This is a genomic window from Chryseobacterium sp. BGA-UO-ETr-SB22, from assembly GCF_059567885.1.
This window is the reverse complement of sequence record NZ_JCAQOV010000005.1, coordinates 1-57671: the sequence shown is the minus strand read 5'-3', so window position 1 is coordinate 57671 and position 57671 is coordinate 1. Positions and strand designations below refer to the sequence as shown.

Genomic DNA, 57671 nt, shown 5'->3' with positions numbered 1-57671 from the left:
CGGGGCGTAGCGTAGTCCGGTCATCGCGCCTGGTTTGGGACCAGGAGGTCGCAGGTTCGAATCCTGCCGCCCCGACTGTTTTAGTAGTTTTCTCAAAACTACTTAATGGGTGCGTAGCTCAGCTGGATAGAGCATCTGCCTTCTAAGCAGACGGTCAAAGGTTCGAATCCTTTCGCGCTCACAAAAACCTTACAATTTCTATTGTGAGGTTTTTTGCTTTTAGAAGGTTACCCATCTTATTTTACAATCCTACGACATCAATGAATCAGATAATATAAAGCATCCCGATTTCAATCAGGACGGTCAAAGGTTCGAATCCTTTCGCGCTTACTTAAAGAGACAACTATTTGATAGTTGTCTCTTTTTTTATACCAATAAAAATCTGTGACCCAAACTTTACTATTTGGAGATATTTAGACTTCGATTTTTGAACGACTTGTTTGAAATCATCTGGAAGTGCCTCAATATTTATTCCACACGACTTCTTCGAAAATTCGAAATCCTTAAGATTATAATATCTTTTTCTGATAGGTTGTAATTTTTTGAGAAAGATCTTTTTAAACCGTAATTACAGCACGATATATCTTTACAGAGTCGCGCTACATTTAGCCACAAACTGCTCAAACTTCCGATCTGTATTCTGCATGACCGGTCCGTGACCGAAACAGATAATGGCAGGATTCAATTTTGCTAACTTCCGGAGCGATTGGATGTTGCTCTGTTGATCCGAGGTGAATATGTTTGGCGGAAGCCGCAGACCGGTTGCTGTTGTGAGCAGGTTCATATTTGTTGCCACATCTCCAATGATCAGTACACCATCCCGCTCACGGAATAAAGAAATATGACCAGCAGAATGTCCGGGCGTTTCTATTACCCTAAAGTCCCCGATCCTATCGTTTTCAACGATTGTCTGTTCGACTTTATGTCCCTGACCAGCCCAGTACTTCTGCTGAAGCTTTGCTACCCAATGTTGCGGAGTTGGATAATCGTTGGTTACCATACCCGTTTCTGTCCTAAAAACTTCGTCGGGATGACAGAGTAAGGGTATCGCAAACTCATCGCATATCTGATCACTACAGCCCTGATGATCTGCATGCGCATGCGTCAGTACATGTTGATAAACAGGGATTTTCTGGAGAACTTTCTTTACAGTAGTATACGAACTCCGTATTCCGGAGTCTACCAATACACCATCGATAATATAACAGTTGATACTGTTTCTTGGCATCAGTGAAATCTGGAACACTTCGGGAGCAATTTGACGTAGCATTGTTTTTTTATGCAAATCTATATCACTGATCAGTACTGGATAAGGACATTTGTCCTATAATACATTGGGTCTATGTATTTGTCCCTTCGCCCGTGTAAGCGATCGCTGTGTAATGCCCAGGTACGATGCCAAGTCCTGCGTTGCTATGCGCTGAACGAGCATCGGTTCGTTAGACAACACATGACGGTATTTATCCACAGTCGATTTATTGTTGTAGTTCAACAGATAACGTTCCTTTTGGTTATACTCCTGCTCCATCACGGATTTAATGACTCCGTTCCAAGCGGTGACCTGACCAAGCAGTTGCTGATAATCCGGGTAGCTTATTCTATAGATTACGCTATCTTCTACAGTCCTGATACTCCTTCTAGATTTTTCCTGCTTCACAAACTCCGGAAACGAGGTGATAAATTCCTTTTCAAACTTGAAGCAAGTTATATTTTCCTTTCCATCTTTGTCAATAGCGTATGCTTTTACAGCACCACTAGCAATAAATCCAACATGACAGCAGGGTTCATCTTCACGAATAAAAAAATCGCCCTTTTTTAAGCGGATTGTTTCAAAGAATTGCGCAGAAAGGTTGATTTCTTCGGTGGATAATCCTCCTGCTGAGGATAGGTAATTTTCAAATACGTCAACCATTTAGCAATTTTTTTGTCTATTAATTTTCTTCTAACCTTCTATGGTTACATACCAAATTAGGCATCCAAATCTAACAATTATCGTAGATTCAACAAAAGTATTAAAATTCAACAAAAAACCTTTAATACCTAATTAAGATCAATATCCTGATTGACCGCAAAGCTTTACATTCTTTTGCGCTCACTTAAAAATTCACTAGAAGCGGTGAGGTTTTTCGTTATTCCTGGTTTCAGACAATGAAAAAACGTCACAACAAGTTTACTCAACATAAATAACCACGTTCAATAGGAACACGATTTAGCCTAAACTTATAAAAGATAAGACAATTAAAAACACCGAAATTTCCAGATAGCTGTATTCTTAATTCAAAACTAAAAGAACTTCTGTTTAATCCCTGATAAGCTGCTTAATTTCATCCTGATATTTCTTATTCTGTTTTCTGATCTTCATGACAAAATAGGAAAAGATACTTAGTATAAAAAGTCCCAAAAGAATTATCCCTGCAATAAAATAATTATATCTGGCGGCTACTCTTTCGCTTTTCTTTTCGGTTTCTATATTGTGAACATCAATAGCGTGATTGATAGAGCTCAATTCGCTCTGTTCTCTTTTAAATTTTGTTTCAAAGTATTTCCTGCTGTAAACCTGATAAAGATTGGGATTTCCCATCGCCAGATAATTATCTGCCATTTCTTTATAAATACCTTCATTAAGGGACAGATCTCCTGCTTCTTTGCCTAAGTTTTCAGCTTTTATTAACAGTTTCAATGCTTCCTGATTCTGATGTTTTTGCTTGTTCATCTCTGCCAGTCCCTTTAAAGCAAATGCTTCAAGGCTTTTGGCTTTGATTAAACCTGCCAGACTCATAGATTTCATGAAAGCTGCTCCGGCATTATCCGGCTGATTGAGATTGAGATAACAATGACCGATATTGTAGTAAATGATACTCTGGTTAAAGTATGTTTTCTCTTTTTTTTCTTTGATTTTTTCAAAGTTTCTGATGGCAATTAAAAATTCCTGAAGGGCAATTTCGGGATTCGACTGGCTCTTATAGATCATCCCGCGCAGAGCAAAGCTTCTGGCTGTTTCAAAATGTTTCAGATAGGAATCTTCGGGCAATTTTACCAAATATTCATCAGCTTCGTCCAATGTTTCGAGGCTTTTGCTGAAGAGTTCCATCTGCTGGTACTGCATAGCTGCTGCTATCAAAAAGCTGGTCTGAATCTTGGGATCATTTGTTTTCTGCACCAGTTCCCTTGCTTTCAGAATATATTGCAGAGATTCGTCAAAGTTTCTCTTGGCAATTCCTGCAGTAGACAAAATCAGATAGATTTTAATGGACTTATTGAGATCTTTTTCTTTTCGGAGCAGTTTCTTTCCAATGTTTATGGCATTGTCCGGATTGTTATAAATTTCCTGATTAGCAATCTTCATCAGGGAATCATCAGAAATTTTCTGCCCGGCAAGAGGTGCCTGAAAAAGCAAAAGACCCATCAACACGATATGAATAAAGAGTTTCATCAGTTTTTATTTTTTATAATTTCCTGAATATAGGTATTCGGTGACATTCCTGTAATGGATTTGAAAACGTTCGTAAATGCACCATGAGATGAAAATCCAGCATATTCTGCCAGATAACTTACTTTATAATTCAGATAAGCCGGATCTGTTTTCAAAAGGCGCGCGATATGATCAATTCTCAATTCATTAACATAGCCGTTAAAGTTCTTTCCTTTATTATTATTGATGACTTCAGACAGATATTTAGTATTTATTCCTATCTGGGCAGAAAGAATGGCCAGTGACATATTTTTATTCAGATAACTGTCAGATTTTTCCCAGTCTTTGAGTTTCTGTAGAATTTCTTCTTCTTTTTCTTTTGAAATTTTTGATGGATCCTTTTCCTGATTTTTAATCTCTTTTACCGCTTCATCTTTCAGTCTCTCAACCTCAACGATTGAAGATTCTTCTTTTATTTTCAGTTTTTCAAAGAAGTCAAGCTGTTTTTTGAGGTGTCTGCTTCTTGCTGATTCACTCAGGAGATACGCAATGATTCCTGCAATAAGAATTAGAATAATAATACCGACGGTTTTAAGCTGCTTCTCTTTATTCTGTTCCTGGAATTCAAGGTTTTTATGATGATATGTTTCAAGCAGTTTAACGACATACTGTATGCCTTCTTTTTTATTGGAATCCAGTTTTGCTTTTAAATCTGTGTATAAATTATTGTAATAATAGTATTTTTCATCATTATTGAGTGCCAGATAGCTCCGGGCAAACAATTCATAAAATATGATTTTCAGATCATTGTAAGGAAGGTTTTCGATTTCCGAAAATCCTTTTTCCAGTTGTTTTACAGCTCCATTATAATCACCTTTCAGAAAGTAATAACGGGACATGCTTTCATAGGCAAACGCAGAGATAAAAGCATTATTATCATGTTTTTCAATGTCCTGAATAACATCATCAAGTAATTTTTTTGATTCTCCCAGTTTATTCTGCCTCATCAGGAAAGTAGACCGGAAAATAATATTTTCCCATTTGATAATCCTGTTCTCTTCATTGTTATTATTAAGGTAGGAATCACTTTTATCAACATTCAGTAAAGCGGAATTATAATTCCTATCAATTCCGGCATTGATCGCCTGAAGCTGGAAAAGTTTGGCGAGTACCATCCGCTCTTTGGGGTTGCTGCTTTTTAAAAGTTCCGGATCTTTTAAAATACCTGCAATGATTTTTTTCGACTGTCCGTACAGTCCTAAGTTCTGATACTGATCTGCAAGGTTATAATCATCAAACAACTGGATAAAATGGGAAAGATTCCCTTTTTTGTCATCTTCTTCTTTCTGATTGGAAATACTTACAGACTGTACATAGTTTCCCTGCAAGGCATAAGCCTGGGAAATAATATTCCGGAGAATCACTTTATGCTCAATATTTTTGTCACTGATCAAAAGGCTCTGTGAATAGCTGATACATTCTTCGGGATTCTGATATAATTTCTGAAAAGCTTTATCGGTTAAAATACTAAAATCCGGAGCAGCCTGCCCATGTATAAAAACCGGGCACCACAGAATCAAAAACAATATTGATATATTATTTTTAAGTATTTTTTTGAACATAAGGATCATTTCCCCATTGTTTTTATCTGATATTTCTATCATTACTCCTTTTAAACCACACAAACACAAACTATTGATTTACAATATTTTATTTTTTTAATTCTTGTAAATTCAACGAATTATGCAAGCTTATTTCTTGACGAAGGGCAAATATAACGCTAATATTGTTCAAACCTTTAAGTCGATTCAAAATATTAGACTTATTCTCAAATTTCAATGAACCCATCACACTTATTAAGCATTATCATTATAAAAAATTAAAGATAATCTTATAATCATCTAAGATATGATTTTTAAGATATAATTCAATGGATCATTACCCATTGATATAGAAAAAGAAATTAAAAAAGTATTACAACAATTAATTCTACCGCTCAAAATCTGACAATAAAGCCGGTATATGTAACCCTAAAAAAATAGAAATAAAATGAGAAAACACTACTTATTATGGATGATTTTCCTCTTTTCGGCCCATCAACTGAAGGCACAGACTTACTGTGTTCCTACAGCCGGAACTTCCAGCCAGGCTAATTATTTAAAAAATGCCATATTTTCAGATCAGGGAGCTTTATATTATACGGCTGCAACCTATCAGGCATACGTTGACAATTCTTCAAGCCAGACAGTAACTTCATATCCGGGAGGAACAGTGAATGTTCATCTGGATTTCGCGGGGTCTGCAACAAAATCTTATGTCTGGATCGACTGGAACAATGATGGCGATTTTGATGATTTTTATGAGAATCCATTAGGGCCTTCAAGCTATTCGGTTATTGATGACCAGTTTTTTGTTCCACCTACTCAGGCAGCAGGAATATATAGGATCAGGGTACAGAGCGGAACTTCATTTCCGAATCCTGTAAACCCATGCGGTCCTAACAATTATGGTAATTTTGTAGATTTCAGCTTGAAGATAGATCCTTCTCCAACCTGTTTTGTTCCTGTAACACTTACTTCCTCCAATATTACCAACAATTCTGCAATGATTTCCTGGAGTGCTCCTGCAACAGCACCGGGAAGCTATGAATATTATTATACTTCTTCCACCACTATTCCGGATGCCTCTACTCCAATATCGGGAACCAGTAATACAATCTCAGCACCTGTCAGCGGACTTTCGTCTTTTACTACATACTATTATTATGTAAGATCAGTTTGCGGTACATCTAACAAAAGTGCATGGTCTTTGAGGGGGATATTTAAAACCAAGTGCGATGCTAAAACTTCAATGTTTGAAGATTTTGAAAGTACAGCAACCGGACCAAATAATGCTGACTGCTGGGATAGAATTATTTTGGGATCAGGGTATCAGAATATTTCGTCCGGTAGTGGTGTGAACAGTAGTAAAGCGATGTATCAGAGTGCCAATGGAGCAGCTAATACAGCAATTGCAGTTCTTCCGATGTTCAGTAATGTAAATGCGGGAACTCACTGGCTGAGATTTAAAGCTAGAGTAAGCAGTACTGCAGGCGTATTAGATATAGGCTATGTTACCAATGATACGAATGCTTCTTCTTTTGTGAATATCCAGTCTGTGAATATCAGCAATACTGTTTTCGATGGATTTGAATACAGTGTCGTGATTCCCAATACTGTTCCTGCCAACGCAAGACTGGCCGTAAGACATGGAGGTGTTCCTTCAGTGAATATCTACTGGGATAATGTATACTGGGAACCTAAACCAACCTGCCTTACTCCAACAAATATCGTTTTATCCAATGCAACCAGCGCAACAGCGAATATAGCATGGATAGCTCCTGCAGCTGCACCAGCAATGGGATATGACATCTATTACAGTACAAGCAACACTCCCCCAACCTCATCTGCTGTACCTAATATAACAGGTGTAACCGCAAATCCTTATACCATTCAGGGATTAAACTCTGCAACAACCTATTATATATGGGTAAGATCAAGATGCAGCGCTTCTGATCAGAGTCTATGGAGCAATATTGCAGCGGTACTGACTCTTTGTGCACCTGTACCAACACTTTCAGAAAATTTTGATTCTTATACTACGGGATCATTAACCAATGCTCCATGCTGGGGAAGACTTGTCACAGGGATAGCGAGTGTAAACCTTAATGGAAACGGAGCTCTTTCCGGAACGAGACATATTTTACAACGCAGTCTTTCTGCAGGAGATATATCAATTGCTGTATTACCTGAATTTACCAATATCAATGCTGGCACTCATTCTTTGAAACTTAATGCTTACTGCAGCGTGAACACAGGGAAATTAGAGGTTGGATATATGACCAACCCTACTGATCTTTCTACTTTTACCCTGATCCAGCAATTGGATATTACCAATACCTCCTATACTCCAGCTACGGGAACAAGTGAATACACTGTTGTCATTCCGAATACTGTTCCTGCAGGCGTAAGACTGGCTATCCGCAATACGTATGCTACTTCAGGAAATGCACTCTACTATTGGGATAATATTTCATGGGCTCCTACGCAAACAATGAACGTAAAGGACAATTCAGTGAGATCAAAATCAAGCATTTACCCTAATCCTTTCACGGATATAATTACGATCACAGACCGTGAAAATCTACAATCAGTAACGGTTTATGATGCTTCGGGTAAACTCATCACTGAGATCAGAAATCCTGACCATACAATTTCATTAAAAGATTTGGCATCAGGAGTCTATTTAGTAAAAATGATCATGAAAGACGGTAGTTCTCATACCGTAAAAGCCATAAAGAAATAAATGTTGTCTCTGTCATCAAAAGCGGTGGGAACTTGTCCATCGCTTTTATGACAGTTTTATCCTCCTTAAACTTATTCAATGAAAGACTTTTACTTCGTTTATAAGCCTGCTTCCGAAACCGGAAAGCACTGGCTTCTATTGGTCAGAAAGCTTCTTTTTGCAGTGCTTATTTTATTTTTTGCAAGCAATATGCTTTTTTCCCAGAGAGATACGGAACATTGGTTTGCTCCTATAAAACAAGGCTTTACAGCTGACACCAACAAACAGGCATTGTTTCTATCTACAGATTCTACTACTCCCTTTCCTGTTACGATTTATAACAATAATACCGTCATTGGGACTGTTACCATCAGTAAGGGAAACCCTCAGTCTTTTGATATTCTTAAAGATTATATGATTACAGAATCCCAGTCGCAGGTATTTACAACCACAACCCGTGGGCTTTATGTAAAAGGGGAGAAACCTTTTTTCTGTACTTTCAGATTTTCGATAGACAAACATGGAGAAATACTTACTTCTAAAGGAAAAGCAGGCATCGGAACAAAATTCTATGTTGCCCATGTCAACTTGCCACAGCCTGATTCTACTTTTAATTTCACCTGTGGTATTTTAGCCACGGAAGATAATACCACGGTTACCGTATCAGGATATAATCCGGCTGTACAGTTCTCTAACGGAAACACGGGAACAATCACTCCTTCCATGACTATTACTTTAAATAAAGGACAATCTTATACCATTGACGGCAAAGGTTCTGCAGCAGGAAATCTTACAGGTTTCATCGGGGCTAAAATTGAGTCGAACAAACCGATCACAGTTACTAATGGTAATTTTAACGGACAGCAGACTCTTATTGGTAATGGCGCAGGGGGAAGCGATATATTTATGGATCAATCTGTTCCTGTGGAACGTCTGGGAGATGAGTTTGTATTAATGAAAGGAACAGCTCCTCTCTCTTATGAACTTGAAGGAGCTATTGTAGTAGCTACAGAAAACAACACCCAGGTTTACTTAAACGATGAAACAATTCCAAAAGCGACATTGAATGAGGGGCAGTTCTACAGAATAAGCTCAACGGGGTATATCAGTCAGAATTTCAGCGGGCATTACAATATGCGTATCCGTTCTACTAAAAAAATATATGTTTATCAGCTAATGTCTGGCGGTACTTCCGGAACATATTACAATACAGGGGGTGCTAATTACATTCCACCGCTCAACTGTTTTTTACCCAAGAAAATTGATGAAATCGGGATGATTAATGTTCTTCCCTATTTCACACCCATGACTCCCGCCGTAAGATTACAGATCATTACTGAATCCGGAGCAACCGTATCTGTAAATGGAAATAATTTATCCGGTGTCCAGGGGCCTTATCCCGTTACAGGAAATGCAAACTGGCAAACCTATTCTGTAGAAAACGTTACAGGCAATATCACCGTTCAATCTACCAAAGCTGTTACAGCCGGAATTGTAGCTGGATATGATGCTGTTGGTTACGGTGGTTATTTTGCCGGATTTTCTTCTGTCCCTGTTATTTCTAAGAAAAACGGAACCTGCATTCCGGGGATGACTCTGGAAGCAGATGACAGCTATGCAACTTATCAATGGAATTTTAACGGAAGTGCTATTCCGGGAGCAAATGCTAATACATATACGCCTACCCAACCGGGAAATTATACCGTTACCGTATCTGTGGGAGGAAGCTGCCCTCCTGTCACAACACCGGTTTACAAAGCATTTTCCTGTTTAGCTCATACCACAAAAACATTAACATTATGTTCAACAGGAACTCCTGTAAACATAACCCCTTCTTTTACCAATTCATCCCAAACTCCGGTTCCGGGAACGGTACAAATCATCAGTCCGCCTGCCAACGGTACACTCACTGTAAACCCAACAACAGGAATACTTACTTATACAGCCAATACCGGAACTGCGGACACTTTCACCTATAAATTCTGCGGCAACGTTCCTGAGTTTACAGATTGTGAAGAAGTAAAAGTAAATATTACGGTACAAACTGTCACCGTAACAAATACCTCCATTAAAGCCTGCAGCAATAATGGAAGCGGACTTTTCGATCTTACTTCTGCCAATGTGGGAGGACCATCAGGAAGTATTAAAAAATATTATCCTACTTCTGCAGATCTGGCTGCGGGAACCAATGAAATTATTCCGGCCAATGCTTATGTATCCTCTGTTCCTAAAGATATTTATGTAAAAGTATCAACCCTTGAAGGGTGTTTTGCTCAGGCAAAGATCAGTCTCCTGTTCAGTTCTTCCCCACAGGTTCGGAATACATCATTAACGTCTTGTTATATTGATTCGGCTCCAGATAAAGGAAGCTTTAACCTTACCCAGGCATCTGTTACCAGTGAAACCGGTATTACAAAAGAATATTATAAAACCCTACAGGATGCAGTATCCGGGATCAATGCTATTCTGAATCCTAATGTCTATCTTTCCTCCAGCGGAACAGTATATATTAAAGTAATCAATGCGACAGGATGTTATACTATTGCGACAGTAACTCTTATTGTCACGCTACCTCATCCTTCCCCATTGCTTAAAGATCAATTCATATGTTTTAATTCTACGACAACATTAGATGCCGGACCTGGCTATGAGTCTTATGAATGGAGTACAGGAGCTACAACATCCTCTATTTCCAATGTAGGAGTGGGAAATTACTGGGTTATTTTAGGACATGATCATTGCTTTACCAAACAGAATATTACGGTAAAGGCAGCACCTAAACCTGTTATCAACAATATTGATATTGAAAACAACAAAGCAACTCTTACTGTAACCGGAGGGCAGCCACCCTATCTGTATTCTCTTGATGGGATCAACTGGCAGAGTTCTAATATATTCACAGGTCTTCCTAATGGGCAGAATAAGTTTTATGTAAAAGATGCTTACAACTGTGAACCGATAAAAGTAGAATTAACGGTCATCAATCTTATCAGCGCTATTACTCCCAACGGAGATAATATTAATGACACTATTTCCTACGCAGATTTTGCTTATAAAAAAGACTTGTCCTTTATGGTTTATGACCGATATGGGAACAATGTCTTTACAGGTACACGCTTTAATAATTATACCTGGGATGGGCTATTCAGCAATAAAAAACTGTTTACCGGAACCTATTGGTATGTAATTACCTGGAAAGAGTCTGCTCTGCAAGATGCCATTATTAAATACACCGGATGGATCTTATTGAAAAATAAAGAATAGTCCAAAGTTTACACAACAGCTGTTATACTCAAATTAATTTAATCTTCCCTAAAATCTATGAAAAGGATCTTATTCATTTTTATACTGTTAGTTCTTTCCTCTTCTGCATATGCACAACGGGATACGGATCACTGGTTTGCTCCTATGGTTGTGAGTTCTTCTAACGGTTCTCCCAAACAGGCTTTGTATCTTTCCACGGATAGTACTACTCCTTTCCCGGTTACGATTTACAATAATAACACGGTAATAGGAACAGTCACCATCAGCAAAGGAAGTCCACAGACATTTGATGTACCATGGAATCTGATGACCGGGCAAAACACTACTGATGCCATGAGCGTAAAAACCAGAGGGCTCTATCTTCACGGTGATTTGCCTTTCTTTGCGACTTACAGATTTTCGGAAATCAACCATGGTGAAATTTTAACATCAAAGGGAAAAGCAGGAATTGGCACCAAATTTTATGCGGTGTATGCTCCATTGATGAACAATCAGATAAGCCAAAACTTCACTTGCGGTATTCTGGCTACGGAGGACAATACGCAGATTAAGGTTTCCGGATATGCAATGACAACCTGGTTTTATAATAATTTCAACGGGCTTACTCATCCAAGTATTACCATTACTCTGAACAAAGGACAGTCTTATATATTTGCAGGATTTGCCAACAAACCGGGAAACAAAGATGGTTTCATAGGTGCTAAAATAGAAGCAACGAAACCTGTATCTGTAACCAACGGAAATTATCATGGTCAGTTCGGGCTCGCTCCTCCTTACAACGGCGAGGATATTATTATGGATCAGTCTGTTCCGGTTGAACGTCTGGGACAGGAGTTTGTTCTTATCAAAGGAAAAGGCAACCTTCTTCCTGAAATTGAAGGAGCGATTATTGTTGCGACTGAAAACAATACGGAGATCAGACTTAACAATAACCCTACTCCTGTTGCAACCCTGAACGAAGGACAATACTATCGTGTAAGTGCCATGAACTATATAGTCAATGGTCCTGCTCATCTCAATATGTATGTGAAGACCTCAAAAAATGTATATGTTTACCAGCTTCTTTCCGGCATTGAAGATAATGATGCTACAGAAGGATTCAATTATATTCCGCCTTTAAACTGTTTTCTTCCCACTGTTATTGATGAAATAGGGAAAATAGGAGAAATGCCTTATTACACAACATTCAACCCACCGCTTTTTGTAAAGCTTAATATTCTAACTCAGACAGGAGCCGGAGTAACAGTAAACGGAGTAGCTCCTACTGCAGCACAGGGACCTTTTCCTGTAACCGGAACTCCAAACTGGGTTTCTTACTCTATTCCTGATATTTCCGGAAATGTTACGGTAACTTCTACCAAAGCGGTCACCGCCGGTATTATTGGAGGTAGTGGAAATCTGGGCTATGGAGGATATTTTGCAGGCTTCAATTCTATTCCGGTGATCAGCAAATCTTCCGGAGAATGTATTCCGGGAATTGTTCTGCAGGTGGAAAGCGGTTTTGACCACTATCAATGGAATCTTAATGGGAATCCTATTCCTGGGGCTAACAACAATACCTACACTCCTACTCAGGCAGGAAATTATACGGTATCTATCACTAAAAGTACCTGTACTCCTCTTACAACTTATCCTTACAAAGTCTATACTTGTCTGGCGAATTCTGTAAAACCCATGAATGTCTGCAGTGCGGGTACTCCTACCGCTATCACTCCTGCCTTTACCAATTCTACACAGACTCCGGTACCGGGTACTGTACAGATTATTAGTCCTCCGGCCGGCGGAACATTAACGGTCAATCCTACAACAGGAATCCTTACTTATACGGCCAATACGGGAACAACCACTGATACTTTCACTTATAAATTCTGTGGAAATGATCCTGATTTTACAGATTGTGAGCAGGTAAAAGTAAATATCACCGTACAGCCTCTGATTTTAACAGATACTACTGTAAAAAGCTGTGAAACTAATGGTACTGGTATTTTTGATCTTACTACAGCTGCTGTGGGAGGGCCACCTACTGCCATCAGAAAATATTATCCTACTTTGGTAGATTTAAATGCAGGAACCAACGAAATTATTCCCGCCAATGCTTATCCGTCTGCAGCCAATGCTACGGTGTATGTAAAGGTAACAACAGTAGAAGGCTGTACTGCTAATGCAAAAATAACACTCCAGTTTTATCCAAAACCCAATGTACAGGATACTACACTTACAGGGTGTTTTATCCCAACCAATCCCAATACCGCAACCTTTAATCTAACGACAGCACTTGTCACAACTACCAATCCTGTAACCAAAAAATACTATCCGACTCTGACTGATGCGACGAACGGAACAAATGAAATAATAACTCCAACTGCTTATACTTCTTCCAATACTACAGTATTCGTGAAAGTAATCACCACTAACGGATGTTTTGATTTTGCTAAAATTACTTTAACCGTGATTCCTCCTAAACCCTCTCCTCTTTTGGTGGATCAGTATATTTGCCCTGATGCACGTATTACCCTGAATGCCGGACCTGGTTACACATCTTATCTATGGAGCACAGGAGCTACCACTCCTTCTATTACTGCCTCTATAGGTAGTTATTGGGTCATCCTGACTTCTAATGGCTGTGAAACAAAACAATTTGTAAAAGTAATGTCCGTCCCCGTTCCGAAAGTCAAGAAGATAGAAACTACAGGCAATACGGTAACCCTTACGGTAGAAGGCGGTACACCTCCCTATCAGTATTCAAGAGATGGAATGATCTGGCAGGATTCTAATATCTTCACAGGTCTTCCACGAGGTAAAAATATTTTCTATGTGAAAGATTCTAACAACTGCCGCCCTGTAGAGGTACAGATTCTGGTTCCGAATCTTATCAACGCCATCACGCCCAACAGTGACGGTATCAATGACACTCTGGATTATTCTGAACTGGCATTTCTAAAGGATCTGAAGTTTGGGATCTTCAACCGATATGGGCAGCTCATTCATTCTTCTGAAAAAAACAATAATTTCAGATGGGATGGAACTATCGGAGGTACTCCCGTGAATAGCGGTACTTACTGGTATGAAATAAAGTGGATGGATCCTGATACCCAGAAACTGGTTTCCTACACTGGATGGATTCTGGTAAAAAACAGAAATTAAATATAATATAACTTCCTCATCCGGATTTTAATACTTTTTGTTTAATGAAACTGTCTCATTTTTTGAGACAGTTTTTATTTTTTTATATCCATCCGAGCTATATATTTCCCGACATAAGGAAAAACAAGCCGAATTGACATTATTCTTCTCCTGGCACTATTTTCGACTGAATGATAAATATTTTACACAAAAGGCTTTTATTTTTTATTACATTTAAAACCAAATAAGAAAGTGAACAGGCATTTAGCAACTGTATAATTTTGAATGAATGAAAAAAATACTTTACACTTTTATAGTTTCTGTAATAGCAGTTTTAATCCTGAATACAATTGTTTTTAAAAATATCCCTGAAAAAGAAACAGAGGAACTCCTGAACGATATCCAACGGTATAAACACCCTATAAAAAGTATTTCTATGGAATACCCGGATAACAGCGACCTGAAGGTTCTGGACTCTGTGCTTAAAGACAACAGGATCGTAATGCTAGGAGAAAACATCCATTACGATGGAGCTACAATGCAGGCCAAAAGCAGACTCATCAAATATCTCCACGAGAATCTGGGGTATAATGTTGTTTTATATGAGGCCGGGCAATATGATACCTGGATAATGAATGAAGAAATGAAAAACCACAGCCTTAAAGTTCCTTCTTCTATAGGAGGATTGGGACTTTTCGATTTCTGGTGGGATAACAGGGAAACACAGCCTCTCGTAAGCTATTATCAGAAAACAAAAACTTCGGCTCATCCGATAGAACTGGGAGGATTTGACATTCAATTTTCCGGAATAGAGCTATATGACAGACGCGGTAAGCTTTTGAAGGATTTTTTAAGCAAAAATTCGATTGACCTTAAACCATTTCCTCTTTTAAACAAAAACCTTAATCAGATTTCTAACTTTATGTACAAAGGGTTTGCCAGCAAAATTTTACCCGGAAATCAGAAAAAAGACTTTCTCAATGAGATCACCCGATTGGAGCAGGTGGTTTCAAAACTGGAAAAAACGTCTGAAAACATAATATACGGACGATATTTACATGATATGAGAAACAATTTCGATAAAACATGGAAATATGATGCCGGATCTATGCAGAGTATGCAGTTCAGGGACTCTCTGATGGCTAAAAACCTTATTCATCAGATTGATTCTGTTTACCAGGGGCAAAAGATTATTGTCTGGTGTTCGAACCTTCATACTTTTGCGAGCCGGTACAACAAAGATTATCTGCCTCTGGGGACTTATATCAAAAGTAAATACGGAAAGGCTTCTTATATGGTTGATTTTTCATCCTATGCCAAATACAATAAAACTGGAAAACTTATGGATAAGCCCGGAAAACTTGCCATCGAAAATATATTTCATGCAACGAAAACACCTTACTTTTTTATCAATCTGAGAAGTATCCCGGAGAATTCTGTGTTGAAGAAAGAGTTTGTATCCACTATCAATCAGGGAACAGATCAGAAAAAGGTCTGGAGCCAGTTTTTTGATGGAATATTTTATATAGACACCAATACTTTTTTAACCTCTCACGAATAATGGAAAGCATTACTACTAAGAACCTCAATTATAGCATAGGTTCTAAAACCATCCTGAATAACATCAACCTTAATATTCCTGAGGGCAGCATCTATGGCTATCTGGGAAGAAACGGCGCGGGAAAATCAACTACGATCAAACTTCTTCTGGGACTTTTGGAATCATCGGCTGACAATATTTTCATTCAAAATAAAAGCTTACAGCATAACCGGACAGAGATTCTTGCCAGCACAGGAAATCTGATAGAATCGCCTTGCTTTTATACCAAACTCACTGTTTTTGAAAACCTTAAATACCTTGATATCATCTATGGCAAAGGGAACAAAAGGATTGATGAGGTGCTGGAACTGGTAGATCTGCATAACGAGAAGAAAAAAAAGGCAACAGCTCTATCAATGGGAATGAAGCAGCGTCTGGGAATTGCGATGGCTATTTTTCATGATCCGAAACTTTTGATTCTGGATGAACCTCTCAACGGGCTTGATCCTCAGGGAATTTTTGAAATGAGAAAACTCTTCCAGCATTTGAATGAACAGGGTAAAACCATTTTCCTTTCGAGCCATATTTTGAGCGAGCTTGAGAAAACGGCGACCCACATCGGTATTATAGAAGGCGGACAGATGATTTTTCAAGGAACAAAGAATGAACTTTTAAGCAAAGTAGAAAAAGAAATCGTTTTAAAAGTTAATCCTGTTGAAAAAGCATTATCTCTATTGCAAGACACTTTTTCCGCAACACTGAACAATACGAACAAAATTTCAGTAAAAATCAATGATGACAATGAATTCAACGGACTTCTCACCACACTGATCCAAAACGGAATTGAGATCTATGACATAGAGTCTCAAAGTACCAATCTTGAGCAGATCTTCATTAATTTAATTTCTAAAAGCCATGACTAATACCAATACTTTTTTAAAAGCTTTTTCATCCGAGCAATATAAACTATCGAAAAACAAAGAGATTTTCGGAATTCTGCTGGTTCCTGTTTTGATTATTTTCGCGGTTGATCTGTATATGGTTTATGATGTGCTCCGTTCCGGAATGGAAGCATCAGAAGGGACCGTAAATCCGTGGAAAGCTTCATTAGGGAGAACTGTATTTATGTTTTTCTATCTGTTGTTTCCTATACTTGTTTCTCTTTTTGTACATGCATGCTGTGATGTGGAATACCGGAATAATAATTATAAAATTCTGTTCACCCTTCCCGTTTCCAAGACCAAGATCTTTTTCTCGAAAGCTCTGTTTATCCAGATCACTGTTTTTTTCTCTGTGCTTTTCTCTTACCTGACCTTATTGTTAAGCGGATATTTGCTAAGTATTGCTTTTCCACAATTGGGTTTCCAGAATTATGATTTCAGGGAAGTGATATTTTATGTCTTTCTAAAATTTTTCATTACTCTTTCTGCTATTGCCATGGTACAACTGACATTGAGCCTTCTTTTTAAAAACTTCATTTATCCTATCGGTTTTGGGGTATTCATGCTGCTTTTCACAACGATTATCCATCAGAAAACATTTTCTGATTTTTTGATTTATACCGGAGGCTACAGATCAATGGAAAACTTCATGAACGAAAACATTGCATTTGAAAGAATGGATTACTGTAATATCGCCGCCCTATTTATCTTCATGGTTACGAGTTTTTATCTTTTTGTAAGGAAGAAAGGGGGATAGAAAAAATTGCTGGAAGCATGGAGGTTGAGGATGGAAGCTATTATTAGGCATCTCAGTGAATACATATTAACTAACTTCATGCTTCATGCTTTCCACCAGAACAGAAGTTTATGCTACACTTTTTGTTTTTGGCTCATTTTTAGCGGCCTCAATTTTCTTATTATTTCTAAGCTCACGCTTCATTTTACGGTAATCCCAGGGAGCAACCGCATTCACATCCTGCCATAAACCTACTTTTCTATATTGTGCATTTTCCTGAATCTTCCCTAAAGAAGCATCTTTGGAATAAGAAAAATACCACCATCCCATTCCTGCTTTGATAAGCTCTTTGGAAAGGTATTTACCATCATCATAATAAACTCTTGCAATAGATCTCCCATAGCGGTCGGTCTTAGTTTCTACGAAGCTTACTGTTTTCCCAAATACCTGGGCAGAAGTGAACTGTTTAGCATTTTTCCCAAACGCTTGTCCACTTTCCGGACAATCAACTTCAGCCAGCCTGATTTTTTTCTGCTGATTGCCTTTTAACAGTAAAGTAATGGTATCTCCATCTGAAATTTTGATCACTTTTCCGGTAGTCTGTGAGAATAGAAATACAGGGAAAAGTACGTACAGCAGCATTAATCGTTTCATGGAGCAAATATAGGGATTAGTGGTTATTACAGATGAAAAAACCTCGCAAAATACGAGGTTTTTTTAATATTGAATTGAGTTATTTGATTTTTTTTCCCACCTCAAAGTCGGGAGACTTTGCGGAGCAGGGGGGAAAAAGAAAAGAGCCGGAAATTAGGAAGTTGACACTAACATAAAATCTTCTATTTCCCAATAATTATCATGCAATCTTAGTTCAAATACAGCATTTCTATGGAAATAATTTTTTATACGATGGTCAACAAAAACTAATGCTCTTCTTTTAGAAGGATCAAATACAATCTCTGAAAAATATACTACTCCTATCTCACATTCATTTGTATGTTTATCATACTCTGCCAGATCCAGGACTTTTGCGGTACACAAATTAAATTGATTTGCTTTTATAGAACTTCGTGTACTTAATTTTTTAATATCTGGACTATTAGAAAAGTCTTTAAAAGAATCCTTCGTTCTTTTTATGCGTCTTAAATAAACTTCGGTATTATCTGTCCCGAAATATGTATTTTTATTTTTAGTAGAATCTATATATAAATTGCAAAATTTTTCAGGATTATTAAAAATTTCGTTGTGCGCTTTTGTCTTCTCTTCGATATATAAATCATCATCATGAACTCTTAAACTATCAAAATATCTTTTTTCACCTAAATAATCTTCTCCAAAAAAAATAGGTATCAACTGATCTGTTAAGTCATTATATAGTTTTACATTAGTATCGGTAGATTGGCTTACACAACTTTTCATTTCCTCCTTACAATTCGTAATTAATAAAGAGGATAATAAAATCATAAATATTATAGTTTTAAAATTCATATTATTTAGGGATTTTGGGTTAATAACATCCTTTTGTTCGCAAATTATCTTTTGGTTTTTTATAAATATCTAAAATAGATGGCTTTTTTTCTGATTTTAAGTCCCTGATTTCACGTTGTTGCCTAAAATCTTTTGCAGCATTATTTTATTGATAAGTCTAACTGAAGTTTTTGCGGAGCGGGAAGATTTATTATTTTAACATATATTCATAGTATGTAGATCTAATAATATTTTCAGAATTATTAGGACCTATGATATTATAGTCTTTAGATATATATAGCTTACCTTCATAAACTACATATGGATGAGGTAAACCACTTGAAATTCTGTATTCTTTTTTTGTAAACAAATCAATCAATAAAGAATAATCTATCCAAGGACCAGTCTGTGCTACTTCCAACCTATATTTATCTTCCCCTTCTGAAACGATTAAGCTTCCATCATTCATACTTCTTTTACCATCTGAAATATCTTTCAAAACTTGTTGGAATCCTTTAGGAAGATCATTAAATAGTAATTCTCTATGATCCAATGCTTCTATACTCACTCCTCTTTTATAAAAAACAGAAAAACCAACGAATTTATAAAATAAAAAACCTACTATTCCCGTAAAAAAAATCAATAATATATAAATTATATTCTTTTTCATAATTATTTCTTTTTATTAGACTTTTTTATTTGATATACTCTTTTTTTTTACACCTTTTGATAATTAATAATCATTTCTAACAGGTGTATTAATTGTGATTAAATTAATATCACCATTTTTAAATTCAGGCATCCCAATCATAATATTAATTGCCTCAATTGCAACATTTCCTCCATGGCTATGACCAACTAACGTCAGAGGCTCATCTGAACTCATACCCTTTCTTACGTTTAATACTTTAGCAATTAATTGATGTGCTGCTACTGTACAAGCAGATGAGAGATTATCTCCCGACCATTCAAAATTAAAGTCATATTCTCTATTATTAAATGCTACGGTTGCAACACTTCTAATACTATTCTGATTTTTCCAGGTACCTTTATCAGACCATGTCCCATGTATAGCAAGAGTTTGCTTTCCATTTGGATCAACAAACTTAATTGGGTTTTCATATGTATAAATGTAAGGATTTAAATTTCCCCAATAAAAACTCCTTCATTATGCTGCCCATCACCATAAAACTGAGTCTCCATCACAGGATTATAGACTGCCAACGGATCCACTCCATACCAGATACTCGCTCTTGGGTTATAATATCTCTCCCCATAATAATACAGCCCTGTTTCTCTATCCAGTTCTTTTGCATTGAACTTATATGGATTATCATATACTCCTGTTCTCTGCTCCAGCATCGTCTCTCCGAATGGTAAATTTAAGGAAAACTGAGTACTCTGAGCACTGGAATAGGCAACATTGTAATCTTCCCCAAATGGCTATCTTTTGTCGGGCAATCTACTCCTGCAAGTCTGAGTTTTTTTGTTGATTGTTTTTTTTAGTAAATGGTATCTCTGTCTGAAATTTTGATCACTTTTCCGGTAGTCTGTGAGAATAGGAATACAGGGAAAAGTAAGTACGCCAACATTAATCGTTTCATGCGGCAAATATAGGGATTCGTGGTGCTTGTTAATGAAAAAACCTCGCGTTTTGAGAGGTTTTTATAATATTGAATTGAGTTATTTTGATTTTTTTTACCTCAAAGTCGGGAGACTTTGCAGAGCGGGAGCGATGCTAGCGTCATCATTAATCATTGTTAATTTAGAAATATCTCTAAATCAGCCTCAACTTCATTAATAACATATCTTAGTTTTTCATTTTTAATTTTATTAAATTCTTCTTTTATTAGCTTTTCATTTAACAGTTGTCCATAGATCCTAGCAATATCGCCTATACCATATATCGCTGTCCGGGCTATTCCAAAATCCTCACTAAGAATATATTTGATACAAATCTCTTCCAGTCATTCCTGATCATCTATTCCATTTATGGCTCCGATAATAATCTCTATAATATCTTTGTTATTATTCAACATTTTCACAGCCTCTGATTTATCTGCAAAATAATGATTTTTATATTCCATAATCAAATTCTTAAATTTTATCAGAATTTTTAACAACTATCTCTAAAGAACCTTTTGGTTTTAGTATTGAATCTCCAACAGAAACCTTCTCTATAAACCATTATACTATCTTTATTGCCATACACCAAGAATGATATATTGTGATTATCATAATTAATATACTTTTTGCTAATTATTGATTTTGTATCTCTATCTCTAATTTCATCTAAAAAACTGCCTTTGTCTTTTGACGAAAACATAAATTTATATAAAAAGACTAATGCAGTAACGATTAAAATCATTAATAAATCTTATTTCTAATCTAAAAAACTTCTTGCCTTCTCTTTTTTTGCCGATTGCTTTTTAACAGTAAAGTAATGGTATCTCTGTCTGAAATTTAGTAAAGACCTCTAAAATCATTCGAAAGACCTATTTCTTAACTTATCTAAATATAGATATAACTTATTATCTCTTCTAATAAAATCATAATAATAGTATCTTTTATTTATTATAAAACAATAATTCTCAGTTCCTATTGATAACCTAACTATAGAATCTTTTTCCCCTTTAATAGAAAAAAAATTAAAATTATGTTCATAATTTTCTTCTGTATCTATATATTTTTTTATTATTTCATTATTAAACTCTACCTTAACAGTATCTTTAATACCTGATCTAAATAAAAATTTATATTCATTATGGTCATATTTTTCTTTACTATTATAATTTAAAATGATCTCATTTGATCCGCATTCATTTTTTGTTATCATGGGAACTTTAGCAGATCTGCATGAAAAAAATAATAGAAAGAACATCAAAGAAAATATGATCTCTTTTTTCATTTTATTTATCTCCAAAATTAAATTTTTCAATTTTATCAGAATTTTTAATAACTATCTCTAAAGAACCTTTTGGTTTTAGTATTGAATCTCCAACAGAAATCTTATCCCACCAATCTCTATAAACCACTATACTATCTTTATTGCCATACACCAAGAATGATATATTGTGATTATCAGGATTAATATACTTTTTGCTAACTATTGATTTTATATTCTTATCTCTAATTTCATCTAAAAAACTGCCTTTGCTTTTTGACGAAAATGTAAATTTATATAAAAAGACTAATACAGCAACGATTAAAATTATTAATAAATTTTTATTTCTACTCATTTAAAAAACCAATTTTACATCCTTACAGAAACAATTTCTAACAGATTATATTTCAATACCATCACCAGTTAAATGGCATCGCAACGTATGTATTTTCAAAAATATTTAAGGGCAAAACTTCGGTTATTTTTAAGCAGGCTTCTCCACTCTTCACAATACAGACTTTCAGTAATTCTCCACGATGATGATAGCCATTTAAGATCAATGTCCGAATACCATCAGTATCTAAAATCCTGACAAATGCTTTATATTGATCTACTTTATCTGATAATTCCAGAAAGCTTAAATCAATATCCGCAAAAGATATATGTTCTTCTGTCACAATCTGAACAAATCGCTGACCAATATCATATGCTGTAAAGTTTTCAAACTTTTTATCAACAGTTATAAAATCTGATTCCAGGCAATCCAGATATACTTTTCGCTCTCCTGACAGGTAATTTCGGATATACAGCTTAGCTTCTGGTAAGATCTCAATATCATTTCTCCTGAACGCTCTTTTCCACTCATCAATTTTCACTAAAATATCTTCATCTGCATACTCCCACAAAAACGAATAAACTTTTTGATCAGGAAAAAAATTCCCCATTTGAATTTCATCTTCGCGATTATAAAACAACCAGAAACTTTCGTACTTCAATTCACTATGTTCAAAAAAACTTGACAGGTAATAAGCAGTGGTATCTCTATATTTCTTCATAAAAATTTAATGGAATTTTTTGGCAAACCCTTTTGACAGCAATAATTATACTTCCCAATAACCAATATGTATAGACATTGATGAATGGGTCTTCATAAAATCATCATATTCAAAAGAGTGAAAGTAAAAATCTTCAATATTGATCTCAATTTTATCAATCTTAATTTCCTGATGTAAAAAAAATGTGAGAAATTATTTTATAAAATCATTGATATTAATGTCAACACTCTCATCAGCATATAACCCACCATTTATCTGATTTTCAGAACAACCGCCTCCCCAAAACACTGATTTTTTTTCTATAAAATCAATAAAACTGTCTGTGATACGCTCTGACAGATTTTGAACTACAATTGTAAACTCAAATACATCCTTCATTATTATTTTGATTAGTATATAAAGTTGAAATATCAAAAGGAAACTTAATAGATCTGAGGTCCGAATTTCTTGTTTTCCTAAAAATAATATCTGAGCCAACGAATAATGATTCTGTATCTAATAAAAAAACATGATCATTTTTATTATTCTTTTCAAAGATCAGATTAATAATGTTCCAATCACTTTTAATCAATTTCTTTTTCGCTATTATATCTTGAATCTGTTGAGATGATATTTCATCTATTTTTACACAGTAATATATTTTTTCTCCATTATTAACATCTTTTTGAATACAATTAAAAATATACACATCATTTTCAAATAAAGTAACTGATGTTATAATATCATCATACCAGTCAAGTATATGTAGTTGAGTAATGATCACTTCGTATTTTATTTTTATCAATATTAGTGTTGCACAAAATTGATTTTAATGGTTTTAAAGACTTTTAAGAACAACTCTTTATTCTCTTCACTCAGATCAGTAACAATAATTGCCATTTTATTTTTGTGGATATCTACATTGTCGAAATGAATACCGATAGATCCTTTATTCGCTTTTTTCGGCAGCATAATCTGTGCTCTGTGTTTATTGATTGTATCATAGTAATAATAATTATCATTAAAAATACCATTTTTACTATCTGTTTCAGGATTTTTTGAGAAATAAGCTTTTAATTCTCTGCTTTTATATTTTTCATATAATTCTTTATCATCAGTAATGAAAAAAGAATTCTCTTCAAAAGCTTTATAATCACCATAACAAATATAACCTAGACACTTATCTCCGACATTTATACTAAACACTTGTGAATCTTCGACCGGTTCTTTCTTAATAACAAATGATTCAGGCAAACTAATTGACACATTATCAATTTCATGCTTAATAAATTTCTGATTTTTACAGCAGGAAGATAATATGATCAAAAGACAAACTAACAGCAAAAAATTATATTCAACTTTCACCTGTATATTTTTATATTTCATGATAATAAGATTCTGTTTCAATGAATTAAAAACTCTTTTTAATCTTTACCATTTCATCTATCAGTCCAGCTTTATATAAATCAATTTTAATTCCTTGAACAGAAGAAAAGTTATGAGATTTTGCATCAAAATAATAAGCGGCTTTTTCAAAAAATATATCTTTATTTTCTTCCAGATATTGATCAATTTGACATAATACTTCATCATCAATATAATCCTCTGGAGATTTAACGTAAAACCCCAAGTTAATGGAATCATTCTGAAATGCTTTTTCCAGTGCGGGAATGTAAATTTTATAAAATTCTTCTTTTTTCATTTTCTATTATTTTAAAAACACAGTATGATGAACATAAAGTTTCAAATTTCAAAATGAAAAACACAAGTAAAAAATGGTAAAAAAAATCAGCATTTTGGAAATAAGTTAAGTCTATGGTTATTAGTTCTGTAAAGGTAACAAAAAGTATTGATGAAAAATTAATCAAAAATTACCTTATAATTTATTTTTTTATTTAAAAAAGTATTGTACCTTTGCAACCGCAAAAACGAAGAAAAATCGTTTATAGGTGACCATCAATCGGGGCGTAGCGTAGTCCGGTCATCGCGCCTGGTTTGGGACCAGGAGGTCGCAGGTTCGAATCCTGCCGCCCCGACTGTTTTAGTAGTTTTATCAAAACTACTTAATGGGTGCGTAGCTCAGCTGGATAGAGCATCTGCCTTCTAAGCAGACGGTCAAAGGTTCGAATCCTTTCGCGCTCACAAAAAATGGCTCACAATACCCTGTGGGTCTTTTTATTTCAAATCAAAAGTATGATGCTTTTGAAATCGCAAAAACGAAGCAATTCGTTATAGATGATCATTAATCGGGGCGTAGCGTAGTCCGGTCATCGCGCCTGGTTTGGGACCAGGAGGTCGCAGGTTCGAATCCTGCCGCCCCGACTGTTTTAGTAGTTTTATCAAAACTACTTAATGGGTGCGTAGCTCAGCTGGATAGAGCATCTGCCTTCTAAGCAGACGGTCAAAGGTTCGAATCCTTTCGCGCTCACTTAAAGACTTACTAGAAATAGTAAGTCTTATTTGTTTTTTATTTTACTTTCAAAATCATTCCTACTGAAAATATTTGTCATAAAAATCAAATTGTCATAATTTTGCTTGACTCTATTCTAAATTCAATGAAAAAATTTACCTTCATTATCGCAAGCTGTCTTTTTGTTCTGACTACATCATGTCAGACAGCAACACCTGTGTCAAAAACTGTTATTCAGGATACTCCTTATCAAAATCTTGGACTTCATGGAAAGATATACGGTGCATTTTATCAGCAGCGAGCAGCAGAATATGAGGCATTATGTCTTCAGGCATATAATATTGCAAAACTTCGTTTAGATGAAGCCCTCGCAAAGAAATCAGATAAACCATTGGCGATTGTTTCAGATATTGATGAGACTTTTTTAGACAACTCCTATTATGCCGTTGAGCGTTCAAAAATGGGAAAAGGCTATGATCAGGCAACCTGGGAAGAATGGACAGCAAAAGGAGCAGCAACACCCCTTACCGGTTCTCAGCAGTTCTATCAGTATGCAGCAAGCAAAGGCATTCAAGTCTTTTATGTAACCAACCGAAAGGAACAAGAACGTGCAGGAACACTTAACAATTTGAAAAAATATAATTTTCCTCTTCAAAGTGAATCCAATCTTATCCTGCGATCCAAGGAAAGCAGTAAGGAAAATCGAAGAAAAGATATTGCAAAAAATTATAATATTGTTTTATTATTAGGTGACAACCTTGCTGATTTTTCCAGCCTGTTTGATAGCAAATCAGAAAACGAACGATCTGCAGCAGTAAAAAACACAGCAGATGAATTTGGTAAAAAATTCATCATTATTCCAAACGTTGGATACGGAGATTGGGAGTCCTCATTTTATCATTATAAATATGATTACACAGAACAGCAGAAAGATTCAATGATGTATGATGCTGTAAAAACCAATCCTTAAAAGTTTTTTTTCTCCAAAACTCATCTATCGGGATTGCTTTTTAAACAATTTGACAAAATTTGCTTTTTTGTCGAAAATGTTATATTTTTGCATTCATATTTCAGACAATGTCATCTCACACAGAACAAGATCAGCTTTCACAACAAATCCTGGAAACCGCTTCAGGGTTGTATCTGAAGTATGGTTTAAAGAAAGTGACAATGGATGATATTTCAAAAGCAGTTGGTAAAAGCAGAACTTCCATCTATTACTATTATAAAAACCGGGAGGAGGTTTTCCAGGCGGTTTTAGACAACCTGATCAAAGAAGTTATTTCTGAGATTGATTCCAAGATGAGGAAGAAACGTACTTTCGAAGGAAAGATCCACGAATTTTGTCTTTCCAAAGTAAAGACATCGGAAGAAAGATCTTCATTTTTCAGAGCGATAGAATCCGGAATGGATAATGAAGAAAAATCTAAACATATTACTGATGCCCATAACCGAATGATGGAAGCAGAAAGAAATCTTTTGCTTAATTTATTTTCGGCGAATATTAATAATGGTTCAATTTCTAAAGTTGCCATTGAAGAGCAGGAAACCATCATCTTTATTCTACAGAGTAGTATCAGGGGAATAAGGCGTGAGATGGGTCTAAAAAATAATTTCGAAAATTTAAACAGTACAGCAAAGACACTGACCTCTATGGTTATTAAGCATATCGGTTAAAAATTTTTTATTCAAATTTTGACAATTTTACATTATTTGTCAAAAAGTCTATTTAAAACAAATGAACAAATTAAGTAATATCAGTACATTCCGGGCTTTCAGAAGCACCAATTATACATTGTATTTTTTTGGGCGCTCTGTCTCTCAATTCGGGACATGGATGCAGCGTACCGCAGTGGTATGGGTGGTATACAGTATGACCCAGTCTGCATTTATGCTGGGGCTAACTATTTTTGCCGAGCAGTTCCCTTCGTTTTTATTTTCAGCATTCGGCGGGGTTGCTGCAGACCGGTATAACAGGTATAAAATTATACAGATCACTCAGATTTTATCTTTAATACAGGCATCTTTACTGGCTTTCCTTGTAATGACAGGGCATCAAAACATCTGGAGTTTCATTATACTCAGTATTTTTCTTGGTATTATCAATGCTTATGATATTCCGGCAAGGCAGGCCATGATTAATGAAGTGGTAACAGATGACGAAGATCTTCCAAGCGCTCTTTCACTGAGTGCAGCCATGGCAAGCATCGCCAAATTAGCAGGTCCTGCCCTTTCAGGAATCATTCTGCAAAAATTCGGAGCGGGAACCTGTTTTCTGATTAATGCAGCAAGCTTTGCAGCAGTAATGGGCTCAATTTCCATGATGAAAATAAAAATTATTCCTAAAAAATTAACGAAAAAGGGAACTTTTACAGAATTAGCTGAAGGTTTCAGGTATCTGAGAAAAGAACCTTCCATCAGTCTGGTCATTATTATGCTGAGTATTACAGGTTTATTGATCTTGCCCTATGATACTTTAATTCCTGTATATGCAAAAGAAATTTTTAAAGGTGATGCTAAAACATTCGGTTATATATCTAGTTTCATTGGGATTGGAGCTGTTCTTGGAACTGTATTTCTGGCTTCAATGAAGAAAGGAGCCTCCATGAGGAACATTCTTATCCTGAGTACAGCTATCCTGAGTATTGGATTAATCTGTTTTTCGTACGCCACCAATTTCTACTGGTCTATGTTTTTTGCGGCGCTAACCGGATTGGGAGGTGTTGCACAGTTTACCACCTGTAACATTATTGTGCAGTCTGAAGTGATTCCCGAAATGCGGTCAAGAGCAATCAGTATTTTGTTGACTGCCATATTCGGGATGCTGCCTGTGGGAAGTGTACTTATCGGATTTGTTTCAGAGAAAATAGGAGCTCCAAAAACTTTATTGATAGAAGGAATTGCAGGTGTTTTAATTGCCGTTGTCTTCAGACATTTATTGTTCAAAAAGAATAAGACCAAAGCTGTCAACAGCCAACTTTTAGAAGAATCAGAAGAACAATTTATAAATAAAGTATAACTAAAAATGGAAAACAAAAAAACAGCATTACTGGTGATGGATATGCAATCATCAATACTAAGCAATTTATCGGACACACAAGAATTGGTATCTAATGTCAAAGAGACTATCAAAAATGCAAGAAAGCATCAAATTCCGGTTATCTATATTACAGTAGGGTTCAGACAGGGAATGCCGGAAATAAGCGCCAGCAATAAAATATTTTCAGGATTAAAGCAACATATGGGAGATGTCAATATGAAAGAATGGGCAACTATTCATCCTGACCTTAGTCCCGATGAAAAAGATATCATAATTACAAAAAAAAGGATCAGCGCTTTTACTGGAAGTGATCTTGAGGTTGTCTTACGAGGACTGGATATTCAGCATCTGGTACTGACCGGAGTATCTACCAGCGGAGTTGTTTTATCGACTTTAAGGGAAGCTTCGGATAAAGATTACAGACTCACTGTGATTGAAGACTGCTGTAAAGACGGGGATGAAGAGGTACATAACCTCCTCATGAATAAAGTTTTCCCAAGACAGGCTGATGTTATTATGGCCAATGATTGGCTGCCATCAACAGAGAAAATATAAAACAGATTTTCTTGCATTCGTTTCATAACATTAAAATACCGTTTCACTTACTTATTTTGCAGCATCAGTTTAAATTTTGCTCAGAGAGGAACAATTACATCCTAATTTTACACCCTAAACTTAGCGAGAGGTCACTTAGTTAGCTTAATTAGCATTAAGGAAACATTGATTAACGATCAATAAAAATCTTTTTGTGCACTTTAATTCCCTGTAGCCTTTATGGCTCAATTATATACTTAATCATGTTTGGTAGGATTGGTTTGTTCCAATCCTATTTTTTGGCATTTATACAATAAAAAAACCGCTGTGGTTACAACGGTTTAATTTATTTTAAGAATATTATTTTAACTTATAAGAACTTCCGTTCCAAAGATAGGTCTTAGAAGAATGCTTTTTCTTCTCTCTGTCTTTTTCATCCACTTCCATATCTTCCACTTTAAAGATAAATGCATTGGAAATGCCTCCTTTATCATTGGGAAAAACAAATGATTCACTGTGATAAAAAGCTCCTGCGTCACCTACGTTCATCAACTGCGGAAGGACAATCAATTTTTTATCCTTAAAAAGAACGTATTGATCATAGCTTGCTATTCCACAGGCATCACCGGAAACCATTGCTTTCAGGGTTAACTCAACATTCTGCAGTTTGTGGCTGCTTTCTATATTGAAGGAAGCAGAATTTAGCTCTTCCCCTTTTCCTGTATCAAAATATACCTCATCAATGAGGATAGCTCCTTCCATTACTTTTATTCCGGCAATGTTCTTCTTTTCAATCTCATTGTATTCTTTATTCTTCCTGTCAATTGTTTTGGAAAGCCCAAAAAGGAAATCATACCCGTTTTTGTTACGGTATCCTACACTAAGATTACCACCCCAGACATATCCTTCCAGTGTATTTTCTCCTTTCTGATAAGAGATTTTGTACCAATTGGCAGCTCTTTCGCCCAACTTCAGGACAGTTTCTTCTTTTTTAAGAATTATCACCTGCTGATTGGTCTGCAATGAGTCTACAACCTGAGTATTCACTCCGGGATCCAGTCTTACACGAGTCCAATCTGTAAAAATCTTCTGTGTTTTATTTTCTTCAAAACCAAAGATACCATCTGCATATACTTCATTTTCCTGTGCTGAAAAAAATTGCAGCATCAGTATTAATAAAGCCGTCCATAAAGTTTTCATATTCGTATTTTGTTTTTGGTGTGTTATTTTTCAAGCAGAAGACTTACCCATTCTTCGCGCTGTAACTGCTTTTTCAGTTCAAGACCGCTTTCTTTACATACTTCAAGAATATCATCTACGTCAAAGAAACACAGTCCTGAAAGCAATAGTTTACCACCGTCATTCAATACCGAAACATAAGTCGGAATATCTGAAATCAGGATATTTCTGTTGATATTGGCTAAAATAACATCAAAATTCTCTTTTCCTAAGTTTTCAGCAGTTCCCTGTTCAATATCCAGTTCTACACTGTTTCTTACTGCATTTTCTTTTGAGTTTTCTACTGACCATTCGTCAATATCGATGGCTTTTGTATCTCCCGCTCCCTGCTGTTTTGCATAGATTGCCAATACAGAAGTTCCGCATCCCATATCCAACACCTTTTTACCATTGAAGTCGATGTCCATCATTTGCTGGATCATCAGGTGTGTGGTAGGGTGATGTCCTGTTCCGAAAGACATTTTAGGCTGAATAATAATTTCATGCATTCCAGGTACGGATTCATGGAACTCAGCTCGGATCAATACTTTATCATCAATATTGATTGGAGAGAAATTCTTTTCCCATTCTTCATTCCAGTTGATATTCGGCATTTCTTCGAAAGTGTATTCGATTTTTACATTTTCGTTTTCAAAAAGCGGAAGTGCTTTTAACTGCTCTTCATGAAACAATTCAGTCTGGATATATCCTAAAATTCCGTCAATTTCTTCTGTAAAGCTGTCAAAACCTATTTCTATAAGCTCTGCCATTAAAATCTCATTCCAAGGCTGCAATGGAGAAATTTTGAAATTGAATTCTAAATAATTTTGCATGTGATTAATTTGCTGCAAAAATACTAATGTTATTATTGTTAAAAAAATGATGGAGCAAGTTTTGGCTGAAACCAGGGATTTTTATGTTTTTTTTGAATGAATGTGGCAGGAAAGTTTATTTGTAACATTTTTTATCCCACGGATTTCACAGATGACACAGATTTTTTAGTGCGGAAGATTTTAAGTTTCGGCTAGAGCCATACAGAAAGTGTAAAAAGATAAAGCGGGCTCAAGCCCGCTCCTATTGAATCTTATTGTTCAGGACAGATTAACAGTTCTTTGCTGACAACCTTAAACCCTGAACGTTAAATTTTAAAATTCTTATGGATTTGTAGAGAAAATAGAACCGTTTGCGATCAACGCTCTTCTGTTCATTTTCAGAATATCTCTTACCCATTCTGCAAAGTCTTCCGGCTGTAATACTTTATCAGGATTTCCGTCTGTAAGTCCGCCCTGGATGCTCATATCTGAAGCAATGGTACTTGGAGTCAAAGTGATTACACGGATATTTTGTTTTCTCCACTCTGCCATCATCGATTGTGATAGAGATACAACCGCTGCTTTTGAAGCGGCGTATGCAGACATATTTGGTCCTCCTTTCAAACCAGCTGTAGATGCTACGTTGACGATATCCCCTTCTCCTTTAGCTTTCATAAATGGATGTGCAGCTTTAGAAGCATAGTACACTCCGAAAAGATTGGTTTTAATGACCTGTTCCCAAGTTTCAGAAGGCATTTCTTCAATTGTTCCGAAGTCTCCGATCCCAGCATTGTTGATCAGAATATCGATACCTCCCAATTGTTCTGCCAAAGATTCTATTCCAGCTTTTACCTGAATTTCATTGTCTACAGAAAAAACTGCGTATGCGGAATTTACTCCCAGTTTTTTGATTTCTTCAACCGTCATTTTCAGGTTTTCCTCGTTTCTTCCTGTAATGGCAACGTTTACTCCTTCATTGGCTAAAGCTAATGCTACAGCTTTCCCTAATCCTCTTCCACCACCTGTTACGATGGCATTTTTTCCGTTTATATTCATAGTAATGATACTTTTCTTACTACAAAGTTACAAAAGAACATTTTTACGAAGCGGTGAAATCGTGGATTTAATAGTTTTTTAATGGTTTGGGTGAGCAATTGAAACTTATAGTTTCTTAAACCACAAAAGTCACAAAAGTTTTTAAACACTTAAATCTTTTAAGCTATAAGCTTTAAGCATGAGAAGTACGTTTAAGTTTTAAAAATCTACGATTTTAATTTTATATAAACTTGTATGCAAAATCATTACACCTTAAAATATTCTAACCATTAATAATCTTTGTGACTTCCAAGAACCTCAACAAAAATAGAAGCCAGTCTTTTGGACCAGCTTCAAAATCTAAAAAAGGTATAGTAAAAAAAAATAAAATCTTAAGGAATCTGAATTGAATTCTGTACTTCAAACTCTTCTGAAGCCAAAAATTCATTTCCATACATGTCAACAGCTTTCACCTCAACTTTATGCTTTCCTAATGCTAATTTTTTAGGAAAATCGGCTTCCCAGATGTGCTTTGACATTTCAGGATTGGAAGGTCTTCTTCCCGGGAAAATTTTCTCTGTAGCATCCCATTTGAAAACTGAAAGGGCAAAATTCGGGTCTATGGTTTCATCGTATTCCATTTCTTCCCATTTTCCGCCATCTATTCTGTATTCTACCTTGTCTTTTTTGCTTCCCATGAAGAAATTAGCCAATACTTTTGCAGAGGTTCTTGATGAAGGAATCACTTTTGGAATATATAATTTGATCTGATAATCGTCTGGTTTTCCAGCTGTTTTGTATTTCACTTTATACTGATTGTCTGTAAAGCTGATGAATGAGTATCCTTTTGCTGTTCCATCTCTCATGGTAGAAGTAGGAAGTCCGGCATCATCCGGCGTTCCTGAGTACCAGTCGCCACAAGTCGTTCCAACGTTATATTCGTGGAGTTCTTTGATACCGTTCCAGCCTGCTTTTTTTCCATAGAAAATCTGCTGTTGAATATGGGTGTGCGCTGATAGAAGCAATACATTCTGGAAAGGATTTAAGAAATCAAATAATTTCTGACGGTCCGCATTTCTGAAGCTATCTTCATTGTTATGCTCTAACGGAATATGGAAAGATATCACAATCAGTTTATTCTTATCAACCAATTTCAGATCGTTTTCGATAAACTGAAGCTGATCTTCACGGAATCCACCCCAATATCCTTTGCCATCTCTCGGATCCGGATAAAGAATATCATCCAGAATAATGAAATGTACGTTACCATAGTTGAAAGAGTAATTGGCAGGACCAAAATTTGATTCAAATGTTTCATCGGAAAGATGATCTTCTTTAGCATCATAGTTCATGTCATGATTTCCCATCACATTATACCAAGGCAGCCCCACTTCTTTCATTACGTCTGCATAAGGTTTCTGAAGACTTAGATTATCGCCTACCAGATCCCCCAGACTGATTCCCAACACTGCATTTTTCTTCGTGTTTTTCACTTCATTTACGATTCCTCTTTTGAAGTAATCCAGTTCTTTTTCTGTGTAAGGCTGTGGATCACCGAAAACAAGGATGTCAAAGTTTTTATTTTCGTTTTGCTTATAAAGCGGGAAGTTCAGCTCTTTTGGAAGATCTCCTGTAGCAGCAACTCCTTTGTATTTGAAATCTGCCGGAGATCCTTTTGGTTTATGATGGTAATAGAACTGTGGAAGGTTGTTTGCGTTTAAAGCAGTTTGATATCCTGAAGGTTTGATGACAAAAATAGTCTGATCTTCCTGAACCGGAAGACTATATCGTCCGTTTTTATCGGTAAGAACTACCTGAACGCCATTAGAAACGGCTACACCTTCAATTCCTTTTTCGCGGTTTTCTTTCTTTTGATTTTTGCTGCTGTCTTCGTATACATATCCTGAAACAGAAGTTTGCGAGAATGCCATTGTTGAAACCAACAGGCATGGCACTAAAAATTTTATATTGATACTCATCATGTTTTACTCTTTAAATTATATTCAATTTTTAAATTCAGTTTATTATTTATTCCACCACATTTTCACATTGATATTGTCTCCTCCCATTGATTGTACGGCTGCATTATAATTATCGGTATTCATCACTTTTGTGGCTGTAGGATACATGAACCTTACAGGCATCTGCCCTCCGTTCTGAAGTCCTCCGTTATTGGGTAATACTGGCAGTTTTGTACGTCTGTACTCATACCATTGCTGATGGTCTACAAAAAACAGGGAGATGTATTTCTGAAGCATCAGTTTTTGCAAAGAACCGTCATAGGCTACATTGTTATTACTGAAATAATTGGCAGGAACTGTTGCTCCCCATTGTTCAATAATAGATTTCACTCCGGTTTCGTAGTAGGTTTGCTGATTTCCTGCGATAATTCCTTTGTTGACCAATTCTGCCAGGATAAACTGAACTTCAGAATAGGTCATGATGAGAATCTTTAATGGTGCTTTCGCCAGATTTTGGTTAAGATTAGAAGGTTGATAGTTGAAAGATGTTCCCAAAGCATATCCGGAAGGAGCTCCTTTATACCCAAGATCTTCTCCTGAACCTGCTTTAGCTTTCGTAAAAAACAGACTCATCCTTGGATCATTATTATCTTTCATAGCATTTACAAAAAACTCACCTGCTGATCTGTATGCCGTAAAATCCTGAGGACGGGCAATCGGCGGTAAGTATGGAGACACTCCTGAAAGCGGAAGTACTGCACTGTCTGTATTATTTTGAAAAACAGGATATTGTGAAGGATTGTTGATGATTTCCTGAATTCTTTCATGGACGTTTACTTCACCATTCCTGCTTAAAATTCTCGTTAATAATCTTAATGAAAGAGAGTTACAGAATTTCTTCCATCCTAAAATACCGGTCTGGCTGTTGTTATTGGCATTATAAAACAAATCTGTTTCTGCTAATGTCTGGTTTGCATTGAATAGTGAATTGGCCGTCTTCAGATCATTTAACAGCTGTATGTAGATATCTTTCTGCTTGTCATATTTTGGCTTTAAAATATTTTCTTCAATCTTCACTGCTTCAGATAAAGGCACATCACCGAAAGCATCGGTAAGATTGGAGGCAATCCAGGCATTCAGAACCATTGATATCGCCAGATAATTATTATTCTGTTCTTTGGCTGCGTATTTTCTAAGATCACTTACCTGCTTAAGCCATCGGTAGGAAGTATTCCAGTAACCGTTGCCACTTTTTTCGTCCATATAATATCTGCTGTAGGAGTTTCCTTCATTCGGAAAGTCTAAAGCAATTTGCATGATATCAAAAGTGAAATCATCAGCTCTGTTATAGCCATAACTTCCCATTTCATATTGAATAGGAGCAAGAAGACTTCCCACAGAAGGATCTTTTATTTTGCTTGTATCCGTATTGATTTCTTCAAATGTTCTGTCACAGGACTGAAGCATAAAAACAGAAGCAGCCAATGTCAGATTTATGATTATTTTTTTCATTTTTAAAAGATTTAGAATTTAAGATTTAACTGAAAACCAACTGTTCTCGCTGTTGGAAGCTGTCCCATCTCCACTCCCGGAGTAATGGTTGCATTGTCCAGCGTAGCGACTTCAGGATCAAACAATGGGAACTTCGTCCACATCCACAGGTTCTTTCCGAAAATGGCAATGGTAAGATCATCCAGACCGATAGATTTTATGGTTTCCTTCGGGAAAGAATACGCAATTCTGGCATCTCTCAGCTTAATAAAATCTGTACTGAAGCTGTTGGTTTCCACATTGGCTCTTCTATAATAATCTCCGTAATAGGAAGATACCAGTACGCCTTTTGTATTCGGGGTGAAAGATCCGTCAGGATTCTGAACAACACCGTCTCCTACAATCATTCCGCCAGGATTATCTCTTCCGGGAAGAGTGGATTTCAGTTTTCCCTGTTCAGACATTTTATGATGTGACTGTGAATAAGCAATACCACCGTACTGACCATCAAATGAGAAGCTTATTGTAAAGTTTTTGATCTTGAAATCATTCTGAAGACCTGCTCTCCATTTCGGAAATGCATTGCCTACTTTTTCAATATCGGCCGGTCTTCCCGGAAGTCCGTTATCTCCGTAAATTACTTTTCCGTCCGGGGTTCTTAATAATTTAAATCCATACATATCTCCCAGAGAACCTCCCACTTCCATTTTATAGAATACCACATCTCCTACATTGGAAACGATTCCGTCAAATCCTTCGGGCAAAGTCATCACCCTGTTTTCGTTGGTAGACCAGTTCCCTCCTACTTTCCATGAGAAGTCTTTTCCTTTTACAGCTAAAATATCGGCTGAAAGTTCAAGCCCTCTGTTTCTGATTTTCCCGGCATTGATTATCCTTTTGGAATATCCACTTTCGGGAGGCAGTGAAACAGGAATAATCTGGTTTTCACTGACGTTCTGATAAGCGGTAAGATTTAGATTCAACCTATTTTTGAAAAAACTGAAATCCATACCGGCTTCAATATTGGTATTTTTTTCAGGTTTAAGAGAAGGGTTATTAAAAGTAGTAGGGGCTATTACACTTCCTGTAATATTACTTCCTGTATAATAGTTATCCAAAAGATAAGGATCACTGTCTATCCCTACTTTCGCCCATGAAGCTCTCAGTTTCCATAAGTTCAGATTATTGCTTTTCAGGTTAAAAATATCTGATAGAATGAAGCTGGTACTTACTGAAGGATAGAAGAAAGATCTGTTTTGCTTCGGAAGTGTAGAACTCCAATCATTTCTTCCGGTAACATCTACAAATATTTTATTGTCATATCCCAGCGTTAATAATCCATAAACACTGTCTACATGCTTGTCTCTTGGTGCAGGATATTTAACAGGAATATTGAGAGCGTTGGTAAGGCTGTATTCCCCTGCTGTTTTCAATCCGATGGCCTGATAATCAGTCATCAGGTATTCATTATAACGGATACTTCCCCCTGCAGAGGCGGAAATACTGAATTTATTCCAATCTGCTTTGTAAGAGAATAAAAGGTCATTATTATATTCCTGATTTTTGATAAACTGTTCTCTGTAGAAACCTTTCAGGTAATTTGCAGAGCTCCATGGTCTTTTGGTGGTTCTTTTTTCATTCAGAATTTCAATACCCGACCTCAGCATCAGACTGAAATTTTTATTAAACTGATAATCTGCCGTAATGTTTCCTGTAATAGTCTTTTTTCTGACCCCATTCACCATTTCGTAAGCGATCATATAAGGATTGTCAATAAAGGAGCTGAAAGGATGGATTTGGTCAACCTGTTCCTGACCCGGCTTCCAGATCGGCTTATACCATTCAAGATCCACATTGGGATTTTGAAAGATCATGAAATAAGAGATCGACTGGTTGTTGTATCCTGTCGCAGGAAGGTTGTCACTGGTAGTAGTGTTATAAGCAAATTTTGTTGAGATTTTTAATTTTTGGGTAAGCTGATGGGCAAAAGATAAGGCAAAATTGAATCTGTCAAAGCCAGTATTCGGCATCATCCACTCGTTATTAAGATAGGTAAGTGAAGATCTGAAACTTGTTTTTTCGTTGGAACTTTCTACGGAAATACTGTTGGAGTAGGTAGAACCTGTCTGCCAGAAACTTTTGATGTTATTTTCATAAGGTCTCCAAAGTTGTCTTTCCTTGCTCTGTCCCATTACATTGGGATCATATTGGAAGTAATACTGTCCGGCGAATTTAGGACCGAAAGCACTACTTGTACCTCCTGTACTTGGCCCATCTGCAGAAAGGCCATACGAGTAGTAGAAGTTTCCAGCATTTGTTGCGAGTGTTCCCTGTCCGTATTCATATTGCCAGTCCGGCCATTTCAATACAGAATCAAAGCTTGAAGAAGAATTAAAGGCTACTCTCAGTTTTCCGTTTTTCGTTTTTCCGGATTTTGTAGTGATCATTAGAGCTCCGTTAGCAGCACGCGATCCGTATAATGCGGCTGCAGAAGCTCCTTTCAATACGGTTACAGATTCAATATCGTCCGGATTGATGCTGTTTAATCCGTTTCCAAGGTCGATCGGAACATCACCTCCAGAACCTGCTCCATAGGCTGCTGTACCGGAACCTGTAGTAGAATTTCCCAATGGAACACCATCCACTACAATAAGAGCATAGTTATGATCCATCATAATGGATTTTTCTCCTCTCAAAGTAATTCTGGAAGTTCCAAGCGGTCCCGCTCCAGCCGTCTGAACTTTAAGACCTGCCACTTTCCCCTCCATTGATTGTGCCCAGTTATTATTCTGAGTTTCTTCAAATGTTTTGGCTTCTACTTTTTCTGCAACATATCCTAAGCCCCTGTCATGTCTCTTGATCCCCAAAGCAGTTACTACTACTTCGTCAAGTCCTTTAACCGTGTCTTTTTTAGCTTTCTGCTGAGCCGCCAGATTAACGCTGACGAATCCTAACAGTGACAAAACCAACAGTTTTTGTGTCTCTTTACGCATTTACTTTTTGTTTGCGCAAAATTAGAACGACATTACAAGGATGATCTTAACACAGTTTTAACGTTTCTTAAAAATTTATTAAACCATATATTAATCCAGCCTTAATAACATTACATAAATACTTAAACAACAAACAATTAAGCAATTAAGTATTTTTAATACCAGTCTACAGCTGTATTTATGTATCTTTATTGTCTTTACTTGAGATAATACCACACGAAACACACAAATCATTGATTTACACTACTATAAACAAATTCTAATTATACTATTTTCTTGTGATCACTTAAAATAAGGGCTTAGCCCCTTACAAAGAAACAGTCTGCCCCTTTATAAAAGGCAGACTGTGTAAATTGTTGGCTTGGTTGAGAAGTGTTATAAACCACCCCGTCAAAAATTCTTTGAATTTTCGCCATTCCTCCGGAATAGGGGGAATATTTTGTTCTTCAGTTGTACTCTTTGTGAAAAGTTTAAACTGTTATTTATTCTTTAACTGGTCAGGAATATTGGTTGTTACAAACCCGATTCCTTGCTTTTTCAATTCATCGTATACAGCAACGTCATTTACGGTCCATGAGTTGGTAATTAAACCTAATGTTTTAGCTTCAGCAATCCAGGTAGGGTTTTTCTGGAAAACGCTGTAATGGTAATCCATACCGTCCAATCCTTCTTTTTTGATCTGCTCAGGGGAAAGCTCTCCATTCAGATACTGTACTTTAAAGGAAGGAGCCTGTTTTTTGATCTCTTTACAGATATTAAGGCTGAAAGAAATAAATTCGCTCTGAGATTCCAGCTTCATATCCTTGATCATTTTGATCGTTTTCTCAGTAATTTCATTTTCAATTTCCGGAGTCTTGGCAGGCTTGATCTCAACGATCAGTTTTAAAGATTTATCTTTTTTTCCCTGTTTTAAATAATCTTTTAAGGTCGGGAATTTTTCTCCATTGGATAATTTCAATGCTTCCAATTCTTTGAATGTAGCTTCAGAAATTTCCATTTTACCATGATGTTCATCGTGATTGATCACCAATACACCATCTTTTGTCATTCTTACATCAAATTCGGACCCATATATTTTTAATTTCTGGGCATTTTCCAATGATTGAATCGAGTTCTCCGTGGTAGGAGGCTGAGCCTGGAAATATCCTCTATGGGCAATGATCTGGGTTTGTGCTTTCATCATAACTGTACTTAAAACTGCTAACCCTAAGATAAAATTTTTCATAATATAATTTAGATAATTAAAAAAAGTCCTGAAACTTTCTGATAAAGGTAGTTATTAAAACATGGAAACCACAAAGACATAAAAGATTTTAAACTGATATTAATCGTAGTTCTTTACATTTCTTTTATGTCTTCAGTGATTAAAAAAGATAATTATTAGAAGGAATACTTTGCACCAATCTGGATCTGGTATGGATTTCCTGTCATTGGAACCAGACCTCCTCCACTTACGTTTTTGGTATACTCGTACTGCATGGTATCCTTATTAAATCTGGTTACTTTATACAGAGAGGTATTTCCATATGAGTTGTTTACCCCCCATTCTTTGTTAAGCAAATTCGCCACATTGAAAATATCTACAGAAAGTTCGAAAGCACCTACTTTATCGAATTTAATTTTTTTGGCAACACGAACATCCCAAACTCCATAGAAACCGTTTTTACCTCCGTTACGTTCTGCGATTTTTCCGTTGTATTCGTTGATATAATCTTTCAGAGCCTGTCCTACCTGTGGATCATCCAAAACGGATTTAGTAAGATTCGGGAAGATAAAAGCAAGGTCATTGGAATCTACGAAATCACCATTGATATTTCCTCCTGTTGTTGCTGAGAAACGGGTTCCTCCGATTCCTGAATATCTGATTCCTAATGTAAATCCGGCAATGGTAGGAGAGTTTCCATAGATCACGACTTTATTTCTGAATTGGTTATCAGAATAGGTCATTCTTAAATCTCTCGGATCGCTCTGAATCATGGTGGATAATGTTGCAGAGTTGGCTACGTTTCCGTTGTAAGAAGTATTGTCTTTGATGTCAGACCATGTATAACTTGCGGTGATTTCTCCATCTTTCCAGTAACGGTAACTTGTATCTATTACGAATGAGAACTGGTTTACTTTACCATCGCTCACCAACTCCAGTACTCTTCCAAAGTTTTTGTTGATTCTTCCCTGTTTCCAGTCAAAGCTTACACTGTTATTGGCATTATTGGTAATAGCACCTGTAGGGATAAATACTCCTCTTCCATCTTCATTAGCTAATGTAAAGAACGGATTGGCTACCATGTTTCTGTCGTAGTAATAATAATTATTTCTACCTAAAGCCATGTATCCTGCGATTCCCGCTCTGAATCTTTCATTGAAGAAATGGGTATAAGAGATATTCGCTTTATAAACGATTGGAATTTTTGCATCTTTACCCGTATAGTTAATGGTTGGAATCTGATACTGGGAAAGAGACGGAGCAGAGTTATAATCATTTCGGTAACTGTTGAAGTCCGGGAACGGAACATCTTTACCCGTTACATCCACTGTAGCCAGATGCTTTCCATCGAATACAAGGTTGTTAATGATCATATAGTTGTTGATATCTGAAGAGAAAATTCCGGCTCCGAATTTCAGGAAGTCTTTATTTCCTTCATTGATATTCCAATCAAACTGGAATCTTGGCTGAATCACAAATGATTTGATCTGATTATCAGTTCTGATACCCATTTCATCAAACAATTTCTGATTGAATTCTGCTTTTGGATAACCTCCGTAGTCTAATCTTAAACCAGCCATTAAATCAAGACCTTTAGCTACTTTTGTCTGGAATTGCCCATAGATACCAATGTTCCATATATTTGATCTTACAGACGGATCTTCCATCAAAGGAACTTCTCTATAGAATCGGTAAGGAGTCATTGCATCAAAATTACTCATTCCCTGGAAATGGAATCTTCCGTTCACCTCACTTCCGTACACAGATTTTGCTGATGTATACATAAGGTCAGCTCCAAATGTATATTTTACTTTATCTGTGTTATAATATAGGTTATCTACAATTTGAAACACATTATTTGTAAAACCTTCCTGAGCAAAACGGTGCCCTCCGAACTGAATATTCGTAGATCCTGCACTGGAAGCGACTCCTTCAACAATAGCTCTCGGAACAGGTTTTCCTAATTGATTATTTTGATAACTGTCCTGGAAAGTATAAAGATATTGTGCCTTTAATTCGTTGGTTAAATTAGGCTGCAGATTTGATCTTAGAGTTAATAACAAACTGTTGTCAAGGTTTTTATCATTTCCGTAAGATTCAAAGAAATTGATATTGGTATTATCCCCAAGACCGTTTTTATTAAGGTCGTAAGTAAAGTTATTTCTAAGCGTTAATAAGTTCTTTTCGTTGATCTGCCAGTCAAGACGTAAGAATGCAGCATCAGAATTTCTTACTTTATCAAACGTTCCGAACTGCGGAGTGTTTCCTACCCCATATTTTGCTCTTGCGATATCCAGAAACTGATTAAGAGTCTGTGTAGTAGTATTGAATCTCTTTTCGTCATCCGGAGATTTGATATCTGCAATCACCAAAGGTCTTGAATCCAGCTGGTGATCCCATGCTACGAAGAAATGTAATTTGTTTTTAATAATGGGTCCTCCCAATGAAAAACCGAACTGAGAAGTAGAGAAATCATTATCTCTTTTGTTTCCTCTGATGTCATAGGGGCTAGAAAGCCAGTTTGTTCTTAAATACTCCCAGGCACTTCCCGAAAATTTATTGGTTCCTGATTTAGTAACAGCACTTACAGTTCCTCCTCCACTTCTTCCCAATGTCACATCGTATTGGTTGGTTGTGATTTTGAATTCACGTACTGCTTCAATAGAGATTGAGAAAGGGGCACCGCTTCGGCTGGTAGTAGATCCTGCAGAAGTTGGATTTTTTGCAGTCATCCCGTCAATCGTAAAGTTGGTGGAAGATCCAAGCTGTCCGGAAAGGTTTCCTCCTTTTCCACTTAATGGTGAAAGTTCAGCGAGGTTGGTAAAGTTTCGGCCGTTCACAGGCAGCATACTGATGTTTTTAGCAGAAATTGCTGTAGCTGCTCCAAGGTTTCCGATCTTATTTTTAAGGTTTCCGGTAATTTTTACTTCCTCAATAGTCTTTTCATTCCCCAGATCCATATTTACAGTAACCTGATCTCCGAAGTTCACATTGTAACCTTCTTTTTTATCCTCGTTTACAATCACTGTATAAGGTCCTCCAAGAGGTATTTCCTTAAAAATATACTCCCCTTTTGAGTTTGTTTCCGTTTCCGTTTTGAATCCTGTAGACTCGTTCACGATCGTTACTTTCACTTTTTCCTGAGCCGCATTTCCCGGTCCGATAACTTTCCCTACAATAGAAGCCTGCGTGGTTTGTGCATACGCCATTGTCCCAAGCCCTAAAAACAATAATCCCAATACAATCTTTACTTTTTTCATTTCTTCCGAAGATCTTTATGATTAATTTTTTGATGTTCGCCAGGAAACCTCTTTGATTTTCATGTTAATAGATCATGTTGAGGTTTCTTTCAATCAGATGTGCAAAGGTATTTTGACTTTAAGAGCGGGGTGTTTAAGAAAGTTTTAACATTTTTTTAATTAAATCAGAACGTTATGTTAAATTACTTTAAACAAATACTTTATTCCATACAAAACCAAGTTGTTAAGACATATTACGTATTTTTAATTTTCCTGTACTATTTAATTCTGTTATTTTTTAAATGCAATTACTTTAGTTATTTTTGCTCAAAAGATAGAAACCCAATGTCTGAAAACATTCAACAAAAGATAGAACAGCTCCGCAAAGAGCTTCACCAGCATAACGACAACTATTATCAACTGGATACTCCTACCATTACGGATTTTGAATTCGATATGCTTCTGCAGGAACTTCAGGATCTGGAGGCAAAGTACCCGGAATTTTATGATGAGAACTCGCCTACGGTACGTGTAGGTGGTGGTGTTACTAAGGTTTTTCCTACCATTCAGCATAAATTCAGAATGTACTCACTGGATAATTCCTATGATTTTGACGACCTGGAAGACTGGGAAAAGAGAATCATCAAAACCATTGAAGATCCGGTAGAATTTGTTGCTGAACTGAAATATGATGGTGCTTCCATTTCTATTCTTTATGAAAATGGAAAGCTGTCACAGGCTGTTACCCGTGGTGACGGTTTTCAGGGGGATGAAATCACTCCGAATGTGCGAACCATTTCAGATATTCCTCTGACGTTAAAAGGTGACTTTCCAACGCCGTTTTTTATGCGTGGAGAAATTTATCTGACCAGAAAAAACTTTGATAAGCTCAATGTACTGCGTGAGGAAGAGGGGCTGGATCCCTTCATGAATCCAAGAAATACAGCCAGCGGAAGTTTGAAAATGCAGGACAGTGCTGAGGTAAGAAAACGCGGACTTTCTTCTGTATTATACCAGTTTATTTCTGAAGATATTCCTGCAGAAACCCATTGGGAGCTGCTTCAGAAAGCGCAGAGCTGGGGCTTCAAAACTTCTCAGCAGGCAAAATTATGTAAAACTATGGCTGAGGTACAGGAATTTATTACTTTCTGGGATACGGAGCGTCATAATCTTCCTTTTGAAATTGATGGTATCGTTTTAAAAGTGAATTCATTACAGCAGCAGAGACAGCTTGGTTATACAGCCAAATCCCCACGTTGGGCAATGGCTTATAAATTTAAAGCAGAAAAGGTAGAAACAGAACTTCAAAGTGTGTCTTATCAGGTGGGAAGAACGGGTGCCATTACTCCGGTTGCTAATCTTAAACCTGTTTTACTGGCCGGAACTATCGTTAAAAGAGCATCTCTCCATAATGAAGATATCATTAAGAAACTGGATCTTCATGAGCATGATTTCGTGTATGTAGAAAAAGGAGGTGAAATTATTCCAAAAATTGTAGGCGTAAACACAGATAAAAGATCGGAAGAGAGCAAAGAAATTGAATATATCAAACACTGTCCAGAATGTGGCACCGAGCTTGTAAAAGTTGAAGATCAGGCCATTCATTTCTGTCCGAACGAACTTCACTGCCCACCACAGGTAGTAGGAAGAATGATTCATTATGTTTCCAGAAAAGCGTTGAATATTGACAATCTGGGAAGTGAAACGATTGAACAGCTGTACAGAGAAAAACTGGTTGAAAATCCTGCTGATTTTTATGTTTTGACAAAAGAACAGCTTCTTCCGCTGGAAAGAATGGCTGAGAAATCTGCTCAGAATATCATTTCGGGAATTGAAAAATCCAAAGAAATTGCTTTTGAAAAAGTATTATACGGAATCGGGATAAAACATGTGGGGGAAACAGTTGCCAAGAAACTGGTCAAAAATTTTCCAACCATTGAAGAATTAAAGAATGCTACTGTTGAGGAGCTTTGTCAGGTAGAAGATATTGGGACTAAGATTGCAATAAGCATCGTTGATTTTTTCCAGAATTCTGAAAACGTATTGATGATCGAGCGTTTAAAATCTTACGGAGTACAGCTTGTAAAAGGAGAAAGTACCAATGAAGTTTTATCCAACGTTCTGGAAGGGAAAACTTTCCTTTTCACCGGAAAATTGTCATTATTCACCAGAGAATCTGCTGAGGAAATGGTAGAAAAGCATGGCGGAAAAAATATTTCTGCGGTTTCAAAAAACCTCAACTATCTTGTAGTTGGTGAAAAAGCCGGAAGCAAACTGAAAAAAGCTCAGGATATTGGAACAATTACGATTCTGGATGAGCAGCAGTTTCTGGATTTGATTGAGAAGCAATAAAGAATAATTATTTGATTATTAAATAAAAAAGGCTGTGATCAATTTCACAGCCTTTTTTGTTATCAATTTCTTAGCTCTTACAAATAATATCTCTTCTACAATTCAATTCTTCCAACAAAGCATTTGTTTTCACATTCAACAGGTCTGTATTTATAATATTTCCTTTTCTGCCAAAAGGATCACCTTTTATGGTAATACAAATAGACTCACTTGTTTTTATTCCCCGAAATGTTGTATTTGAAATATAGAATGACGAAATATCCTCAAAATTGATAGTTATAGGTTTTCTCAATAAGTTATAAATGATAATCTGCTTATCAGTAATTGTTAATAACGGTTTTGTCCGAAATAATAGCAGTATTGAATAAACAAATCCAAACGAGAAAAGTAAAAGCCCTAGGTAATAAATGATTATTATACCTAATCCTTCATTTTCCAAATCTTTATTAATAAAAATGAAAATGAAAAGAGATGAAATAATAAACATTATAAGACTTTTTATCTTATTGGAATAAAAATGAACCTCTGCCATACTTATTAAATTTACTTAAAAACAATAATAGTATATGGAGAACTTTCTCCGGTCTTTGGCAAAATCAGTCTGATATGTTCTTTATTCCTGTAGTAATCCACGTATGGTTCTTTGGTAATAATCTTTCCTTTTTCTGTTTCTTTATATTGATCTGCCAATATCAGTTTCAGATACTGATTATATTCTTTTTTATCTTTAAATTCAAATTCAATCCTGTCTTCTGATTTTTCTTCAGTATACTCAAACTTCCCTATTTTTGAGGTGTAGTCTGGGGAATCATATTCAATGACAACGAAGCTTAAGCCTTCAGTTCTATCATAAAATTTGAACTTCAGCTGTTTCATTTCCTTTTTAAACTCATCCATAGTAAGCTTGTTGAAACCTTTAAGCTGTTCTAATGGGAATGTCTGAGCAGAGATCTGGATACTGAATAGCATTGAAAATAATAACAATCCTAATGTTTTTATCATTTCTATTTTAGCGTAAATATAAGAATATCTGTTTATGCTTCTTTCAGCAAAGCTTTCCTGAACAGTAAAATTTCTTCCTTGTTTAAACCTTCCAAAGAAATTGTCCGTTTTGTATTGGGCATCCAGTCAGGATAAAGAATCAGTTCCACATAATTGTCATATATATGAAACTCTCGCAAGACTTCTGGTTTTCTTGTATTTCTGCGATCTGATCCAAATCTGAGATTAACACAATTTCTGGGAATGATATAAAAATCTTTTGGAAACAAAAACATAGAATTCTGATTCATAAAAATTTCAAAACTACACCATTGAAATCTTTTACTGTAGCTAAGACCTCCTTTACTTACTGAAACAATGGTACCATTGATATTTTTAAAAACTACCGCATCCGGCTGTTTATACTTTTCGATAATTTTTTTGTTCCGTATAAAAAAGAAAACACTTGAAATGATAAAAAATGTTATACCTGCCAATGGCAAATAGAAAAAAGTATCCATGAATTTAAAAGAATAGAATTACAAGTTTTAATTAAGAAAATCAGTTATTTTTCTTATTCAAAGATATAACAATAATCCTCACGAAACCGGCAGTCTGAAATAAAACGTACTTCCATTATTCAGTGAACTTTTCACTCCTATTTCTCCGTGTTGCTTTTCAATAAAATTCTTTGAAATTGCTAATCCAAGGCCTGTTCCATTCTGATGTTCTCCGGGAACCTGGAAATAACGGTCAAAGATCTGACGGTGGTATTTTTCGTCAATTCCGCTTCCGGTATCAATAATACTGAACTGAATAAACGAGTTCTGTTTTTCTACTATAATCTGAATATTTTCATCCTGAAAAGAATGCTTCACAGCATTGGTAAGGAAGTTATTCATCACCCAAACTGTTTTATCAAAATCTGCAGTTACAGCGTCGCTTTCTTCCAAATGATATTCTGTACTGATCGAGATATTTTTCTGCTCGGCAAGCTTTTCAACATTTTTCACAGCAGTCTGTACAATTTCTTTAGGAGAGCATTTCTCTACGGTCAGTCTGATATTTCCGGATTCTACCTGAGAAAGGTTAAGCAATTCACCCGTGATATCCAATAAACGCTGTCCATCTTCATTAATGCTTTTCAACAATTCCTGCTGCTGTTCGTTCAGTTCTCCGAATTTCTGATTTCCAAGAAGCTGTACCCCCATTTTGATTGCTGAAATAGGTGTTTTCAGTTCATGGGAAATTGTTGCAATGAAGTTAGTTTTGGCAAAATCAAGTTCTTTAAAAGGCGTAATATTTCTTAATAAAATTACCTTTCCGATATATTTCTTCTCTTTTTCTCCTGTTTTTACAATATTGATGGGAATAATATCCTGCTCGAAATAATTTTCCTTGTTATCCCGAACGATTTTAATAGGATCTTTTACCGGATGATCTATATTTTTCAGCAGTTCACGCATCAAATCATTGTTGATTGCTACTTCATGAGCCGTTTTTCCAATAATTTCTTCTTTATGGAGGTTGGTGATCTTCAGAGCTTCATCATTGATCATGTAGATAAAATGGTTTTCATCCAGACCAATCACCGCATCATGCATATTATTGACCAATGTTTCGATCCGTTTTTTATCCATCAATTGCTTAGAGAGTGTGCTGCTTTCGTACTCCTGAAGTTTCTCTGCCATGCTGTTGAAGGAATCTGCCAGACTGCTAAACTCTTCACTTCCTTTAAAATGAACCCTCTCATTATAATTTTTATCAGCAATCTGTTTGATACTGAATGTCAATTGATTGATAGGCTCGGCAATCGTTTGTGGTAAATTAAAAAGCAATATAAAAGCTATCAGAAAACATACGGTTCCTAAACTTACGATCCAGAAAGTGGCATTTTCTGCTGTAATGATGGCGATATCACTCTTCCGTTCTATACCTTTCATATTCAGAGACATGATTTTCGCAAGATCCTCACGGATCAATTTTTCTTTATTGATATCCGGAGCTTTCAGATAACTATTGAAATGAAGATTCAGGTTCTGGGTGGCTTCTTTTTCACCAAATTCCGTAAGGTTTTTTTCCTGCAGCTTGTTATTTTTCTGGAAATCTGCTACTGCAACGGTACTGTCTGTACTGATATGATCCAGAGCCAGAAGCATATTTTTAGAAAACTCAAGACTGTTGTAATTGGCAGTAAGAATTTTTTCAGTATCAGATTTTAATTTATTGATGTATACAGAACCTATCACTGAAAGCAGAACAATCAGCAGAAATAAAAGGCCAACGCCTAAGGTAAGTTTCGTTTTAAGTTTCATTACTTTTTAAGATAAAATAATAATATCTATCTGTCTTTCATTCAGCCTGTTCATAAGGGTATAGATCCAGCTGTATCCCAGCATTCGCTGCCAGAAACTGGCATGAGGCTTTCCAATGCAGACCGTTGTGATATTATGGGCTATCACATATTCCAGAATTCCGTTGTGAACACTATTTTCTTTGACCCGGACTACTTTGGCGCCTAATTCCTGTGCTAAATTAAAATTATTAATCAAATACCGCTGTTTATCCAGCGCTATTTTTTCAGGATTTTCGGATGGCTTCTGAATGTATATAACAGTCCATGGACTGTTATAATAGCTGGCTAATCTTGCCGTTTTCCGGATAATTGTTTTGGCAATTTTCTCATTACTGCTGATACAGGCTAAGAATTTTATCGGTTTAAAGTTTTCTGTTTTAATCTCTGTTTCTACCTTTCTTTCTACGTGGGTGGCTACTTCTTTTAAAGCCAGCTCACGAAGCTGCAGAATATGTCCGCTTTGGAAAAAATTGCTCAGCGCTGTCTGAATTTTTTCTTTTTTATAGATCTTTCCTTCTTTCAAGCGAGTCAGCAGTTCATCTGCGGTAAGGTCTATATTCACCACTTCATCTGCGAGTGCCAGTATCTTATCCGGAACCCGCTCTGTCACTTCCACTCCGGTGATTTTCTTTACTTCTTCATTTAAACTTTCAATGTGCTGAATGTTCATGGCACTGATGACGTTGATTCCGTTATCAAGGATTTCCAGTACATCCTGCCATCTTTTTTTATTTTTGGAGCCTTCTACATTGGTATGAGCCAGCTCATCTACTAAAACTACTTCAGGATGTTCATTAATAATGGCCTGAAGATCCATTTCTTCAAGGTTCTTTCCTTTATAAAAAACCGATTTCCTTTCAATTTCAGGGAGACCTTCTGCAAGAGCTACCGTTTCTTCTCTGCCATGAGTTTCAATATAGCCAATCTTTACATCAATGCCATTTCGCAAAAGAGAATGCGCTTCCTGAAGCATACGAAAGCTCTTCCCTACACCTGCACTCATCCCGATATAAATTTTGAATTTTCCTTTACGGGACTTTTGAATCAGTTCTAAAAAATCTTTTGCTGATGACATTGATTTTATTCTTTTTAATTTTACTTTAAACACGTTCAACTGTGGTTAAGCTGATTCCTAAAACCATGCTGCGAGACTTGTTGTAATGAAGAAATTACCTTTTTTAAATTCATCATTTTTCGCAAAAATGGCATCTTTAGCAGTAAAACCTCTTGCCTCCGTACGGAAAACAACATTTTTAAAGATAGCATAATCTACATTGAGAGAATATCCAAAGGTCTGAAATCCATTTGGAGTTTCGGTATTGATAATTACTCCGTTTTTATCATTGTAATATTCTAATCTTCCTGCCAGCGCCCATTTGTTATCCAATTGATATTTCATCTGAACATTCGGGCTGTACCACATATTATACTGCTCACTTCCTTTTGATTTCTGCTCTGCACCGATATCAAATCCCAATACCGCAGAAAACTGATCTGTCAGCTGAAAGTTTCCATACAAATCATGAAAATAGCGCATCCTTTTTTCTTCTTTTGCTTTATCATTTCCTATGAATGAACTGCTGTTCAGGGTAATTTTATCATTAGGTTTATAAGTCACCTGATGTCCGAAAGAAATACTCTGGTTTCCTTCCGGCTTGGCAATACGCTGCCATCCGTTCAAGACCAATCCGCTTACAAACCATTTTCCGTTATCTGAGGTGTAGGAAATTTTGGCTCCGGTTTCAAAATAGGGAGAGTTTTCAGCGGCTATGCTTCTTGTCAGATTGACATTATCCTTTCCTATAGCGCTTTCCCAACCGATATGAGATGGCATGATCCCTGCGTCAATCCACAAATTCTTGTTTTTGGAAATTTTGATTCCTATATTGGCTTCGTTTACATAGCGCAGTGCATTTTGTTCAGCAGCCATATTATCCTGGGCATACGTTCCCGCCATTAAAGCAACATTGGCACGTAGATTTTCACTTTGATAGTTGGCTTTAACCAATCCCAGATTAAGATTCATTTCATTATGTCTGTTATATGAGTATAAAAAGTTTTGACGCATATGATTGCCCGGCTCATTAAAATCATAGGTATAAAAAAGTTCTGCATAAGCGGAAAACGTAACTTTATTACCTGTTTTCAATGAGTCTGATGATTGTGCTTTGGCTAAAAACAGCCCTGATAGTGCACATATAGCTAGATATTTTTTCACTTTTATTTGGGGAATGTTAACCATGTCAAGATTTAGAACCTTGACATGGCTTGTTAGATTATTAGATAATTATTTTAATTGGTCCAAAGCAATATTAAGCTTCAGTACATTTACTTTTGATGGTCCGAAAAGTCCTAAAAACGGTTTTTCAGTTTGATGATTAATTAAGCTTTTGATCTGCTCTTCTGAAAGATTTCTTGCCTGTGCAATTCTCTTTGCCTGATACAAAGCTCCTTCCTGAGAGATATCGGGATCCAGCCCGCTTCCACTTGCCGTAACCAATTCTACAGGAACTTTCGAATTTCCCATTTCAGGGTTTTTCATTTTTAAAGTATCTATTCTTTTCTGAACTGTTTCCAGATATTCTTCATTACTTGGACCTTTGTTGCTCCCACCACTTCCCGCTGCATTATAATTGACTGAAGAAGGACGGCCGTGGAAGTATTTTTCAGATTTGAATTCCTGTCCGATATTGGCATAGAACTTCTGTCCTTTATTGTACACAATTTCTCCGTTTCCTTTGTTGGGAAGTATTTTAGAACCTCCATATACAACGCCCAGATAAATTCCCGTAACCACCAGCATTACAAGAGTTAATCTGAATGCTGAAACAATATGATTTTTCATTTTTAAAATTTTAATAGAATAAACTGATTACCAGATCAATGATTTTGATTCCAATGAAAGGAACGATTACTCCGCCCAGACCGTAGATCAAAAGGTTTCTTCTCAATAAGGCACTTGCACCGATCGGCTTATAAGCCACTCCTTTCAACGCCAGCGGAATCAGAAACGGAATAATAATCGCATTGAATATAACCGCTGATAATATGGCTGTTTCAGGACTGTGAAGATTCATAATATTCAGCTTCTGAAGGGAAGGAATAAAAGTGATAAAGAGTGCAGGAATAATGGCAAAATACTTCGCCACGTCATTCGCAATACTGAAAGTTGTCAAAGTTCCTCTTGTCATCAGCAGCTGTTTTCCAATTTCCACAATTTCGATCAGCTTTGTTGGATCGTTATCAAGATCTACCATGTTTCCGGCTTCTTTCGCTGCCTGTGTTCCGCTGTTCATTGCTACACCTACATCTGCCTGAGCCAGCGCCGGAGCATCGTTTGTACCATCTCCCATCATGGCTACGAGCTTACCTTCCTGTTGTTCCTTTTTGATGTAATTCATCTTATCTTCAGGCTTAGCTTCGGCAATAAAGTCATCTACTCCTGCCTTTTCAGCAATAAATTTGGCGGTTAAAGGGTTATCTCCGGTTACCATTACCGTTTTCACTCCCATTTTTCTCAGTCTCTGGAAACGTTCCTGAATTCCGGTTTTGATGATATCCTGAAGCTCAATAACACCCCACACCTTTTCATTCACAGAAACGACCAGAGGAGTTCCTCCATTTTCAGAAATTTTGGTCACCGCTTCCTGGGTTTCCTGTGGGAAGATATTCCCGGCTTTTTCAGTCAGTTTTTTTATCGTATCATAAGCTCCTTTACGGATTCTTGTTTCATCAAAATCAATCCCCGAAGTTCTGGTTTCAGCTGTAAAATCAATATAGGTAGGATTTGCAACCAATAAATCTTCGGATTTCAAAGCACTTAATTCAATGATTGATTTCCCTTCCGGTGTTTCATCGGCTACAGAACTTAGTGCGGAAGCTTTAATAAATTCGTCAAGCTGAATTCCATTGGAAGGATGGAAATGGGTTGCTTTACGGTTTCCGATTGTGATTGTTCCCGTTTTATCAAGCAGTAGAACATCAATATCTCCTGCCGTTTCTACAGCTTTTCCACTTTTGGTAATAACATTCGCTCTCAATGCCCTGTCCATCCCCGCTATTCCAATTGCAGAAAGCAGACCACCAATTGTTGTCGGAATAAGACAAACGAAAAGAGATATAAATGCCGCAATAGTAATTGGAGTCTGCGCATAGTCTGCAAATGGCTTTAAAGTGAGGGTAACAATGATAAATGTAAGGGTAAATCCTGCCAGAAGTATAGTTAATGCGATTTCGTTAGGTGTTTTCTGTCTTGATGCTCCTTCTACAAGGGCAATCATTTTATCAAGGAAGGATTCTCCCGGTTTTGTTGTTACTTTTACTTTAATTCTGTCTGAAAGAACTTTTGTACCTCCTGTTACAGAACTTTTGTCTCCTCCGGATTCACGAATTACAGGTGCACTTTCTCCGGTAATTGCTGATTCATCAATGGTTGCAAGACCTTCAATAATCTCACCATCCATCGGAATCTGATCTCCCGCTTCACACAGGAAGATATCGCCTAACGTCATTTCAGCGGACATTTTCAGTACTGTTTCTACCTGAAATCCGGGTTTGTTATCAATCACCAATTTAGCTGGTGTTTCTTCCCTTGTTTTTCTGAGGGTATCAGCCTGTGCTTTTCCTCTTGCTTCTGCAATAGCTTCTGCAAAATTGGCAAAAAGTACCGTGAAAAATAAGATAATAAATACTAAAAAGTTATAGGAAAAGCTTCCCTGGGTTTTATCACCAGTCAGGCTGAACATGCTTACGATAAACATGACAACGGTTCCGATCTCCACCAGGAACATGACTGGATTTTTAAACATAATTTTCGGATTCAGCTTTACGAAGGACTCTTTTATAGCTTCGTTTACCAAATCTCTTTGAAACAATGTTTGTGACTGATTTTTCATTTTTTTGAAAGAGTTTATATCATTGTAAATCAATAGTAACCATCAAGGTATGCCAAATGCTGAGAATAGATATGGATAATATTAAGTGAACGTTTCAGTAAGTGTCAGACTAGCTGTCTCTAACTTTTCGGATTCCTTAATGGTTGAATATTGATTTTAATTTTTAATGTTCACATTTTTATTTTGAGAAATACTGAATCTGCTCTGCAATAGGACCTAATGTCAATGCAGGGAAGAAAGACAGCGCTGCAATCAGTAAAATCACCGCCAGGGTCATAAAACCGAAAGTTGCTGTATCTGTTTTCAGTGTTCCTGAACTTTCCGGGATATATTTTTTCTGTGCTAATAGTCCTGCAATAGCGATAGGGCCTATAATCGGGATGAATCTTGATAGCAGCAGTACAATTCCCGTTGAAATATTCCACCATGGTGTATTATCTCCCAGTCCCTCAAATCCGGATCCGTTATTCGCTGCAGAAGAAGTAAATTCGTACAGCATTTCACTGAAACCATGGAAGCCGGGATTATTCAATGTTTTTGTTCCAAACTCCGGTAAATAAGCCGTTAAAGCTGTTCCCGCAAGAATTAAGAAAGGATGGAATAAAGCCACAATCATAGCAATCTTCATCTCTTTGGCCTCAATCTTTTTCCCCATAAATTCTGGGGTTCGTCCTACCATCAGACCACTGATAAACACAGCCAGAATGATAAAGATGAAATAGTTCAGAATTCCGACCCCGCAGCCTCCGTAGAAACAGTTGATCATCATAGCAAGCAGTTCATTCATCCCCGAAAGAGGCATTGTACTGTCATGCATAGAATTCACAGATCCTGTGGAAATAACTGTAGTTGCGATACTCCAGTAGCCGGATGAAGCACTTCCAAAACGTATTTCTTTACCTTCCATTGCTCCCAGACTGTTGTCTGTTCCCATTTGTGTAATCAGAGGGTTTCCGCCTGTTTCATTCACAACATTCGGAATGGTAAGCGCTAGAAAACCGACTGTCATTACGGTAAAGATCACCCATGAAAGTTTTCTTTTTTTCAGATAAAAGCCCAGGGCAAATACCAATGCAAACGGAATGATCATCTGAGTAACCATCTCAGTTATATTGGTAATATAATTAGGATTTTCAAGGGGATGAGCCGAATTCGCTCCAAAAAATCCACCTCCATTAGTTCCTAAGTGCTTGATTGCAACGAATGCAGATACAGGGCCTCTGGAAACATCCGCCTTCTGGCCTTCCAATGTGATGATATGATCTTTTCCTTCGAAAGTCATCGGACTTCCGTTCATAGAAAGGATGAAAGCAACAATCACACTGATCGGAACCAGGATTCTGATCATTGATTTTGTGAAAAAATCATAGAAATTACCTAATTCTGTGCTTGTTTTTTCTTTAAAAGCCTTGAAAAGAACAGCCATTGCCGCCATCCCTGTTGCTGCCGTTACAAACTGCAAAAACATCAGATAAAGCTGACTCAGGTAACTCACTCCCGTTTCTCCCGAATAGTGCTGTAAATTACAGTTGACTAAGAATGAAATGGTTGTATTAAAAGCCAGATCGGGTGACATATTCGGATTCCCATCAGGATTTAAAGGAAGCCAAGCCTGATTCAGTAAAAGAAGAAATCCAATAATGAACCATACAAGATTGATCGTCAGCATGGCGTACATATTCTGTTTCCAATTCATCTGACGGGCAGGATTAATTCCCGATAATTTATAAATAAACTTTTCAATGGGTTCAAAAACCGGATCAAGAAAAGTCTTTTTGTATCCATAAACATTAGCAATGTATTTTCCTAAAAAAATTCCGATAACTAATGTGATAGCAAACATTGCTATAATGCCTAAAATTTCTGTACTCATGACCAATTAAAATTTTTCAGGTTTAATTAAAACATAACAGATATACACAAAGGCAAGTATTGAGAGGAAAAATAAACTCCACATAATTTATATTCTATCAAAAAATTCAACTGATTTATATAAAAGCCAAAACAATACTGCAAAAAGCAGCATTAAACTTATAAGCATCATATCTTAATCATTAGGGTTAAAAGAGTCAGTAATACGTACGATACAATCAGCAGACTAAAAGTAGAATGCTCCCGTTTTTTAAACGTTTTTCTTGAAATTGTCATTTTTAAATATTTTATTCAGAGACTATATGCCAAAAGAAAGTCCATTTTTAAAAACAAACAGACAAAAAACTGAATAACAATACATTACATTATAAAATCAAACTATATAAAAACAGAAAAGCCTATCAAAATGATAGGCTCTTTATTAAAATGATAAAAGATTTATTTCAATCCGTATTCTTCAAGTTTTCTGTACAGCGTAGCAATACCGATTTCCAGTAAACGGGCTGCTTCTGCTTTATTCCCTTTTGTATATTGTAAAACTTTCTGTATATGTATTTTTTCCAGCGTACGCATGCTTAAAGAATCACTTTCCGGAACCACTTTTTCAGAATAATGTGGAAGGCTGCCAGCATCAAGGATATTATTATCCATTAAAATCAAACTCCTCTCCACGGCATTTCTCAATTCCCGAATGTTTCCTTTCCAGTCATTCACTTCCAGCGCTTTATAATAGTCCGGACTCACCTGAACAGATGGCAGGTGAAGTTTGTGAGAAAAAAGATCAATAAAGTTCTTCGCAAGTACCTTCAAATCTTCTTTTCTATTGCGCAAAGAAGGGAGGTTAATTTCAAATACATTCAGTCTGAAATAGAGGTCTTCTCTAAAGTTTCCCTGTTTTATTTCGACTTCCAGATCTCTGTTGGTCGCTGCAATTAATCTAAAATCAGATTTTGAAACTTTCGTTTCTCCCATTTTGATAAATTCTCTGGTTTCTAAAACCCTGAGCAGCTTAGCCTGAAGTTCTATGGGCATCTCACCAATTTCATCCAAGAACAAAGTTCCTCCATTGGCTTCTTCAATCAACCCTTTTTTATCCTTTATAGCCCCTGTAAAAGCCCCTTGCTTGTGGCCGAAAAGCTCACTTTCCAGAATCTCTTTACTAAATGCTGAACAGTTGATTGCCACAAAGCTGTTTTTCTTTCTGTCACTCCCTTCATGAATGGCACTGGCAAAAACTTCTTTACCTGTGCCTGTTTCCCCTGTAAGAAGAACAGCAGCATCCGTTAAAGCTACTTTTTCAGCTAGCTTCTTAGCCTGCAGAATTAAAGGTGATTTACCAATAATCTGGTCAAATCCTTTGATCACAACTTGTTGAACAACTCTTGATTTATTATCTTTTACCTTATCGAGCGCTTTATATACCAACGGGATGATTTTCTCGTTGTCATCGCCTTTTACAAGATAATCATAAGCACCATTCTTCATCGCCTGTACTGCATCCGTAATATTTCCAAATGCGGTCATCAGAATAATTTCCAACTGAGGATATTTGCTTTTAATAGACTTTATCAATTCTACTCCAAAAGCATCAGGGAGACGGACATCGCTTAAAACAACATCAAAATCATATTGCTCCAGCATTGTCATTGCTGAACGTGCCGTAGAAGCTTCTTTTACATTAAAATTTTCTTGGGAGAGGATCATTCCCAGTAACTTAAGGAGTTTGATCTCATCATCGATGATCAGAATGTTTCCTGACATTATAATTATTTTTGGAAAACTGATACAAACTTATTGAATTTATTCGAGTAAAACAGGTTTATATAAGGAAATAGTTTAGTGAATAACAGCTGGTATTTCAGGAGCTTTCTCCCGCTATCCATTCATACTCCTCACGCCTGGCTTTCCTTCGCTCAAACCCATCGGCTCTCCTACTTAAGTTGCGGGGTAACCATTACTATCGGGGCTAGGAGGGAGACGAATAATAAATGATAAGTTATGAATGATAAATGATTCGGGATCCGGGTTGCGGGGCTAGGAGTTGTAAGTATTTACATTCTAAGATCTACTATCCCAATTATGTCATTTCGTAGGAATCCAGCCACATTGATCAGAGTATAAAGGATTCTAAGGAATACTACAGAAGTTTTTTAATACTTAAGTGATTTGATAATCTTAGATATACTTGATGATAGAATAGAATAATGTATTTGTTTAGACTCCTACGGAGTGACAAGGAAGGAGATATGATAAATGATCAATGATGAGTGATGAGTGATGAATGATCAATGTAAAGCGTTTGATACTGGTAGCAATAGGAACAGTTATTCATTAATGATTACTTATTATTTATTGCTTATTACTGATGTTTGGGATTGTATGTTTGTGCTTGCTTTGGAGTTAGGTTTCAGTTGGGTATGGTATAGGTATAAACCAAAAAAAAATCCTCTATCATAAGATAAAGGATTTTTTAAAAATAAAATAAAAACTGGCGGCGGCCTACTCTCCCGCTTTCGCAGTACCATCGGCGCTGGTGGGCTTAACTTCTGTGTTCGGA

General features: G+C 36.4%; 45 protein-coding genes, 6 tRNA genes and 1 rRNA gene. 17 read left to right on the top strand and 35 right to left on the bottom strand.

Annotated elements, in window-relative coordinates:
- Positions 1-75, top strand: a tRNA-Pro gene (locus AC57AW_RS07470).
- A 32-nt stretch (positions 76-107) separates the two neighbouring features.
- Positions 108-181 (top strand) — tRNA-Arg (locus tag AC57AW_RS07465).
- Positions 182-586: 405 nt separating this feature from the next.
- Here AC57AW_RS07465 and AC57AW_RS07460 read toward each other — a convergent pair.
- The 4 genes from AC57AW_RS07460 to AC57AW_RS07445 all read right to left on the bottom strand — a co-directional run bounded on the left by AC57AW_RS07460 (position 587) and on the right by AC57AW_RS07445 (position 5076).
- Complete coding sequence (locus AC57AW_RS07460) at positions 587-1270, bottom strand: MBL fold metallo-hydrolase (protein ID WP_496351386.1); 684 nt, start codon at positions 1268-1270, stop codon at positions 587-589.
- Positions 1271-1324: 54 nt separating this feature from the next.
- The gene (locus AC57AW_RS07455) at positions 1325-1912 is read right to left on the bottom strand and encodes a Crp/Fnr family transcriptional regulator (RefSeq protein WP_496351385.1); all 588 of its coding nucleotides are present in this window, start codon (positions 1910-1912) and stop codon (positions 1325-1327) included.
- 387 nt (positions 1913-2299) lie between these two features.
- Entirely contained in the window at positions 2300-3433 is a 1134-nt protein-coding gene (locus AC57AW_RS07450; protein WP_496351384.1) for a tetratricopeptide repeat protein, read from the bottom strand.
- Positions 3433-5076: a helix-turn-helix domain-containing protein gene (locus tag AC57AW_RS07445; RefSeq protein WP_496351383.1), complete on the bottom strand. Its 1644-nt coding sequence runs from the start codon at positions 5074-5076 to the stop codon at positions 3433-3435. Before AC57AW_RS07445 ends, AC57AW_RS07450 begins: the two co-directional genes overlap by 1 nt.
- 385 nt (positions 5077-5461) lie before the next feature.
- Between AC57AW_RS07445 and AC57AW_RS07440 the strand changes: the two genes are divergently transcribed.
- The 6 genes from AC57AW_RS07440 (at position 5462) to AC57AW_RS07415 (ending at position 17360) form a co-directional block, all read left to right on the top strand.
- Positions 5462-7756 carry a fibronectin type III domain-containing protein gene (locus tag AC57AW_RS07440; protein WP_496351382.1) on the top strand — a complete coding sequence of 765 codons (2295 nt, stop codon included), beginning with the start codon at positions 5462-5464 and terminating at the stop codon, positions 7754-7756.
- A gap of 78 nt (positions 7757-7834) precedes the next feature.
- Positions 7835-10999 (top strand): FIDD domain-containing protein, encoded by a 3165-nt coding sequence (locus AC57AW_RS07435; RefSeq protein ID WP_496351381.1) that lies wholly within the window; start codon positions 7835-7837, stop codon positions 10997-10999.
- 57 nt (positions 11000-11056) lie between these two features.
- The gene (locus tag AC57AW_RS07430) at positions 11057-14143 is read left to right on the top strand and encodes an FIDD domain-containing protein (protein ID WP_496351380.1); all 3087 of its coding nucleotides are present in this window, start codon (positions 11057-11059) and stop codon (positions 14141-14143) included.
- A 268-nt stretch (positions 14144-14411) separates the two neighbouring features.
- The gene (locus AC57AW_RS07425) at positions 14412-15683 is read left to right on the top strand and encodes an erythromycin esterase family protein (protein ID WP_496351379.1); all 1272 of its coding nucleotides are present in this window, start codon (positions 14412-14414) and stop codon (positions 15681-15683) included.
- On the top strand, positions 15683-16585 hold the full coding sequence (locus AC57AW_RS07420; protein WP_496351378.1) for an ABC transporter ATP-binding protein: 903 nt from the start codon (positions 15683-15685) through the stop codon (positions 16583-16585). Before AC57AW_RS07425 ends, AC57AW_RS07420 begins: the two co-directional genes overlap by 1 nt.
- Positions 16578-17360, top strand: coding sequence for an ABC transporter permease (locus tag AC57AW_RS07415; protein WP_496351377.1), 783 nt, complete (start codon positions 16578-16580; stop codon positions 17358-17360). Before AC57AW_RS07420 ends, AC57AW_RS07415 begins: the two co-directional genes overlap by 8 nt.
- Before the next feature lie 108 nt (positions 17361-17468).
- Here AC57AW_RS07415 and AC57AW_RS07410 read toward each other — a convergent pair whose 3' ends face one another.
- The 11 genes from AC57AW_RS07410 to AC57AW_RS07360 form a co-directional block, all read right to left on the bottom strand.
- Positions 17469-17993: a thermonuclease family protein gene (locus AC57AW_RS07410; RefSeq protein ID WP_496351376.1), complete on the bottom strand. Its 525-nt coding sequence runs from the start codon at positions 17991-17993 to the stop codon at positions 17469-17471.
- 153 nt (positions 17994-18146) lie between these two features.
- A complete protein-coding gene (locus tag AC57AW_RS07405; protein ID WP_496351375.1) occupies positions 18147-18824 on the bottom strand; it encodes a hypothetical protein in 678 nt (225 codons plus the stop codon).
- A 190-nt stretch (positions 18825-19014) separates the two neighbouring features.
- Positions 19015-19473 (bottom strand): hypothetical protein, encoded by a 459-nt coding sequence (locus AC57AW_RS07400; protein WP_496351374.1) that lies wholly within the window; start codon positions 19471-19473, stop codon positions 19015-19017.
- A 63-nt stretch (positions 19474-19536) separates the two neighbouring features.
- On the bottom strand, positions 19537-19689 hold the full coding sequence (locus tag AC57AW_RS07395; protein WP_496351373.1) for a hypothetical protein: 153 nt from the start codon (positions 19687-19689) through the stop codon (positions 19537-19539).
- 254 nt (positions 19690-19943) lie between these two features.
- The gene (locus AC57AW_RS07390) at positions 19944-20165 is read right to left on the bottom strand and encodes an RHS repeat-associated core domain-containing protein (protein WP_496351372.1); all 222 of its coding nucleotides are present in this window, start codon (positions 20163-20165) and stop codon (positions 19944-19946) included.
- A gap of 1120 nt (positions 20166-21285) precedes the next feature.
- Positions 21286-21711 carry a hypothetical protein gene (locus AC57AW_RS07385; RefSeq protein WP_496351371.1) on the bottom strand — a complete coding sequence of 142 codons (426 nt, stop codon included), beginning with the start codon at positions 21709-21711 and terminating at the stop codon, positions 21286-21288.
- 1 nt (position 21712) lies between these two features.
- Positions 21713-22042, bottom strand: coding sequence for a hypothetical protein (locus AC57AW_RS07380; protein ID WP_496351370.1), 330 nt, complete (start codon positions 22040-22042; stop codon positions 21713-21715).
- 61 nt (positions 22043-22103) lie between these two features.
- A complete protein-coding gene (locus AC57AW_RS07375; RefSeq protein ID WP_496351369.1) occupies positions 22104-22742 on the bottom strand; it encodes a hypothetical protein in 639 nt (212 codons plus the stop codon).
- A gap of 192 nt (positions 22743-22934) precedes the next feature.
- Positions 22935-23120, bottom strand: a complete 186-nt coding sequence (locus AC57AW_RS07370; protein WP_496351368.1) for a hypothetical protein — start codon at positions 23118-23120, stop codon at positions 22935-22937.
- 408 nt (positions 23121-23528) lie between these two features.
- On the bottom strand, positions 23529-24107 hold the full coding sequence (locus tag AC57AW_RS07365) for a hypothetical protein (RefSeq protein WP_496351367.1): 579 nt from the start codon (positions 24105-24107) through the stop codon (positions 23529-23531).
- 25 nt (positions 24108-24132) lie between these two features.
- Positions 24133-24423 carry a hypothetical protein gene (locus AC57AW_RS07360; protein ID WP_496351366.1) on the bottom strand — a complete coding sequence of 97 codons (291 nt, stop codon included), beginning with the start codon at positions 24421-24423 and terminating at the stop codon, positions 24133-24135.
- A 259-nt stretch (positions 24424-24682) separates the two neighbouring features.
- On the opposite strand from AC57AW_RS07360, the gene AC57AW_RS07355 reads away from it, so the two are divergent.
- From AC57AW_RS07355 to AC57AW_RS07320, 8 genes are all read left to right on the top strand, one after another.
- Positions 24683-24757 (top strand) — tRNA-Pro (locus AC57AW_RS07355).
- A gap of 32 nt (positions 24758-24789) precedes the next feature.
- Positions 24790-24863, top strand: a tRNA-Arg gene (locus tag AC57AW_RS07350).
- Positions 24864-24968: 105 nt separating this feature from the next.
- A tRNA-Pro gene (locus AC57AW_RS07345) sits at positions 24969-25043 on the top strand.
- Between the two features lie 32 nt (positions 25044-25075).
- Positions 25076-25149: transfer RNA gene (locus AC57AW_RS07340), tRNA-Arg, on the top strand.
- A 127-nt stretch (positions 25150-25276) separates the two neighbouring features.
- A complete protein-coding gene (locus AC57AW_RS07335) occupies positions 25277-26101 on the top strand; it encodes a 5'-nucleotidase, lipoprotein e(P4) family (RefSeq protein WP_496351365.1) in 825 nt (274 codons plus the stop codon).
- Between the two features lie 107 nt (positions 26102-26208).
- Positions 26209-26808 carry a TetR/AcrR family transcriptional regulator gene (locus AC57AW_RS07330; protein ID WP_318848935.1) on the top strand — a complete coding sequence of 200 codons (600 nt, stop codon included), beginning with the start codon at positions 26209-26211 and terminating at the stop codon, positions 26806-26808.
- A 61-nt stretch (positions 26809-26869) separates the two neighbouring features.
- Positions 26870-28150, top strand: a complete 1281-nt coding sequence (locus AC57AW_RS07325; protein ID WP_318848936.1) for an MFS transporter — start codon at positions 26870-26872, stop codon at positions 28148-28150.
- Positions 28151-28156: 6 nt separating this feature from the next.
- Entirely contained in the window at positions 28157-28726 is a 570-nt protein-coding gene (locus tag AC57AW_RS07320) for a cysteine hydrolase family protein (RefSeq protein ID WP_496351364.1), read from the top strand.
- Positions 28727-29065: 339 nt separating this feature from the next.
- Here AC57AW_RS07320 and AC57AW_RS07315 read toward each other — a convergent pair whose 3' ends face one another.
- The 8 genes from AC57AW_RS07315 to AC57AW_RS07280 all read right to left on the bottom strand — a co-directional run bounded on the left by AC57AW_RS07315 (position 29066) and on the right by AC57AW_RS07280 (position 42679).
- Positions 29066-29905, bottom strand: a complete 840-nt coding sequence (locus AC57AW_RS07315) for an SH3 domain-containing protein (RefSeq protein ID WP_496351363.1) — start codon at positions 29903-29905, stop codon at positions 29066-29068.
- 23 nt (positions 29906-29928) lie between these two features.
- Positions 29929-30756, bottom strand: a complete 828-nt coding sequence (gene prmA / locus AC57AW_RS07310; RefSeq protein ID WP_496351362.1) for a 50S ribosomal protein L11 methyltransferase — start codon at positions 30754-30756, stop codon at positions 29929-29931.
- A 321-nt stretch (positions 30757-31077) separates the two neighbouring features.
- A complete protein-coding gene (locus AC57AW_RS07305; protein WP_318848940.1) occupies positions 31078-31791 on the bottom strand; it encodes a 3-ketoacyl-ACP reductase in 714 nt (237 codons plus the stop codon).
- 371 nt (positions 31792-32162) lie between these two features.
- Complete coding sequence (locus AC57AW_RS07300) at positions 32163-33752, bottom strand: calcineurin-like phosphoesterase C-terminal domain-containing protein (RefSeq protein WP_496351361.1); 1590 nt, start codon at positions 33750-33752, stop codon at positions 32163-32165.
- Between the two features lie 42 nt (positions 33753-33794).
- The gene (locus AC57AW_RS07295; RefSeq protein WP_496351360.1) at positions 33795-35243 is read right to left on the bottom strand and encodes a SusD/RagB family nutrient-binding outer membrane lipoprotein; all 1449 of its coding nucleotides are present in this window, start codon (positions 35241-35243) and stop codon (positions 33795-33797) included.
- Positions 35244-35254: 11 nt separating this feature from the next.
- A complete protein-coding gene (locus AC57AW_RS07290) occupies positions 35255-38215 on the bottom strand; it encodes a SusC/RagA family TonB-linked outer membrane protein (RefSeq protein ID WP_496351359.1) in 2961 nt (986 codons plus the stop codon).
- 478 nt (positions 38216-38693) lie between these two features.
- Positions 38694-39440: a glycerophosphodiester phosphodiesterase family protein gene (locus tag AC57AW_RS07285; protein WP_496351358.1), complete on the bottom strand. Its 747-nt coding sequence runs from the start codon at positions 39438-39440 to the stop codon at positions 38694-38696.
- Positions 39441-39595: 155 nt separating this feature from the next.
- On the bottom strand, positions 39596-42679 hold the full coding sequence (locus AC57AW_RS07280) for a TonB-dependent receptor (RefSeq protein ID WP_496351357.1): 3084 nt from the start codon (positions 42677-42679) through the stop codon (positions 39596-39598).
- Between the two features lie 324 nt (positions 42680-43003).
- Between AC57AW_RS07280 and ligA the strand changes: the two genes are divergently transcribed.
- The gene (gene ligA, locus AC57AW_RS07275; protein WP_496351356.1) at positions 43004-45010 is read left to right on the top strand and encodes an NAD-dependent DNA ligase LigA; all 2007 of its coding nucleotides are present in this window, start codon (positions 43004-43006) and stop codon (positions 45008-45010) included.
- 70 nt (positions 45011-45080) lie between these two features.
- Here the strand turns inward: ligA and AC57AW_RS07270 are convergent, their stop codons facing one another.
- The 12 genes from AC57AW_RS07270 to rrf all read right to left on the bottom strand — a co-directional run.
- Positions 45081-45497 (bottom strand): STM3941 family protein, encoded by a 417-nt coding sequence (locus AC57AW_RS07270; protein ID WP_496353871.1) that lies wholly within the window; start codon positions 45495-45497, stop codon positions 45081-45083.
- A 56-nt stretch (positions 45498-45553) separates the two neighbouring features.
- Positions 45554-46012 carry a hypothetical protein gene (locus AC57AW_RS07265; protein ID WP_496351355.1) on the bottom strand — a complete coding sequence of 153 codons (459 nt, stop codon included), beginning with the start codon at positions 46010-46012 and terminating at the stop codon, positions 45554-45556.
- Between the two features lie 32 nt (positions 46013-46044).
- Positions 46045-46512, bottom strand: coding sequence for a hypothetical protein (locus tag AC57AW_RS07260; protein WP_496351354.1), 468 nt, complete (start codon positions 46510-46512; stop codon positions 46045-46047).
- A gap of 78 nt (positions 46513-46590) precedes the next feature.
- Positions 46591-48306 (bottom strand): ATP-binding protein, encoded by a 1716-nt coding sequence (locus AC57AW_RS07255; RefSeq protein WP_318848950.1) that lies wholly within the window; start codon positions 48304-48306, stop codon positions 46591-46593.
- Between the two features lie 6 nt (positions 48307-48312).
- Complete coding sequence (locus tag AC57AW_RS07250) at positions 48313-49422, bottom strand: sensor protein KdpD (protein WP_496351353.1); 1110 nt, start codon at positions 49420-49422, stop codon at positions 48313-48315.
- A 57-nt stretch (positions 49423-49479) separates the two neighbouring features.
- Positions 49480-50565 carry a porin gene (locus AC57AW_RS07245; protein ID WP_496351352.1) on the bottom strand — a complete coding sequence of 362 codons (1086 nt, stop codon included), beginning with the start codon at positions 50563-50565 and terminating at the stop codon, positions 49480-49482.
- A gap of 69 nt (positions 50566-50634) precedes the next feature.
- Positions 50635-51192, bottom strand: a complete 558-nt coding sequence (gene kdpC, locus AC57AW_RS07240) for a potassium-transporting ATPase subunit KdpC (RefSeq protein WP_496351351.1) — start codon at positions 51190-51192, stop codon at positions 50635-50637.
- A gap of 10 nt (positions 51193-51202) precedes the next feature.
- Positions 51203-53242 (bottom strand): potassium-transporting ATPase subunit KdpB, encoded by a 2040-nt coding sequence (gene kdpB / locus AC57AW_RS07235; RefSeq protein ID WP_496351350.1) that lies wholly within the window; start codon positions 53240-53242, stop codon positions 51203-51205.
- Between the two features lie 178 nt (positions 53243-53420).
- Positions 53421-55115: a potassium-transporting ATPase subunit KdpA gene (gene kdpA, locus AC57AW_RS07230; RefSeq protein ID WP_496351349.1), complete on the bottom strand. Its 1695-nt coding sequence runs from the start codon at positions 55113-55115 to the stop codon at positions 53421-53423.
- A 6-nt stretch (positions 55116-55121) separates the two neighbouring features.
- Entirely contained in the window at positions 55122-55199 is a 78-nt protein-coding gene (locus AC57AW_RS07225; protein WP_077415921.1) for a potassium-transporting ATPase subunit F, read from the bottom strand.
- Between the two features lie 353 nt (positions 55200-55552).
- A complete protein-coding gene (locus AC57AW_RS07220; RefSeq protein ID WP_496351348.1) occupies positions 55553-56875 on the bottom strand; it encodes a sigma-54-dependent transcriptional regulator in 1323 nt (440 codons plus the stop codon).
- 725 nt (positions 56876-57600) lie between these two features.
- Positions 57601-57671 (bottom strand): 5S ribosomal RNA (gene rrf, locus AC57AW_RS07215); the annotation flags it as partial.

Coding starts and splice junctions, on each gene's coding strand:
- AC57AW_RS07460 (WP_496351386.1), bottom strand. CDS start 1,270: ATGCTACGTCAAATTGCTCCCGAAGTGTTCCAGATTTCACTGATGCCA.
- AC57AW_RS07455 (WP_496351385.1), bottom strand. CDS start 1,912: ATGGTTGACGTATTTGAAAATTACCTATCCTCAGCAGGAGGATTATCC.
- AC57AW_RS07450 (WP_496351384.1), bottom strand. CDS start 3,433: ATGAAACTCTTTATTCATATCGTGTTGATGGGTCTTTTGCTTTTTCAG.
- AC57AW_RS07445 (WP_496351383.1), bottom strand. CDS start 5,076: ATGATAGAAATATCAGATAAAAACAATGGGGAAATGATCCTTATGTTC.
- AC57AW_RS07440 (WP_496351382.1), top strand. CDS start 5,462: ATGAGAAAACACTACTTATTATGGATGATTTTCCTCTTTTCGGCCCAT.
- AC57AW_RS07435 (WP_496351381.1), top strand. CDS start 7,835: ATGAAAGACTTTTACTTCGTTTATAAGCCTGCTTCCGAAACCGGAAAG.
- AC57AW_RS07430 (WP_496351380.1), top strand. CDS start 11,057: ATGAAAAGGATCTTATTCATTTTTATACTGTTAGTTCTTTCCTCTTCT.
- AC57AW_RS07425 (WP_496351379.1), top strand. CDS start 14,412: ATGAAAAAAATACTTTACACTTTTATAGTTTCTGTAATAGCAGTTTTA.
- AC57AW_RS07420 (WP_496351378.1), top strand. CDS start 15,683: ATGGAAAGCATTACTACTAAGAACCTCAATTATAGCATAGGTTCTAAA.
- AC57AW_RS07415 (WP_496351377.1), top strand. CDS start 16,578: ATGACTAATACCAATACTTTTTTAAAAGCTTTTTCATCCGAGCAATAT.
- AC57AW_RS07410 (WP_496351376.1), bottom strand. CDS start 17,993: ATGAAACGATTAATGCTGCTGTACGTACTTTTCCCTGTATTTCTATTC.
- AC57AW_RS07405 (WP_496351375.1), bottom strand. CDS start 18,824: ATGAATTTTAAAACTATAATATTTATGATTTTATTATCCTCTTTATTA.
- AC57AW_RS07400 (WP_496351374.1), bottom strand. CDS start 19,473: ATGAAAAAGAATATAATTTATATATTATTGATTTTTTTTACGGGAATA.
- AC57AW_RS07395 (WP_496351373.1), bottom strand. CDS start 19,689: ATGAGTTCAGATGAGCCTCTGACGTTAGTTGGTCATAGCCATGGAGGA.
- AC57AW_RS07390 (WP_496351372.1), bottom strand. CDS start 20,165: ATGCTGGAGCAGAGAACAGGAGTATATGATAATCCATATAAGTTCAAT.
- AC57AW_RS07385 (WP_496351371.1), bottom strand. CDS start 21,711: ATGAAAAAAGAGATCATATTTTCTTTGATGTTCTTTCTATTATTTTTT.
- AC57AW_RS07380 (WP_496351370.1), bottom strand. CDS start 22,042: ATGAGTAGAAATAAAAATTTATTAATAATTTTAATCGTTGCTGTATTA.
- AC57AW_RS07375 (WP_496351369.1), bottom strand. CDS start 22,742: ATGAAGAAATATAGAGATACCACTGCTTATTACCTGTCAAGTTTTTTT.
- AC57AW_RS07370 (WP_496351368.1), bottom strand. CDS start 23,120: ATGAAGGATGTATTTGAGTTTACAATTGTAGTTCAAAATCTGTCAGAG.
- AC57AW_RS07365 (WP_496351367.1), bottom strand. CDS start 24,107: ATGAAATATAAAAATATACAGGTGAAAGTTGAATATAATTTTTTGCTG.
- AC57AW_RS07360 (WP_496351366.1), bottom strand. CDS start 24,423: ATGAAAAAAGAAGAATTTTATAAAATTTACATTCCCGCACTGGAAAAA.
- AC57AW_RS07335 (WP_496351365.1), top strand. CDS start 25,277: ATGAAAAAATTTACCTTCATTATCGCAAGCTGTCTTTTTGTTCTGACT.
- AC57AW_RS07330 (WP_318848935.1), top strand. CDS start 26,209: ATGTCATCTCACACAGAACAAGATCAGCTTTCACAACAAATCCTGGAA.
- AC57AW_RS07325 (WP_318848936.1), top strand. CDS start 26,870: ATGAACAAATTAAGTAATATCAGTACATTCCGGGCTTTCAGAAGCACC.
- AC57AW_RS07320 (WP_496351364.1), top strand. CDS start 28,157: ATGGAAAACAAAAAAACAGCATTACTGGTGATGGATATGCAATCATCA.
- AC57AW_RS07315 (WP_496351363.1), bottom strand. CDS start 29,905: ATGAAAACTTTATGGACGGCTTTATTAATACTGATGCTGCAATTTTTT.
- prmA (WP_496351362.1), bottom strand. CDS start 30,756: ATGCAAAATTATTTAGAATTCAATTTCAAAATTTCTCCATTGCAGCCT.
- AC57AW_RS07305 (WP_318848940.1), bottom strand. CDS start 31,791: ATGAATATAAACGGAAAAAATGCCATCGTAACAGGTGGTGGAAGAGGA.
- AC57AW_RS07300 (WP_496351361.1), bottom strand. CDS start 33,752: ATGATGAGTATCAATATAAAATTTTTAGTGCCATGCCTGTTGGTTTCA.
- AC57AW_RS07295 (WP_496351360.1), bottom strand. CDS start 35,243: ATGAAAAAAATAATCATAAATCTGACATTGGCTGCTTCTGTTTTTATG.
- AC57AW_RS07290 (WP_496351359.1), bottom strand. CDS start 38,215: ATGCGTAAAGAGACACAAAAACTGTTGGTTTTGTCACTGTTAGGATTC.
- AC57AW_RS07285 (WP_496351358.1), bottom strand. CDS start 39,440: ATGAAAAATTTTATCTTAGGGTTAGCAGTTTTAAGTACAGTTATGATG.
- AC57AW_RS07280 (WP_496351357.1), bottom strand. CDS start 42,679: ATGAAAAAAGTAAAGATTGTATTGGGATTATTGTTTTTAGGGCTTGGG.
- ligA (WP_496351356.1), top strand. CDS start 43,004: ATGTCTGAAAACATTCAACAAAAGATAGAACAGCTCCGCAAAGAGCTT.
- AC57AW_RS07270 (WP_496353871.1), bottom strand. CDS start 45,497: ATGTTTATTATTTCATCTCTTTTCATTTTCATTTTTATTAATAAAGAT.
- AC57AW_RS07265 (WP_496351355.1), bottom strand. CDS start 46,012: ATGATAAAAACATTAGGATTGTTATTATTTTCAATGCTATTCAGTATC.
- AC57AW_RS07260 (WP_496351354.1), bottom strand. CDS start 46,512: ATGGATACTTTTTTCTATTTGCCATTGGCAGGTATAACATTTTTTATC.
- AC57AW_RS07255 (WP_318848950.1), bottom strand. CDS start 48,306: ATGAAACTTAAAACGAAACTTACCTTAGGCGTTGGCCTTTTATTTCTG.
- AC57AW_RS07250 (WP_496351353.1), bottom strand. CDS start 49,422: ATGTCATCAGCAAAAGATTTTTTAGAACTGATTCAAAAGTCCCGTAAA.
- kdpC (WP_496351351.1), bottom strand. CDS start 51,192: ATGAAAAATCATATTGTTTCAGCATTCAGATTAACTCTTGTAATGCTG.
- kdpB (WP_496351350.1), bottom strand. CDS start 53,242: ATGAAAAATCAGTCACAAACATTGTTTCAAAGAGATTTGGTAAACGAA.
- kdpA (WP_496351349.1), bottom strand. CDS start 55,115: ATGAGTACAGAAATTTTAGGCATTATAGCAATGTTTGCTATCACATTA.
- AC57AW_RS07225 (WP_077415921.1), bottom strand. CDS start 55,199: ATGTGGAGTTTATTTTTCCTCTCAATACTTGCCTTTGTGTATATCTGT.
- AC57AW_RS07220 (WP_496351348.1), bottom strand. CDS start 56,875: ATGTCAGGAAACATTCTGATCATCGATGATGAGATCAAACTCCTTAAG.